44 protein-coding genes, 9 tRNA genes, 6 rRNA genes and 1 other annotated feature (2 of these 60 cut by a window edge) are annotated in these 57,671 nt (G+C 42.5%); all 59 genes read left to right on the forward strand.

Features of this window, described 5'->3' with window-relative positions:
- A protein-coding gene (gene glmU / locus RRV45_RS00285; RefSeq protein ID WP_315666811.1) for a bifunctional UDP-N-acetylglucosamine diphosphorylase/glucosamine-1-phosphate N-acetyltransferase GlmU crosses the window boundary here: on the forward strand, positions 1-81 show its 3' portion. 1,293 nt of this gene lie to the left of the window's left edge; 81 of the gene's 1,374 nt are visible here — the last part of the coding sequence; the start codon falls outside the window, past its left edge; its stop codon occupies positions 79-81.
- Positions 82-99: 18 nt separating this feature from the next.
- Positions 100-1,056: a ribose-phosphate diphosphokinase gene (locus RRV45_RS00290; RefSeq protein ID WP_315666812.1), complete on the forward strand. Its 957-nt coding sequence runs from the start codon at positions 100-102 to the stop codon at positions 1,054-1,056.
- 123 nt (positions 1,057-1,179) lie between these two features.
- Complete coding sequence (locus RRV45_RS00295; protein ID WP_315666813.1) at positions 1,180-1,812, forward strand: 50S ribosomal protein L25/general stress protein Ctc; 633 nt, start codon at positions 1,180-1,182, stop codon at positions 1,810-1,812.
- 90 nt (positions 1,813-1,902) lie between these two features.
- Positions 1,903-2,463 carry an aminoacyl-tRNA hydrolase gene (gene pth / locus RRV45_RS00300; RefSeq protein WP_315666814.1) on the forward strand — a complete coding sequence of 187 codons (561 nt, stop codon included), beginning with the start codon at positions 1,903-1,905 and terminating at the stop codon, positions 2,461-2,463.
- A gap of 136 nt (positions 2,464-2,599) precedes the next feature.
- The gene (locus tag RRV45_RS00305; RefSeq protein ID WP_315666815.1) at positions 2,600-2,830 is read left to right on the forward strand and encodes an anti-sigma-F factor Fin family protein; all 231 of its coding nucleotides are present in this window, start codon (positions 2,600-2,602) and stop codon (positions 2,828-2,830) included.
- Positions 2,831-2,981: 151 nt separating this feature from the next.
- The gene (mfd, locus tag RRV45_RS00310; protein WP_315666816.1) at positions 2,982-6,515 is read left to right on the forward strand and encodes a transcription-repair coupling factor; all 3,534 of its coding nucleotides are present in this window, start codon (positions 2,982-2,984) and stop codon (positions 6,513-6,515) included.
- A 431-nt stretch (positions 6,516-6,946) separates the two neighbouring features.
- Positions 6,947-7,483 (forward strand): stage V sporulation protein T, encoded by a 537-nt coding sequence (spoVT, locus tag RRV45_RS00315; RefSeq protein WP_315666817.1) that lies wholly within the window; start codon positions 6,947-6,949, stop codon positions 7,481-7,483.
- Positions 7,484-7,616: 133 nt separating this feature from the next.
- Positions 7,617-9,224: a putative polysaccharide biosynthesis protein gene (locus tag RRV45_RS00320; RefSeq protein WP_315666818.1), complete on the forward strand. Its 1,608-nt coding sequence runs from the start codon at positions 7,617-7,619 to the stop codon at positions 9,222-9,224.
- Between the two features lie 8 nt (positions 9,225-9,232).
- The gene (gene mazG, locus RRV45_RS00325) at positions 9,233-10,711 is read left to right on the forward strand and encodes a bifunctional methyltransferase/pyrophosphohydrolase YabN (RefSeq protein ID WP_315666819.1); all 1,479 of its coding nucleotides are present in this window, start codon (positions 9,233-9,235) and stop codon (positions 10,709-10,711) included.
- On the forward strand, positions 10,698-10,964 hold the full coding sequence (locus RRV45_RS00330) for an RNA-binding S4 domain-containing protein (RefSeq protein WP_315666820.1): 267 nt from the start codon (positions 10,698-10,700) through the stop codon (positions 10,962-10,964). The genes mazG and RRV45_RS00330 overlap by 14 nt, the downstream gene beginning before the upstream one ends.
- A 275-nt stretch (positions 10,965-11,239) precedes the next feature.
- Complete coding sequence (gene yabP / locus RRV45_RS00335) at positions 11,240-11,542, forward strand: sporulation protein YabP (protein WP_066301926.1); 303 nt, start codon at positions 11,240-11,242, stop codon at positions 11,540-11,542.
- Positions 11,539-12,171: a spore cortex biosynthesis protein YabQ gene (gene yabQ / locus RRV45_RS00340; RefSeq protein ID WP_315666821.1), complete on the forward strand. Its 633-nt coding sequence runs from the start codon at positions 11,539-11,541 to the stop codon at positions 12,169-12,171. The genes yabP and yabQ overlap by 4 nt, the downstream gene beginning before the upstream one ends.
- Before the next feature lie 13 nt (positions 12,172-12,184).
- A complete protein-coding gene (locus RRV45_RS00345; protein ID WP_315666822.1) occupies positions 12,185-12,592 on the forward strand; it encodes an FtsB family cell division protein in 408 nt (135 codons plus the stop codon).
- 82 nt (positions 12,593-12,674) lie between these two features.
- Complete coding sequence (locus RRV45_RS00350; RefSeq protein WP_315666823.1) at positions 12,675-13,151, forward strand: S1 domain-containing RNA-binding protein; 477 nt, start codon at positions 12,675-12,677, stop codon at positions 13,149-13,151.
- Positions 13,152-13,392: 241 nt separating this feature from the next.
- Positions 13,393-15,876: a stage II sporulation protein E gene (spoIIE, locus tag RRV45_RS00355; RefSeq protein ID WP_315666824.1), complete on the forward strand. Its 2,484-nt coding sequence runs from the start codon at positions 13,393-13,395 to the stop codon at positions 15,874-15,876.
- A gap of 91 nt (positions 15,877-15,967) precedes the next feature.
- A complete protein-coding gene (locus RRV45_RS00360) occupies positions 15,968-16,705 on the forward strand; it encodes a vWA domain-containing protein (protein ID WP_315666825.1) in 738 nt (245 codons plus the stop codon).
- A complete protein-coding gene (locus RRV45_RS00365; protein ID WP_315666826.1) occupies positions 16,674-17,678 on the forward strand; it encodes a serine/threonine protein kinase in 1,005 nt (334 codons plus the stop codon). Before RRV45_RS00360 ends, RRV45_RS00365 begins: the two co-directional genes overlap by 32 nt.
- A 112-nt stretch (positions 17,679-17,790) precedes the next feature.
- Entirely contained in the window at positions 17,791-19,179 is a 1,389-nt protein-coding gene (gene tilS, locus RRV45_RS00370; protein ID WP_315666827.1) for a tRNA lysidine(34) synthetase TilS, read from the forward strand.
- A 77-nt stretch (positions 19,180-19,256) separates the two neighbouring features.
- Positions 19,257-19,802, forward strand: a complete 546-nt coding sequence (hpt, locus tag RRV45_RS00375) for a hypoxanthine phosphoribosyltransferase (protein WP_315666828.1) — start codon at positions 19,257-19,259, stop codon at positions 19,800-19,802.
- Between the two features lie 141 nt (positions 19,803-19,943).
- On the forward strand, positions 19,944-21,938 hold the full coding sequence (ftsH, locus tag RRV45_RS00380) for an ATP-dependent zinc metalloprotease FtsH (protein ID WP_315666829.1): 1,995 nt from the start codon (positions 19,944-19,946) through the stop codon (positions 21,936-21,938).
- 132 nt (positions 21,939-22,070) lie between these two features.
- Positions 22,071-22,862 (forward strand): type III pantothenate kinase, encoded by a 792-nt coding sequence (locus RRV45_RS00385; protein ID WP_315666830.1) that lies wholly within the window; start codon positions 22,071-22,073, stop codon positions 22,860-22,862.
- Positions 22,863-22,885: 23 nt separating this feature from the next.
- Positions 22,886-23,764, forward strand: a complete 879-nt coding sequence (hslO, locus tag RRV45_RS00390; RefSeq protein WP_315666831.1) for an Hsp33 family molecular chaperone HslO — start codon at positions 22,886-22,888, stop codon at positions 23,762-23,764.
- A gap of 24 nt (positions 23,765-23,788) precedes the next feature.
- Positions 23,789-24,685 (forward strand): peptidyl-prolyl cis-trans isomerase, encoded by an 897-nt coding sequence (locus RRV45_RS00395; RefSeq protein WP_315666832.1) that lies wholly within the window; start codon positions 23,789-23,791, stop codon positions 24,683-24,685.
- A gap of 236 nt (positions 24,686-24,921) precedes the next feature.
- Positions 24,922-25,851, forward strand: a complete 930-nt coding sequence (cysK, locus tag RRV45_RS00400; protein ID WP_315666833.1) for a cysteine synthase A — start codon at positions 24,922-24,924, stop codon at positions 25,849-25,851.
- A gap of 107 nt (positions 25,852-25,958) precedes the next feature.
- Positions 25,959-27,371 carry an anthranilate synthase component I family protein gene (locus RRV45_RS00405; RefSeq protein WP_315666834.1) on the forward strand — a complete coding sequence of 471 codons (1,413 nt, stop codon included), beginning with the start codon at positions 25,959-25,961 and terminating at the stop codon, positions 27,369-27,371.
- Positions 27,371-27,943: an aminodeoxychorismate/anthranilate synthase component II gene (gene pabA, locus RRV45_RS00410; RefSeq protein WP_315666835.1), complete on the forward strand. Its 573-nt coding sequence runs from the start codon at positions 27,371-27,373 to the stop codon at positions 27,941-27,943. Before RRV45_RS00405 ends, pabA begins: the two co-directional genes overlap by 1 nt.
- Positions 27,944-27,955: 12 nt before the next feature.
- Positions 27,956-28,813, forward strand: a complete 858-nt coding sequence (pabC, locus tag RRV45_RS00415) for an aminodeoxychorismate lyase (protein WP_315666836.1) — start codon at positions 27,956-27,958, stop codon at positions 28,811-28,813.
- Positions 28,814-28,887: 74 nt separating this feature from the next.
- Positions 28,888-29,652 (forward strand): dihydropteroate synthase, encoded by a 765-nt coding sequence (gene folP, locus RRV45_RS00420; protein ID WP_315668895.1) that lies wholly within the window; start codon positions 28,888-28,890, stop codon positions 29,650-29,652.
- Between the two features lie 5 nt (positions 29,653-29,657).
- Entirely contained in the window at positions 29,658-30,020 is a 363-nt protein-coding gene (gene folB, locus RRV45_RS00425) for a dihydroneopterin aldolase (protein WP_315666837.1), read from the forward strand.
- The gene (gene folK / locus RRV45_RS00430) at positions 30,020-30,547 is read left to right on the forward strand and encodes a 2-amino-4-hydroxy-6-hydroxymethyldihydropteridine diphosphokinase (protein WP_315666838.1); all 528 of its coding nucleotides are present in this window, start codon (positions 30,020-30,022) and stop codon (positions 30,545-30,547) included. The genes folB and folK overlap by 1 nt, the downstream gene beginning before the upstream one ends.
- Positions 30,499-30,714: a helix-turn-helix domain-containing protein gene (locus RRV45_RS00435; protein WP_315666839.1), complete on the forward strand. Its 216-nt coding sequence runs from the start codon at positions 30,499-30,501 to the stop codon at positions 30,712-30,714. The genes folK and RRV45_RS00435 overlap by 49 nt, the downstream gene beginning before the upstream one ends.
- A gap of 39 nt (positions 30,715-30,753) precedes the next feature.
- Positions 30,754-31,755 (forward strand): tRNA dihydrouridine synthase DusB, encoded by a 1,002-nt coding sequence (gene dusB, locus RRV45_RS00440; RefSeq protein WP_315666840.1) that lies wholly within the window; start codon positions 30,754-30,756, stop codon positions 31,753-31,755.
- A gap of 203 nt (positions 31,756-31,958) precedes the next feature.
- Entirely contained in the window at positions 31,959-33,449 is a 1,491-nt protein-coding gene (lysS, locus tag RRV45_RS00445; protein WP_315666841.1) for a lysine--tRNA ligase, read from the forward strand.
- Between the two features lie 358 nt (positions 33,450-33,807).
- A 16S ribosomal RNA gene (locus tag RRV45_RS00450) occupies positions 33,808-35,357 on the forward strand.
- A 474-nt stretch (positions 35,358-35,831) separates the two neighbouring features.
- Positions 35,832-38,766 (forward strand): 23S ribosomal RNA (locus tag RRV45_RS00455).
- A gap of 72 nt (positions 38,767-38,838) precedes the next feature.
- Positions 38,839-38,955, forward strand: a 5S ribosomal RNA gene (gene rrf, locus RRV45_RS00460).
- Positions 38,956-38,965: 10 nt separating this feature from the next.
- A tRNA-Val gene (locus RRV45_RS00465) sits at positions 38,966-39,041 on the forward strand.
- A gap of 160 nt (positions 39,042-39,201) precedes the next feature.
- Positions 39,202-39,274, forward strand: a tRNA-Thr gene (locus RRV45_RS00470).
- A gap of 19 nt (positions 39,275-39,293) precedes the next feature.
- Positions 39,294-39,369 (forward strand) — tRNA-Lys (locus RRV45_RS00475).
- 9 nt (positions 39,370-39,378) lie between these two features.
- Positions 39,379-39,460 (forward strand) — tRNA-Leu (locus tag RRV45_RS00480).
- Between the two features lie 13 nt (positions 39,461-39,473).
- Positions 39,474-39,548: transfer RNA gene (locus RRV45_RS00485), tRNA-Gly, on the forward strand.
- A 7-nt stretch (positions 39,549-39,555) separates the two neighbouring features.
- Positions 39,556-39,644, forward strand: a tRNA-Leu gene (locus tag RRV45_RS00490).
- A 15-nt stretch (positions 39,645-39,659) separates the two neighbouring features.
- Positions 39,660-39,736: transfer RNA gene (locus tag RRV45_RS00495), tRNA-Arg, on the forward strand.
- 4 nt (positions 39,737-39,740) lie between these two features.
- Positions 39,741-39,817: transfer RNA gene (locus tag RRV45_RS00500), tRNA-Pro, on the forward strand.
- Positions 39,818-39,825: 8 nt separating this feature from the next.
- A tRNA-Ala gene (locus RRV45_RS00505) sits at positions 39,826-39,901 on the forward strand.
- A 164-nt stretch (positions 39,902-40,065) separates the two neighbouring features.
- A 16S ribosomal RNA gene (locus RRV45_RS00510) occupies positions 40,066-41,615 on the forward strand.
- Positions 41,616-41,978: 363 nt separating this feature from the next.
- Positions 41,979-44,913: ribosomal RNA gene (locus RRV45_RS00515) — 23S ribosomal RNA — on the forward strand.
- A 72-nt stretch (positions 44,914-44,985) separates the two neighbouring features.
- Positions 44,986-45,102: ribosomal RNA gene (rrf, locus tag RRV45_RS00520) — 5S ribosomal RNA — on the forward strand.
- Together the 16S, 23S and 5S rRNA genes with 9 tRNA genes alongside form the textbook arrangement of a ribosomal RNA operon.
- Positions 45,103-45,548: 446 nt before the next feature.
- Positions 45,549-45,959: a CtsR family transcriptional regulator gene (locus RRV45_RS00525; RefSeq protein WP_410489351.1), complete on the forward strand. Its 411-nt coding sequence runs from the start codon at positions 45,549-45,551 to the stop codon at positions 45,957-45,959.
- 24 nt (positions 45,960-45,983) lie between these two features.
- Positions 45,984-46,532, forward strand: a complete 549-nt coding sequence (locus RRV45_RS00530; RefSeq protein WP_315666843.1) for a UvrB/UvrC motif-containing protein — start codon at positions 45,984-45,986, stop codon at positions 46,530-46,532.
- 2 nt (positions 46,533-46,534) lie between these two features.
- Complete coding sequence (locus RRV45_RS00535) at positions 46,535-47,614, forward strand: protein arginine kinase (RefSeq protein WP_315666844.1); 1,080 nt, start codon at positions 46,535-46,537, stop codon at positions 47,612-47,614.
- A 4-nt stretch (positions 47,615-47,618) separates the two neighbouring features.
- Positions 47,619-50,066 (forward strand): ATP-dependent protease ATP-binding subunit ClpC, encoded by a 2,448-nt coding sequence (gene clpC / locus RRV45_RS00540; protein ID WP_315666845.1) that lies wholly within the window; start codon positions 47,619-47,621, stop codon positions 50,064-50,066.
- Between the two features lie 123 nt (positions 50,067-50,189).
- A complete protein-coding gene (gene radA, locus RRV45_RS00545; RefSeq protein WP_315666846.1) occupies positions 50,190-51,569 on the forward strand; it encodes a DNA repair protein RadA in 1,380 nt (459 codons plus the stop codon).
- A gap of 3 nt (positions 51,570-51,572) precedes the next feature.
- Positions 51,573-52,646 carry a DNA integrity scanning diadenylate cyclase DisA gene (gene disA, locus RRV45_RS00550; RefSeq protein ID WP_315666847.1) on the forward strand — a complete coding sequence of 358 codons (1,074 nt, stop codon included), beginning with the start codon at positions 51,573-51,575 and terminating at the stop codon, positions 52,644-52,646.
- A 197-nt stretch (positions 52,647-52,843) separates the two neighbouring features.
- A complete protein-coding gene (locus RRV45_RS00555; protein WP_315666848.1) occupies positions 52,844-53,926 on the forward strand; it encodes a PIN/TRAM domain-containing protein in 1,083 nt (360 codons plus the stop codon).
- Positions 53,927-53,972: 46 nt separating this feature from the next.
- On the forward strand, positions 53,973-54,665 hold the full coding sequence (ispD, locus tag RRV45_RS00560; protein ID WP_315666849.1) for a 2-C-methyl-D-erythritol 4-phosphate cytidylyltransferase: 693 nt from the start codon (positions 53,973-53,975) through the stop codon (positions 54,663-54,665).
- Between the two features lie 28 nt (positions 54,666-54,693).
- A complete protein-coding gene (ispF, locus tag RRV45_RS00565; RefSeq protein WP_315666850.1) occupies positions 54,694-55,173 on the forward strand; it encodes a 2-C-methyl-D-erythritol 2,4-cyclodiphosphate synthase in 480 nt (159 codons plus the stop codon).
- Positions 55,174-55,223: 50 nt separating this feature from the next.
- Entirely contained in the window at positions 55,224-56,681 is a 1,458-nt protein-coding gene (gltX, locus tag RRV45_RS00570; RefSeq protein WP_315666851.1) for a glutamate--tRNA ligase, read from the forward strand.
- A gap of 42 nt (positions 56,682-56,723) precedes the next feature.
- Positions 56,724-56,961: a binding site (T-box leader), on the forward strand.
- Between the two features lie 222 nt (positions 56,962-57,183).
- On the forward strand, positions 57,184-57,671 hold the 5' portion of the coding sequence (gene cysE / locus RRV45_RS00575) for a serine O-acetyltransferase (RefSeq protein WP_315666852.1). It continues 181 nt past the right edge of the window; the window shows 488 of its 669 coding nt (coding positions 1-488); its start codon is at positions 57,184-57,186; its stop codon lies beyond the right edge, outside the window.

Consider the following 57,671-nt stretch of genomic DNA (forward strand, 5'->3'; position numbering starts at 1 on the left):
CCTGGAGGGGCTTTATCCATCGCAAGGGCGCGTCAAGTAAATAAAGAGAATTATGTAGAAAAACTAAATGGCAAGAAATAATTCAGGTGGAGGCTTAACATGTCTAATCAATATTTAGATCCAAATTTAAAGGTTTTTAGTCTTAATTCCAATCGCGAATTGGCAACAGAAATTGCTAATGTGATCGGTGTTGAGCTTGGAAAATGTTCAGTACAGCGCTTCAGTGATGGAGAAATTACGATTAATATCGAAGAAAGTATTCGAGGCTGCGATGTTTATGTGATTCAATCGACAAGCTCTCCGGTTAATGAACATTTAATGGAGCTTCTTATCATGATTGATGCATTAAAGCGTGCATCTGCAAAAACAATTAACATTGTAATGCCTTATTATGGATATGCACGTCAAGATCGTAAAGCTAGAGCCCGTGAACCAATCACAGCGAAGCTTGTCGCAAACTTACTTGAAACAGCAGGGGCAACACGTGTGATTACACTTGACTTGCATGCTCCGCAAATTCAAGGTTTCTTCGACATTCCAATTGATCATTTAATGGGTGTTCCGATTCTTTCTGAGTACTTTAAAAATAAAGCAATGAATAACGATGTTGTTATCGTATCACCAGACCATGGCGGTGTAACGAGAGCAAGAAAGCTTGCTGAACGATTAAAAGCTCCGATTGCGATTATTGATAAGCGCCGTCCGAAGCCGAATGTAGCGGAAATTATGAATATTGTTGGACATATTGATGGAAAAGTAGCTATCTTAATTGATGATATCATTGATACTGCTGGAACAATCACATTAGCTGCAAATGCACTAGTTGAACATGGTGCGTCTGAAGTGTATGCATGCTGTACACATCCAGTATTATCAGGTCCGGCTATTGAGAGAATCCAAAACTCCTCCATTAAAGAGTTAGTTGTGACAAATTCAATCGCCCTTCCAGAAGAAAAGAAAACGGAAAAAATTGTTCAGCTTTCAGTTGCGCCTCTTATTGGGGAAGCAATCATCCGTGTTCATGAGGAGCAATCTGTAAGCACACTATTTGATTGATCATTACCCAGTAATTTGATAGATGAAACATACAAAATGATCTTAAAGGTTTAGACTTCCTCATTTTAGGGTACTTTTTATAGAGAGCCTTTTTATAAAAAATGTGGAAGGGGATCATTTATCATGACAGCAGTACTTCAAGCAAAGGAAAGAAAAGAATTTCGCGGATCTGTGTTAACACGTATACGGCAGGAAGGAAATATTCCTGCGGTCATTTACGGGGCAAAAATAGATAGTAAACCAATCTATTTTAGTGAAGCGGATTTTACAAAAATCATTCGAAGAGTAGGCAGGAACGGTGTCATTTCATTAGATTTGGACGGTCAGAAGCATAATGTAGTATTGAGTGACTACCAGGCAAACCCAATCAAAAATGAGATTATCCACGTTGATCTTCTTGCAGTGGACATGTCACAGGAAATAACGGCGAATGTCCGTGTAGCTCTAATTGGGGATGCAGCAGGGGTAAAGGATGGCGGGGTGCTCCAGCAGTCTATGCATGAGGTTTCCGTCACCGCTACACCAGAACAAATTCCGCCATCTGTTGACATTGATGTAACAAACCTGCAAGTTAATGAAACCATTACGGTTGCCGATATAAAAGCGAACCTTGGATATGAGGTAAACCATACTGAGGATGAAGTAATTGCTTCTATTCTCCCTCCACGCCAGGAAAAAGAAATTAATAGTGGTGAAAAGCAGCATGAGGGAACGCCTGAGAATGAAGAAGGCAGAGAAACAGAAGCAAGTGAATAATCAAAAGCAAAAATAAACATGTAATTTCAAAAGCAAGGGTCTGGCTCAACTTACATAAGTCAGTCCCTTCTTTTTTAAGAGGTGAGAGATATGAAGCTGATTGTAGGGCTAGGGAACCCTGGAAGGCAATATGAGAAAACAAGGCATAATATTGGCTTTGAGGTCATTGATGCACTTTCAGAGAAGTTAAATATCCCTCTTGACCAGGCGAAGTTCCAGGGAGTTTATGGAGTGGGTCATGTAAATGGAGAAAAGGTATTTTTATTAAAGCCCCTTACATATATGAACCTTTCAGGTGAATCAATTGTTCCGTTAATGGATTATTTCGAAATTGATAATGATGAGCTTGTTGTCATTTATGACGATTTAGATCTTCCTGTTGGGAGGATTCGATTAAGGCAAAAGGGCAGTGCAGGAGGGCATAATGGAATTAAGTCCACCATTGCACATCTAGGCACACAAGAGTTTAACAGAATAAGAGTTGGAATTGACAGGCCGCCGAGCGGGATGAAAGTGCCTGACTATGTGTTAGGGCGATTTTCAAAAGAAGAGCAGGAGCAAATGACAGAGGTCATAAAAAGGTGTTCTGATGCCTGTGAGGAATGGATCTCTAAGCCGTTTTTACAAATCATGAATGAATTTAATCAATAATTCCTCATATATCTCTACTTTTTTCATAAGATAGTATATCATTCTTATTAGGCTGTATAAGCTATTGCCGAATGAATAAGTTCCTTTAGAAACGCTCATACTAATGATACACGAGTGTATAATAGGAGGAACAGGCATGGCTATACATTATCATTGCCGTCATTGTGGGGTGGAGATTGGTACCATTGAAGATACCGACATCCACACAGAGCAATTAGGCTTTCATTTATTAAATCATGAGGAACGTCAAGAGATGATAGCGTACGATATGGCGGGCAATCTTCAGGTAAAGGCCATTTGCGAAGATTGTCATGAATTACTGCAGCGAAATCCGGAATACCATCAGCATGATTTTCTAATTCAATAACAGGCTTTGGACATCCATCCAAAGCATTTTTCTATTTAATTTAGAAAAGCGGAGAGCGCCTTCTTATCGGCTTATGACCTCGAGCCAAGGGCGCTCAGAGCTAGACAAATCGTACAAAGGGGTTATTCCTCTTAAGAAAGGGAGGGTAGTCATGAAAGGGCTTAAGAATATGATTAGTGGGCAAGATGATCTGCAATCCGTCTTGTCTGGAATTAAGGAAGGGCTTAAAGAGCAGTTAATATCAGGTTTATCCGGTTCTGCGAGAACTTTATTTCTATCATCTGTCTACGAGCAAACACGAAGGCCGATATTAATCATCACACATAATCTACTGCAAGCACAAAAACTGTATGACGATATTGTTCATCTAGTAAAAGAATCAGAAGTGTTTTTATATCCGGCTAATGAATTAATTGCCGCCGAAATTAGTATTGCCAGTCCAGAATTAAAGGCACAACGAATTGAAGTGTTAAATTATTGGAGTAAAAGTAAAAATGGTCTATTAATTGCACCAATGGCAGCCTTAAGAAAAATTCTCCCGCCAGCCTCTCTCTGGAGAGAATGTCAACTTACCCTAAAGGTAGGGGATGAGCTTCAGGAGGAGCAGTTTTTAACATTCGTCCAAATGGGCTATTCGCGTGTGAGCATGGTTTCATCTCCCGGTGAGTTTAGTGTAAGAGGCGGAATTATTGATATTTATCCATTAACAGAATCCGATCCAATTCGAATTGAATTATTTGATACAGAAGTAGATTCTATTCGATCGTTTTCATTGGAAGATCAACGTTCCAAGGAGAAATTATCTGAAGTAACAATCGGACCCGCAACTGAATATCCATTAACAGATGAGCATTTTCAAAAAATGATTGAAAAGATTGATGCAGGGTTAGGCAAAAGCCTAAAGAAGTTAAAGGATGAAAAGGTAAAAACATTGCTTACACAGAACATTGGACATGAACTCGAGCAATTGAGAACGGGGAGCAAGCCTAATCAGCTATTTAAGTATCTCTCCTTTGCATATGAAAAAGAAAATAGTTTAGTAGACTATCTTCCGGAAAATGCGCTGATTTTCGTTGATGAAATTAGTAGAGTTCAGGAAATGAATGATTCTCTGGAAAAGGAAGAGGCCGAGTGGTATACAAGTCTATTAAGTGAGGGGCAAATGATTCATGATGTGAAAATATCCCATAATTTACGGGGGTTTTTACAGCAAAAGAAACAGCCGCTCATTTATTTGTCATTGTTTCTAAGACATATCCCAAATACAAATCCGCAAAATATTATTAATATTTCGTGTAAGCAAATGCAAAACTTCCACGGTCAAATGAACGTTCTTAAAGCGGAAATTGAACGCTGGAGAAAAGGAAATTATACCGTCATCTTTTTAGGCTCTGATGAAGAAAGAGTGAAGAAGCTTCAAAGGGTATTGGAAGACTATGAAATTGAAGCATTATCTCTAGGAATTGATCAGCCTCTTCTATTAGGAAAGGTTCAAATCATGGCAGGAGGTCTGTTAACCGGCTTTGAGCTGCCAAGTCAAAGATTTGCGGTTATTACAGAAGAAGAGCTTTTTAATAAAAGAACGAAAAAACAGCCCCGCCGACAAAAGCTGTCCAATGCGGAACGGATTAAAAGCTATTCCGAGTTAAAAGTTGGCGATCATGTCGTTCATGTAAATCATGGAATAGGGAAATATTTAGGAATTGAAACACTTGAAATCAATGGGGTTCATAAGGATTATCTCCATATTCGATACCAAGGTACGGATAAGCTCTATGTTCCAGTTGAGCAAATTGACCTTGTTCAAAAATATGTAGGCTCCGAAGCAAAGGAACCAAAATTATATAAGCTTGGCGGAAGCGATTGGAAAAGGGTTAAGAAGAAGGTTGAATCCTCTGTACAGGATATTGCGGATGACTTAATCAAGCTTTATGCGGAGCGAGAAGCATCGAAAGGACATGCTTTTAGCCCGGATGGGGAGATGCAGCGGGAATTTGAATCAGCATTTGCTTATCAAGAAACAGAGGATCAGCTCCGTTCCATTCACGAAATTAAAAGAGATATGGAAAGAGAGCGCCCGATGGATCGATTATTATGCGGAGATGTGGGCTATGGGAAAACAGAAGTGGCGATTCGTGCTGCCTTCAAAGCAATAGCCGATGGAAAACAAGTAGCTTTCCTTGTTCCGACAACCATTCTTGCACAGCAGCATTACGAAACAATGCGAGAACGCTTTCAGGAGTATCCGATTGAGGTCGGACTGCTAAGCCGTTTTAAATCTAGGAAACAGCAAACAGAAACAATCAAAGGTTTAAAGGCGGGGACCATTGATGTGGTAGTAGGAACCCATCGGATCCTTTCCAAGGATATTTCATATCGCGACTTAGGGCTGCTCATTGTCGATGAAGAACAGAGATTTGGGGTTACACATAAAGAAAAAATAAAACAGATGAAAACAAATGTGGATGTTCTTACATTAACGGCCACCCCGATTCCAAGGACTCTTCATATGTCGATGCTCGGCGTGCGTGATTTATCAGTCATTGAAACTCCGCCGGAAAATCGCTTTCCGATTCAGACCTATGTGATGGAGTATAATGGAGGAATTGTTCGAGAAGCGATTGAAAGAGAGCTTGCTCGCGATGGGCAAGTTTATTTCCTTTATAACCGAGTAGAGGATATAGAAAGGAAAGCAGAGGAAATTTCAATGCTTGTGCCAGATGCAAGGGTGACCTATGCCCATGGAAAAATGACCGAAAATGAGCTCGAATCAGTTATGCTAGGTTTCCTTTCTGGCGAATATGATGTTCTTGTGAGCACGACAATCATTGAGACTGGGGTAGACATCCCCAATGTCAACACGCTCATTGTTCACGATGCCGATAAAATGGGGTTATCACAGCTTTATCAGCTTAGAGGCAGGGTTGGCCGTTCTAATCGGGTTGCCTACGCGTATTTTACCTATAGAAAAGATAAAGTATTAACCGAGGTAGCAGAGAAGCGGCTTCAGGCCATTAAAGAATTTACTGAGCTTGGCTCTGGATTCAAAATTGCCATGCGTGACCTGTCCATTAGGGGTGCGGGAAATTTACTAGGTGCTGAACAGCACGGCTTCATTGATTCAGTCGGATTTGATTTATACTCGCAGATGCTGAAGGACGCGATCGAAAATAGGAAAGGCAATTTAGAACTTGAGAATAAGCAACGGCTGGAAATTGATGTTGAATTAGATGCTTATATTCCTGATTCCTATATTTCAGATGGCCATCAAAAGATTGAAATGTATAAGCGCTTTAGAGGTGCCTCAAGTATAGAGGATATCGAGGAGCTTCATGATGAAATGCTTGACCGCTTTGGTGAATATCCTGAAGAGGTTGGATATTTATTCCAAGTGGCACAAATGAAGGTTCTAGGGGAACTTGCCGGGATTGAAACGATCAAACAGACCAAAAATGAAATACTTATTCTGCAGTCGGAGAAGGCAAGCGAAAGAATAGACGGTCCAAAAATATTCGAAATCACTAGTAAATTTGGCCGTACAGTAGGGCTTGGGATGGATGGCAAAAAACTCAAAGCAGTACTCCATATAAAAGGAATCAAACCAAATGAATGGTTAAAAATAGCCTTTGAAGTTGTACAAGGGATGAAGGATTCCGTTAAAGAACAGCAAAGTCAGGCATTATAAAATCTAATAATCCTAAAATCATTAGCAGCAGAACAATAGTCCTAAAAGCTTTCAAAAATGTTTACTCTTGAAAAACGAAGGGTATTTCTTAAGGGAACCTGAAATTTTTTCCAAATTCCAAAACGATCACAGATGATTTTTCCGAGTTTAAAATGAAATGATAAACTCAAGAAAAAAATGATTGAATGTGTATAGAACTTTCCATATGAAAGATACTAAGTTCAAACATGGCGATGTATTCAATTTCTCCCAATTTTGAATCATGGCCAGATAAGAAAAGCTGAAAATTGCGCGCTTTCAGTATCGGGCCAACCAAATCTTTAGCATTATACTGAGTACAATGCACTAGAGGCAAGACAACTGTCTGACTTTGGAAAACCCTTTTTCTTATTTCATAACAAAATCATCAGATGAAAGTGAGGCAACATTGGATGAAAGCAACTGGTATTGTTCGTCGAATCGATGATTTAGGGCGTGTGGTAATTCCTAAGGAAATTCGCAGAACGCTGCGTATTCGTGAAGGAGATCCATTAGAAATTTTCGTTGACCGAGATGGAGAGGTCATTTTGAAGAAGTACTCACCGATCAGTGAGCTAAGCGATTTTGCAAAAGAGTATGCTGAGGCACTGTTTGACAGCTTAGGAAACCCTGTTTTAATCTGTGACAGAGATACATACATCGCTGTTGCAGGCGGTTCCAAAAAGGAATATTTAAACAAAAACATCAGTGAATTAGTTGAAAAGTCGATGGAGGACCGCAGTTCAGTCCTTATAACCCAATCAGGTGACTTTTCATTGGTGGATGGTCATACTGAAGCCATTTCTTCTTACACAATTGGGCCTATCATTGCAAATGGGGATCCAATTGGTGCTGTAATCATCTACGCAAAAGAAGATACGTTAGGAGAAGTTGAACAAAAGGCTGTAGAAACAGCTGCGGGATTTTTGGCAAGACAAATGGAATCATAAGGGTGAACTTCTATCAGTGGGCCTCCATATTGGGGGGCCCACTGATGGTTTTTCGGAAGAGACTCATGGGGACAATTAAGCAAGCAGCCATGTTATAATACTTTCAAATGTAAGATTTGGAAGGAGAGGGATAATGAGGCCCGAGAAAAAAGCTAAAGAATTATTTAAAGGGGCTTTCATTTTAACTTTTGCCGCATTAATCGTAAAAATATTAAGCGCCGTCTACCGTGTACCGTTTCAAAATATGGTTGGAGATGTTGGTTTTTATATTTATCAACAGGTTTATCCGTTTTATGGAGTTGCTCTTGTTTTATCTACATATGGTTTTCCGGTCGTGATTTCTAAGCTTTACACTGAGCTTTCAAGCCGGAAGGATAAGAATGGAGTACAGCACTTATTTATCACATCCGCCTTAATATTATTTATTATAGGATTTTTTTGTTTTGCGTTTCTTTTCTGGGGGGCAGACTGGTTAGCGGCTCAAATGAAGGATCCCAAGCTTGCTATCTTATTAAAAGTCATTTCAGTCACATTTTTAATTTTCCCTGTTGTTTCTTTACTGAGAGGCTTTTACCAAGGGAAAGGAAATATGGTCCCAACAGCCGTATCCCAAGTAGTTGAGCAGTTCATAAGGGTGCTCACGATCTTCTTAGCCGCTTTTTTGCTGACAAGTAAGGGATATAGCTTATATGTTGTAGGGGGAGGAGCAGCGTTTGGCTCTGTAACTGGCGGTATCACAGCTGTTATTGTTCTCATAACATTTTATTGGGCAGGGAGACGAAAATCCCGTCTTTCTTTAGCAAAATTTAATATACAAAAAATCATACACATCGCTAGAGCTCTTTTGGTACAGGGATTTGCCGTATGCGTAAGCAGTATGCTCCTTGTGTTTTTGCAAATGGCAGATTCTTTAAATCTATATTCTATGCTTATCTCTTCAGGCATAGATGCTCATGAAGCGAAAGAACTTAAGGGAATTTATGATCGGGGTCAGCCGCTCATTCAAGTAGGGATGGTCGTAGCCACTTCCATGTCATTATCATTAGTTCCGATTATTGCAAGTGAGAAATTAAATTCAAATTTTGCATTTATGCATGATAAAATTCGGCTGGCGCTTAAAATCGCCTTATTTGTAGGTGTCGCAGCAACGGTTGGCCTATGGAATATTATTCGTCCAACAAATATTATGCTGTTTGAAAACAGCGAGGGTTCAGATGTTCTAGGGGTTTTGAGCATTATTATATTATTAAGTTCGATCATTATTACTGTTACAGCTATTTTACAAGGACTTGGCATTATTCTTTTTCCGGCCTTTGTTATCCTCGGCAGCCTCGCGGTGAAATATGTATTGAACGCGATTCTTGTCCCCCCATTCGGGACAATGGGAGCAGCGGGAGCCTCGTGTTTGACTTTAAGTTTAATTATGGTCATCTTGCTTGTTAAGCTCCGCAGTCAATTGCGGACGCCGATTTTGAATAAACGATTTATCCTGATCGTTGGAATAGCTGCATTTTCTATGTTTATTGTCTTGCGGGTTTATTTATATATAACGGGTTATGCAGCCGGCTTCAATGAGGAGCGATTGTTTGCTTGTTTTCAGGCATTAAGTGCTGTAGCTGTCGGCGGATTTAGTTATCTATGGATTGTATTAAAAGGGAATACCTTTAAAGAAAAAGAGCTTTCGATGCTGCCTTTTGGAAGCAAGCTGCTTTTCTTTCTTCCTAAAAGGAATAGGAGATGAAATAAACAATGTCAAAAATCACGATTTTTGGGTTAGGTGCAGGGGATTTAGAGCAGCTCCCTTTAGGAGTCTACCGTGCCCTGAAAAGCGCTTCCCCCCTTTACTTGCGGACGAAAGAACATCCTGTCGTCATGGAATTGGAGAAGGAAGGGCTTGAATTCACTTCATTTGACCCTATATATGAAAAACACGAGCAATTTCAAGAAGTTTATGAAGAAATTAGTTCAATCCTGCTGGATGCAGCTTTACGCGGGGATGTTACATATGCAGTGCCCGGCCATCCGCTTGTTGCGGAACGCACTGTTCAGCTTTTGCTGGAGAGAGCAGAAGATCATGGAATAACGGTAGAAATCGGCGGGGGGCAAAGCTTTCTTGATGCTTTGTTTCAGTCACTAAAAATTGATCCAATCGAGGGATTTCAGCTTCTTGATGGAACGAGCCTGAAGAAAGCTGAGCTAGAAGTGAAGCATCACATGATCATCGGACAGGTATATGATCAATTTGTAGCTTCTGAAGTAAAGCTCACACTAATGGAAATTTTGCCTTATGATTATGATGTTTTTATTGTGATGGCCGCAGGAAGTAAGGAAGAGCAGCTTCGTAAGGTTCCTTTATACGAATTGGATCGGGATATAGAGATGAATAATCTAACTTCCATTTATGTTCCCCCTGTTAAGGAAGAGACTATTTTGTATAAAAGCTTTTCCAAGCTGCGGGAGATTATTGCAGAGCTTCGTGGACCGAATGGCTGTCCGTGGGATAAAAAACAAACACATGAATCGTTAAAGAAATATTTAATTGAAGAATCGTACGAGCTTATTGAAGCAATCAATGAAGACGATATCGATCATATGGTGGAGGAACTTGGAGATGTCCTTCTGCAAGTCATGCTTCATGCGCAAATTGGGGAGGATGAGGGATTCTTCTCTATTGAAGATGTTGTGGAGGGGATATCTGAAAAAATGGTCCGCCGCCACCCGCATGTATTCGGGGATATCACCGCTGAGACGGAAGAGGATGTATTAAGAAATTGGCAGGATATTAAGCAGGAAGAAAAGGGCCAATCAGAGGAAAAATCAATCCTTGGCGGAATAAGTAAATCCCTGCCGAATTTAATGGCTGCTGCCGAAATTCAAAAAAAGGCCGCAAAGGTTGGATTTGACTGGGAGGAAGTCGGGCCTGCTTGGGAGAAAGTTAAAGAAGAGCTTCGTGAATTTGAATTAGAGGTTGAAAAGGGCAGTAAAGATATTGTAAAAGAGTTCGGCGACATTCTATTTGCCATCGTGAATATTGCACGTTTTTACCAAATTGATGCTGAAGAAGCGCTATTTTTAACAAATCAGAAGTTCAAACGCCGCTTCGCCTACGTAGAAAAGAAGGTAAAGGAAAGCGGTAAGGATTTTGCTGATTTTGGGTTAGTGCAATTAGACGAATTCTGGGAAGAAGCAAAAAGGTTGGAGAGGAGTCCAGATAATGAGATTAGATAAATTCTTGAAAGTATCCCGTTTAATAAAAAGAAGAACGCTGGCAAAAGAGGTTTCCGATCAAGGGAGAATTCTTGTGAATGGCCTGCAGGCAAAGGCTAGCACTGTTGTTAAGGTTGGGGATGAGTTAGTTATTAGATTCGGGCAAAGAGTAGTCACTGTCAAAATTGACCGTATTCAAGAAACAACGAAAAAAGAAGAAGCTGCTGAAATGTATTCGATAGTAAAAGAAGAAAAGGTCGGAGCCGAGGAATAGGCGCTCTCTGCTTTTCTATTTGTCTAGCTCCAGCGCCTAGGGGCTCGAGGTCATAAGCCAAGTTGACATGAAGGTACAAACCAACCTTCCTGCCAACTCGTCTTATGCTTGAGGCCCGCAGGATGCGGGTCATGCAAACGTTGCCACAGGACGTGGCGTTTTTAGTCTGCGTTCCTCATAAGCGGGCGCTCTCTGCTTTTCTATGTTCTATTTCTTGTCCTGCTCTCATAACATGTACAAAAAGCTTGTACTTTGTGATTGTGAGGGGATGTAAGATGAGCCAATATTATGAGCAAAATTCAACAAAGTCGAATGTTCAGGACCATGATGTTATTATGCGTGGAAGAAGGCTTTTGGATATTACAGGGGTTAAGCAGGTAGAGAGCTTTGATAATGAGGAATTCTTATTAGATACTGTAATGGGCTTTCTGGCGATTAAAGGGCAGAACCTGCAGATGAAAAACCTTGATGTCGATAAAGGGGTCGTCTCCATAAAAGGGAAAATATTTGATCTCGTTTATTTAGATGATCAGCATGGAGATAAGGCTAAAGGCTTCTTTAGCAAGTTATTCCGATGACATTATCGACCCAATTTATCACCATGCTAGCGATGATTGGCATGGGTAGTTTCTTTGGTGCAGCTCTTGATACATACAACCGCTTTCTAAAACGCAGTAATCGCAAAAGCTGGATCGTTTTTATCAATGATATCCTCTTTTGGGTTGTACAAGGGCTGGCTATTTTTTATATTTTATTTATCGTTAACCGCGGTGAACTGAGATTTTATATTTTTATTGCCCTTTTATGCGGCTTTGCCGCCTATCAAAGCTTATTTAAAGGATTATATCTGCGTCTGCTGGAGATTGTCATCTCATTAATTGTCGCTATTTATCGCTTTGTATTAAAATTGTTTCATTATATGATCTATAAACCAATAAGAGGACTCATCCTTGCTGTTATTTATTTTCTATTAATGATAAAGAAGGGACTTTTTGCTCTTTTAAAATTAATATTCAAGATTATTATAGTCATATGTAAGGTCATTCTTCTCCCTTTCAAGTGGCTTTTGTTGTTATTGTGGAAAGTTTTGCCGAAAGGTCTTAAAAAATCAGTCGAGAAGATTTATAATAGAATGGCAGGAGTTTCAAAAAAGATAAAGAATAACATAACTAAGTGGATAACAATCTTGAAAAAATATAAAAAGTAAGGAGGGATGCGAAATGGGTGCCATCAAGAATAGGAATGTAGCCAAAATTCATACAAGCTATGTTAAGCAGCAGGAGGCCGAAGAAATTCAATCGGGAAGGAAAAGACGGCTCTTATATAGAAGATTAGCAGTCTTCTTCATAGGTGCCATCGTTCTATCCTTTTCCATGATTTCCACACTCGTTTCGCAATCCTCATCGATCGAGGCAAAGACAGCCGAGAAACAGAAGCTGGAACAGGAATTGGCTTTATTAGAGAAGAAGGAAGTGTCCCTCGAAGAGGAAATTGTCAAGCTGAATGATGATGAGTACATAGCCAAGCTTGCTAGAAAGGATTACTTCCTGTCGGAAAACAACGAGGTCATCTTTAATTTGCCTGAAAAAAAGGAAAAAAAGGAAAAAAAGGATGAAACATCTAATTAGACCTTGTATTGAACTCTTTTCTTAAGTTCGGTATAATATGTAGTAAGTATTTTTATATCTTTCAAGGAGGCAATTTCTTTTTATGTCAATCGAAGTGGGCAGCAAGTTACAAGGAAAGGTAACAGGAATTACAAATTTCGGAGCGTTTGTGGAGTTACCGGAAGGCTCAACAGGTCTGGTGCACATTAGCGAGGTCGCTGACAATTATGTGAAGGACATTAATGATCACCTTAAAGTTGGCGACCAGGTCGAAGTAAAAGTTATTAATGTCGAAAAGGATGGGAAGATTGGTCTTTCCATTAAAAAGGCAAAGGATCGACCTGAAAGACCAGAAAGACCGGATCGACCGGATCGACCTGATAGAGGCGAAAGAAGAGAGTCTAGAGGACATTCACATTCCCAACGTCCACGTCAAGGCAGAGCAAACGATAATCGTCCATCAAGAGAAAATTTCGAATCTAAAATGGCTCGTTTCTTAAAGGATAGTGAAGATCGTCTGTCATCATTAAAACGTAATACTGAATCGAAGCGTGGGGGAAGAGGCGCTAGACGAGGTTAACTTGCTGCTTATTTGATATATATAATTATTTAGCAGGGTTGAACGTTTAAGATTCCCATTCAAGACAAGTCGTAAAGGACTTGTCTTTTTTATGTTTATTTAGAACATTTTGTTTTCTTTTTGGGCTTTACGGGGAAATGAGTCGAACGAAAAATACAAGCTTGTCTGCTATTATGACAAACTTCTAGCCCCATTGAATTTATAATAAGCAATACGATAAAGGATGGGGAGTGTAAATAAAATGGCAAAGGTAGAAAGGAATTTAATCGAACCGATCGGAGAAGTAAATTTAAACAGACCAAAATTGGAATTCGCAAAGGGATTGAATAAATTTCAGTTAGGGATGGAAACCTTTTTTCTCAAAAAGGGCTATCTTCTGTTGTTGATTGGTTTTTTACTTGGCAGGGCGTTAATATTGGCCAAGCTTACTCCTTTTAGTCTCCCGTTTTTTGCTGCGGTTTATTTCATTAGAAGGGATAAAGCCCCCCTCGCATTAGTTGGATTAATTGCTGGTGCTGCTACTATTTCTATTCCAAATGCGGTTTCCGCTTTTGGAATCACCTTTATGTTTCTCTTTGTCTTTCGAATTGCAAAAAAGTGGCTTTATAATGAAATGCGATCATTGCCATTTTTTGTATTCTTTACATTGCTTTGTGGAAAGTTATTGCAGAATTTTATTTTGACAAAAAAGCTAACCGTCTATGACGGAATGATGGCAGGGGTAGAAGCAAGCCTTGGCTTCATCCTTACGCTTATCTTTATCCAAAGTATTCCTCTGTTATCGATTAGCAAGCGCAGGCAATCGTTGAAAACGGAAGAAATTGTTTGCTTAATTATAATGCTCGCTTCTGTTATGACGGGTACGATTGGCTGGTCTGTCTATGATCTTTCTGTGGAACATATTATGTCGAGATATCTAGTCCTGCTTTTTGCATTTGTTGCCGGGGCAACTGTAGGATCGACAGTAGGAGTGGTAACGGGCTTAATTTTCAGCCTTGCGAATGTTTCCAGCTTCTATCATATGAGCTTGCTTGCCTTCGCTGGTCTTCTTGGCGGCCTATTAAAAGAAGGAAGAAAAATTGGCGTTGCCGCTGGACTGTTGATTGCTACTCTATTAATCGGGATGTACGGAGAAGAAAGCAGTAATCTATTAAAAACTGTTTTGGAAACGTCTGCCGCTATTTTCCTGTTCCTTCTGACGCCTCAAGCATTATCAACTAAGCTTGCAAAGCATATTCCAGGCACACCTGAGTATGCTGCTGAACAGCAGCAGTACATGCGGAAAATGCGTGATGTTACTGCTCAAAGGGTAGCTCAATTTTCAAATGTTTTTCAAGCGCTTTCAAAAAGCTTTTCATCCTATGATGAACCGACTGAATGGGAAGAAGGCGAATCGGATCGGGACCTTGATTACTTGTTAAGCAATGTAACAAGTAAGACCTGTCAATCGTGCTTTAAAAAGGATCATTGTTGGACAAGAAACTTTGATTCAACATATGCCTATATGGAAGAGATTATGAATGATTTGGATGAAAACCATGGCGAAATTTCACCACGCCTTTCAAGGGAATGGGAAAAGCATTGTACGAGATCAAAGAAAGTGACAGAAACGATTGGGCAGGAGCTCACCTTTTACTACGCAAATCAAAAGCTTAAGAAACAGGTGCAGGAAAGCAGAAAGCTGGTCGCAGATCAATTGCGCGGTGTTTCAGAGGTGATGGGGGATTTCGCTAAAGAGATCCAAAGAGAGCGGGAAAATCATCATAAGCAGGAGGAGCTTATTCTTGAGGCTTTGCAGGATTTTGGGATTCATATCGAACAAGTTGAGATCTATAGTCTTGAACAGAGAAATGTCGATATTGATATGACCATTCCTTACTGCCAAGGGCATGGCGAATGTGAGAAGCTGATTGCTCCTATGCTTTCAGATATTTTGGGAGAATCGATTGTTGTAAATTCAGAAGAATGCTCTACTTATCCGAATGGCTTTTGCCATGTTACCTTCCGATCGGCTAAGGCGTTTACAGTGGAAACGGGGGTTGCACATGCTGCAAAAGGAGGCGGATTTATCTCAGGAGACAGTTATTCTACGATCGAATTAGGCTGCGGGAAATTTGCGATAGCGATTAGTGATGGAATGGGCAATGGCGAACGGGCGCATATAGAAAGCAAAGAAACGCTCCAGCTTTTACAAAAAATCCTGCAATCAGGCATTGAGGAAAAGGTGGCGATTAAATCAGTCAATTCTGTGTTAGCTTTGCGCACAACTGATGAAATATTCTCAACCTTAGACTTAGCTATGATTGACCTACAAAACGCAGGAGTTGAATTTTTGAAAATAGGTTCTACCCCGAGCTTTATTAAACGAGGAACTAAAATTCTGAAAGTCGAAGCTAGCAATCTGCCAATGGGCATATTTCAAGAGTTTGAAGTGGATGTTGTGAGTGAGCAGCTTAAAGCTGGGGATTTATTAGTCATGATGAGTGATGGAATCTTTGAAGGGCCGAAGCATGTAGAAAACTTTGACTTATGGATGAAGAGAAAGCTTAGCGAGTTAAAAACCGAGGATCCGCAGGACGTGGCTGATTTAATTATGGAGGAGGTCATCCGATCTAGATCTGGATATATTGAAGATGACATGACCGTAGTTGTCGCTAAGATTAAACATAATACGCCAAAATGGACAAGTATCCCGGTCCATTCGCTACGTAAAAAAGCTAATTAGTTAATTTAACCTAAATCATCCGGTAATATGTATAATTCCCCTCCTCGAAGCCGAAAATGGAGATGAATTTAAAAATGGAGGGGAGACCTTTATGAAAACCGGTACGTTAAAGCAAATTCTTTTAATAACAGATGGATGCTCTAACCAAGGTGAAGATCCAATGGCGATGGCTGCCCTGGCAAAAGAGCAAGGAATTACTGTAAATGTCATTGGAGTGATGGAAAAGGACGTAATAGATGAAAAGAGCATGAGTGAAATTGAAGGAATTGCGATGTCAGGCGGAGGCATAAGTCAGATTGTCTATGCCAAGCAGCTTTCGCAAACGGTTCAAATGGTTACGCGAAAAGCGATGACGCAAACACTTCAAGGAGTTGTGAACCGCGAATTGCAGCAAATCCTTGGTGGAGCGAAAACGGTAGAGGATCTTCCGCCTGATCAAAGAGGCGAGGTCATGGAGGTTGTCGATGAGCTTGGAGAAACCGTGGAACTTGAGGTGCTTGTTTTAGTGGATACGAGCGCTAGTATGGCACATAAGCTCCCTACCGTAAAGGAAGCATTGCTAGATTTATCGTTAAGCCTAAATGCGCGTTCTGGAGACAATCGTTTTTCAGTATTTGTATTTCCGGGGAAGAAGAAGGAAGTCGAAAAGCTTCTGGATTGGTCTCCTAATCTAGGTGCCCTAACAAGTATTTTCGGTAAATTAACAACAGGCGGCATCACCCCGACTGGCCCTGCCATACGTGAAGCTTTATCTCATTTCAAGAAAAAACGCTCATTAAGGAGTCTTCTTTCCCGTGATGATGAATCATTCTTTGAAGAATCAGTTTAAACTTAATCCAGGGACGGTTATCGAGGGAAAGTGGCATCACAACCGTTATACCATTTTGAAGGAACTAGGGCTTGGGGCGAATGGTATCGTTTTTTTGGCTAATTCCGGAGGTCAGCGGGTTGCATTAAAAATGAGTGATAACAGCATGTCCGTTACATCAGAGGTGAATGTATTAAAATCCTTTGCAAAGGTCCCAGGCTCTGCCCTTGGACCTTCTTTGCTTGATGTTGATGATTGGATATGGAGTGGCAGGCAAGTATCCTTTTATGTAATGGAATTTATCGAGGGACCAGATCTCTTAACATTTATTCAAGAAAAGGGACCATCTTGGACAGAGGTTGTCATTCTCCAGCTCTTAGGTGATTTACATAAGCTTCACGAAAGCGGATGGGTATTCGGTGACCTTAAACCAGAAAACTTAATTGTAACAGGCCCACCACCTAGAATTCGTTGTATAGATGTTGGAGGTACAACCATACAGGGAAGGGCCATAAAGGAATTTACGGAGTTTTTTGATCGGGGGTATTGGGGGCTTGGCTCACGAAAAGCTGATCCCACTTATGATCTTTTTGCAGTTGCAATGATTTTAATAAATATCGCCTATCCAAAAAGGTTTCACAAAACATCAGGAGATTTGAAACAGCTAATTTTTATGGTGAGGCAAAAGAAAGAGCTTCTAAAATTTGAAGGGGTGATCTTGAAGGCTTTACAGGGAAAGTTTAATTCAGCAGAAGAAATGAGGCAGTCCATATTACAATTGAACCGGCCTCAACCACAGCAAAAACCTCAGCCTCAAAAAGTGAATAGCACTCCTCAAAGAAAGCAAACACAAGCACAAAAAAATAATACAACGGTAAGTCGTCAATCCTATATAAAGAAGAAGAAGAAGAGGGGAGGCGCTCTAGAAACCGTCCTAATCTTTCTAATCATATCCCTTTTATATGTCATTTATATATATGGACAATTAGTCTAACAGCAGAGTTTCTTTTGAAATGTATCCATTTAAAATGGTATGCTTTAACTAATTTTAGAATTTATTTTATAGAGTGAATGACAATGTAAATTCAATGATAAGGAAGAAGCATATGCTAGATGACAAAGTAAGAGCATTTCTTCAGAGAAAAGGCTTGAAGCTAGACAATAAGAAGCTATTGATAGGTGTTTCAGGCGGGCCTGACTCATTGGCCCTGCTTCATTTTTTATGGAGCAAAAAAGAACAGTACAATCTTCAAATTATTGCAGCGCATGTTGATCATATGTTTAGAGGGGAAGAATCTTTAGCAGAAGCAAAATTTGTTCAGCAGTTTTGCGAAGCGAGGAAGATTCCGTTTGAAATGGAACGAGTAAATGTTCCGCAACACATTCAAAAAACTGGAAAAAGCTCACAGATTGCAGCAAGAGAGTGCAGATACCAATTTTTTGAAAAAGTAATGAGTAATCATGAAACAGATTATCTCGTTTTGGGCCACCACGGAGATGATCAAGTTGAAACCATTCTTATGCGGCTAACAAGAGGAAGTTCGGGGGAAGCTAGGGCAGGAATAGCTTTTTTAAGACCCTTTGGAAAAGGGCAAATTCTTCGTCCTTTTCTATGTCTAAATAGAATGCAAATTGAGGAGTATTGCCTGGAGCATGATTTGGACCCAAGAAGAGACCCTAGCAATGATAAGGGGATTTATAGCCGAAACCGCTTTCGCAAGGAAATAATGCCTTTCCTTAGAAAGGAAAATCCTCAAGTTCACGAGCATTTTCAGCGTTTTAGCGAAGAAATTCAAAGTGATGAGTTTTTTTTGCAGGAATTAACTGTCCAAAAAATGAATAAAGTAATGGATAAGAAATCTGCTCAGGAAATAATCCTAAATATTAGGGACTTTCAAGCAATGCCAATGCCTTTACAAAGGAGAGGTATTCAACTAATATTAAACTATCTTTATAAGAAAAAACCTGCATCTTTATCTGCATTACATACAGAAAATGTTTTTTCATTAATAAGCAATCCTCATCCATCCGGAACCCTTCATTTCCCAAGCGGTTTGAATATTGTACGTTCATACGAAAAATGCTATTTTCTATTTCGTTCTCATTCTGTACAATCTTATCGTTTTGAAATAGCTGGACCCGGAGAGGTTAAACTGCCTACCGGCAGCAGTATAGTATTTGAATATACCCAAGGTTCAGGGGAAGGCTTCAAGCCCCACACCCTTCTATTAGACTGTAACGCCATCTCCTTGCCGATTGTTATTCGCACAAGAGAAAATGGAGACCGTATGAAATTGAAAGGGATGCAGGGGTCCAAGAAGGTTAAGGATATTTTTATTGATAAGAAGGTGCCGTTGCAGGAGCGAAATACTTGGCCCATTGTAACGGATAGCAAAGGTGAAATCTTATGGATACCAGGGTTAAAGGAATCTCAATATTCTACCGGCTGCCATTCTGATTCCCGTTATATCCTTTTATCTTATATGGAGAAATGATTTTGATTAACGCATAACAGTAAGGATATAATTACCACTTTATGGCAAGCGATGAACTTCTAGGGGGCACACGTAAGATGAAAAATGATATTGAAAAGGTATTAATTTCGGAGGAAGAAATTCAGGCAAAAACAAAGGCCCTTGCTGCCGAACTGACGGAGGAATATAAGGATCGCTTTCCTCTTGCCATTGGCATTTTAAAAGGGGCAATGCCTTTTATGGGTGATCTATTAAAGCGAATGGACACTTACTTAGAAATGGACTTTATGGATGTTTCCAGCTATGGAAACTCAACTGTTTCTTCGGGAGAGGTCAAAATTGTAAAAGATTTGGATACTTCAGTGGAAGGAAGGGACATTCTAATTATTGAGGATATTATCGACAGCGGCTTAACTTTAAGCTACTTAGTTGATTTATTCCGCTACCGTAAGGCAAAGTCAATTAAAATTGTCACCTTACTTGATAAACCAACAGGCCGGAAAGCCGATCTTCAAGCAGATTATGTTGGCTTTATTGTTCCAGATGCATTTGTTGTAGGCTATGGTTTAGATTACGCTGAAAAGTATCGCAACCTGCCGTATATCGGGGTTCTAAAGCCGGAAATATATAGTAACAACAATTAAGCAAAAAAATCAAGTTAATGATGATGAAGATTTATTTGCATCTAGAATATTTCCATTCATGAGAAGGGTAATTCCTTGAATTGTCGCAATTCACTATGCTACTATACATTATAGTTTGTTAACCGTGGGAGGAGGTAAGGGATGAATCGGATTTTCCGGAACACCATCTTTTATTTATTGATATTTTTAGTCATTATAGGTGTTGTCAGCTTTTTTAATGGCAATAATGAACCGACTGAGCAAATTTCTTATGATAAATTTGTCACTTACTTAGAAAGTGGAGAAATAACGTCTATTACCATGCAGCCGGAAAGAGGCGTTTATGAAGTTAGAGGGCAGCTTGAAGGCTATGAAAAAGGGAAGTACTTCCTAACTTATGTTGTGAATAGTGATAATATCCTTGATCGTATTGACGCACTTGCGCAGAAATCGGAAGTAGATTTTCAGCCAGCGAAGGAAACAAGCGGCTGGGTCACATTTTTCACCTCCATTATTCCATTCATCATCATTTTCATTTTATTCTTCTTCTTGCTGAACCAAGCACAGGGCGGTGGAAGCCGTGTGATGAATTTCGGTAAAAGTAAAGCAAAGCTTTATGATGAGAGTAAAAAGAAAGTCCGCTTTAAAGACGTTGCGGGCGCAGATGAGGAGAAACAGGAGCTTGTTGAAGTCGTTGAATTCTTGAAGGACCCTAGAAAGTTCTCTGAATTAGGGGCAAGAATTCCTAAAGGAGTTCTGTTAGTCGGACCTCCGGGAACTGGTAAAACATTGCTTGCACGTGCCGTTGCAGGTGAAGCAGGAGTACCGTTCTTCTCCATTAGCGGATCGGACTTCGTTGAAATGTTTGTCGGGGTCGGTGCTTCACGTGTCCGTGATTTATTCGAAAATGCAAAAAAGAATGCACCTTGTATTATCTTTATTGATGAAATTGATGCGGTTGGTCGTCAGCGTGGCGCAGGACTTGGCGGCGGTCATGATGAACGTGAACAAACGCTAAACCAGTTACTGGTAGAAATGGATGGATTCGGTGCAAATGAAGGAATTATTATCGTTGCAGCGACAAACCGTCCAGATATCCTGGACCCAGCCTTACTTCGTCCGGGACGCTTTGACCGTCAAATCACAGTGGATCGCCCTGACGTAAGGGGAAGAGAAGCTGTTCTTAAGGTACATGCTAGAAATAAACCTTTAGACGACTCAGTGAATCTAAAGGCGATTGCCCAACGCACACCAGGCTTCTCTGGTGCTGACTTAGAAAATCTATTAAACGAAGCCGCACTTGTGGCGGCTCGCTCAAATAAGAAAAAGATCGATATGATAGATATTGACGAGGCTACAGACCGTGTTATTGCCGGTCCTGCTAAGAAAAGCAAAGTCATTTCGAAAAAGGAAAGAAATATCGTTGCGTTCCATGAAGCTGGCCATGTTGTAACTGGTGTTGTTCTTGAAGATGCAGAAATGGTTCATAAGGTTACCATTGTCCCTCGTGGCCAGGCTGGCGGATATGCCGTTATGCTTCCGAAAGAAGACCGCTTCTTTATGACGAAGCCAGAGCTTCTTGACAAAATTGTTGGCTTGCTTGGCGGACGCGTTGCTGAGGAAATTGTATTCGGTGAAGTAAGTACTGGAGCACATAACGACTTCCAGCGTGCAACAGGGATTGCGCGCAGAATGGTTACTGAGTTTGGAATGAGCGATAAGCTTGGACCGCTGCAATTCGGTCAATCACAAGGCGGCCAAGTATTCTTAGGAAGAGATTTCAACAATGATCAGAATTATTCTGATGCCATTGCTTATGAAATTGATTTAGAAATTCAGCGTATTATTAAAGAAAGCTATGAAAAGGCAAGAAAGGTTCTTACAGAAAATCGTAAGAAGCTTGATCTGATTGCCAATACCCTGCTTGAGGTTGAAACTCTCGATGCGGAACAAATTAAGCATTTAATGGATCATGGAACATTGCCAGAACGCACAGTTGTTAAGGAAGATGACGCATCTTCAAATGACGTTAAAGTAAATATTAACATCAATAAAGAAGACGATGCAGTCACTGGTGAGATCCCTGAGACAAGAGAAAATTCAACGCCTGCAGAAATGGAAAATCCTCCTGCTATCGGAGAAGATAAAAAAGAATAGTTATGTAAAAGCGCTCATTTTGAGCGCTTTTTAATTTCCGATTACACCATCCCATTCAAGTTATGTTATGATGTTTTCAGTGAAAAAGCTGTTAATTGCAACTTATAACTCAAATATAAAGTGGTGAGAATATTGATATTTGTTTTTGATATTGGGAACACGAATATGGTATTAGGTGTATATGATGGGGATAAGCTTAAATATCATTGGCGAATAGAGACAAACCGGCACAAAACAGAAGATGAATACGGGATTGTGATTAAATCTTTATTTGAACATGTGCAGTTAACCTTTGCTGACATTAATGGAATTATCATCTCCTCTGTTGTCCCGCCTATAATGACAGCGCTTGAGCGGATGTGTGAAAAGTATTTTCATCTTAAACCGCTAATTGTTGGACCCGGAATCAAAACTGGCTTAAATATTAAATATGAAAATCCGAGAGAGGTTGGAGCTGACCGAATTGTTAACGCGGTTGCTGCGATACATGATTATGGAAGCCCGCTCATTATTGTCGACTTTGGCACGGCTACAACCTATTGTTATATAAACGAGAAAAAACAATATATGGGCGGTGCGATTGCCCCAGGTATCGGTATTTCAACAGAGGCTCTATATTCTAGAGCAGCTAAGCTTCCTCGAATTGAAATTGCCCGTCCGGAAGGCATTATTGGGAAGAATACCGTTTCTGCCATGCAGGCTGGAATTTTATTTGGTTATGTTGGTCAAGTAGAGGGAATTGTAAAAAGGATAAAAGAGCAGGCAAAGGAAAACCCAACAGTTATTGCTACTGGAGGATTAGCAGGATTAATTGCGAAAGAGTCAGCTGTTATCGATGTTGTTGATCCATTTTTAACATTAAAAGGACTTCAGCTGATTTATAAGCGTAATATGGAAAGTGCAAAAGAAAAGAACAGCATGTAAAGGCAACAGAAAGGAGATTGCAAATGAGTGATTATTTAGTGAAGGCAATTGCGTTTAATGGACAAGTCCGGGCATATGCCGTTCGTACAACAGAAACTATTGGAGAGGCTCAAAGAAGGCATCATACCTGGCCGACAGCTTCAGCTGCACTTGGCAGAACGATGTCTGCCGGTGTCATGATGGGAGCTATGCTAAAAGGCGATGAAAAGATTACGATCAAAATTGAAGGCGGCGGCCCAATCGGTCCCATTTTAGTAGATAGTAATTCTAAAGGCGAGGTGCGTGGATATGTCACTCATCCGCAAACCCATTTTGATTTAAATGAACAGGGCAAGCTTGATGTCCGCCGCGCGGTGGGCACAACAGGGACATTAACGGTTATTAAGGATATTGGCATGAAGGAGAATTTTTCAGGACAAGTTCCGATTGTCTCAGGTGAATTAGGAGAAGACTTCACCTATTATTTTGTTACTTCCGAGCAAACGCCATCATCCGTTGGAGTAGGCGTCCTAGTAAATCCGGATAACACGATCCTTGCAGCCGGTGGATTTATTTTGCAGCTGATGCCTGGAACGGAAGACGAGACGATAAGTCAAATCGAAAATAGGTTAAAATCAATTCCGCCAGTATCTAAATTAATTGAGCAAGGTTTAACGCCTGAGGAATTATTGGTAGAGCTATTAGGAAAAGAAAATCTCAAAATTCTAGATAAACAGCCTGTTTCCTTTACTTGCACCTGTTCAAAAGAGAGATTTGGAAACGTTATTACGAGCTTAGGTGCTGATGAAATACAGGATATGATAGATTCAGAAGGGAAAGCAGAGGCACAGTGCCATTTCTGCAACGAAGTATATCATTATTCAAAGGATGAATTAGAGGAATTAAAACGAGGTGCAGAGTAAAAAGGCTTTGGGGGAGACTGAACTTTGAAAAAGGAGAGGCTGAAAAAGGATAAGCTGCGTTTCATTATTGTTGGACTGATTTTGCTAAATTGCTTAACGATTGCATTTTTTCTTGCAAAAGGCAGCTTAGGTAATAATGAAACAGTGGCGACCGTTGGGAAAGAGAAGATTACACGGCAGGACTGGCTAAATGAAATGGAATCACGATATGGGAAAGAGGTTTTAAAAGAGCTTATTGATCAAAAAGTGATTGAAACAGCCGGAAAAAAGTACGGTGTTAAAATTTCAGATAAAGCAGTTGAACGTGAATTAAATATGTTCAAAACGATGTACGGATCCTCTGGCGGCTATCAAGCATCTGACGAGAATAAATGGCGACAGCAAATTAGAAGCAGTCTAATGCTTGAAGAACTTTTGACAAGGGATGCAAAAATCTCTGAAAAAGAAATAAAAAGTTATTACGAGGAAAATAAAAGCCAGTTTATCTTGTCAGACTCCTATCATATTTCTCAAATCTTTGTTAAAACAAAGAAAGAGGCAGACCAGACTATAAAGGAATTAGAACAAGGTTCTAGCTTTTCTGTCCTGGCAATGGAGCGCTCGCTTGATGAATTTACAGCCAATTTTGGCGGTGATGCCGGATATATCAACGAGGATAATGAACGCTACTCGAAATCCTTTATTGAAGAAGTAAAAAATCTTAAGCCAGGTAAATGGAGCAAGGCAATTAAGATGGATGACGGCTACGCAATTGTCATTTTACATGAATATGTTAAAGGAAAAGAATATTCCTATAAGGAAGTAAAGGACGGAATCCGCCGACAAATTGCATTAGAACAAATGGATTCACCAGTTTCTGCAAGGCCTCTTTGGAATGAATTAGATGTCGAATGGTTTTATGGGAAGACAGAAGCACATTAAGATCCCTTCACTGGGTGACTCAGCACGAACTGGGTCATCTTTTTTTCTGCAGAAAATAATAAATTTAGGTCCAGGCATGATTTCTTACTAAGAAGGATAGTTTATAGAAGAATAGGCGAAAGTATGAACTTTTGTAAAAATCAGCCTTTTCTCATAGAAAACATTTGACATTGTCGCCTATAAGTATTAAATTTTAATTAAACCAATATAAATACTCGGATTAAGGAGTGGGGAAAATGCCTCGTTTAGCAAATTCAATTGCAGAACTAGTAGGTCAAACACCGATTGTTAAGCTTAATCGACTTGTAGATGAAAATAGTGCAGATGTGTATGTGAAATTAGAATATATGAACCCTGGAAGCAGTGTGAAGGATCGTATTGCCTTGGCCATGATAGAGGCAGCAGAAGAGAGCGGCCTCTTGAAGGAAGGTTCAACCATTATTGAGCCTACTAGTGGCAACACTGGAATTGGCCTTGCGATGATTGCAGCCGCAAAAGGCTATAAGGCGATTCTTGTCATGCCGGAAACAATGAGCATGGAGCGACGCAATCTGCTTCGTGCCTATGGTGCGGATCTAGTGTTAACTCCAGGACCTGAAGGAATGAATGGGGCTATTCGAAAGGCTGATGAACTGGCGAAGGAGCATGGCTACTTTATGCCTCAGCAGTTCGAAAATCCGTCTAATCCTGAAATCCATCGCCGTACTACAGGTAAAGAAATTGTTGAGCAGATGGGTGATCAGCTTGATGCCTTTATTTCAGGTATCGGTACGGGTGGAACGATCACTGGTGCGGGAAGCGTACTTCGTGAAAAATACGATAATATTAAAATTTATGCAGTTGAACCAACGGATTCACCAGTTCTTTCAGGTGGAAAGCCTGGCCCGCATAAAATCCAAGGAATTGGTGCTGGTTTTGTTCCGAAGGTTCTTAATACAGAAATCTATGATGAAGTCCTTAAGATTTCGAATGATGAGGCATTTGAATATGCACGACTTGCAGCGAAGGAAGAAGGAATTCTTGGCGGAATTTCCTCAGGAGCAGCCATTTCAGCAGCGTTAAAGGTAGCGAAAGAACTTGGTAAAGGGAAGAAGGTTCTTGCCATCCTTCCAAGCAATGGGGAACGTTATTTAAGTACACCGCTTTATCAATTTGAAACAGAATAATTGACCGTAAAGCAATAGCTTAGTCTTAGCTGTTGCTTTTTTTGTTTTTCCTCTAAGCCATCTTCATGTATGATGGAAAAAGATAAATATGTAGAGGTGAAAATCCTGTGAAAAAATTTAACATACACGCAAAAAAAATCCCTTTTACTTTTGAACAATTTTATAAGCAATACCGACATTTAGCTGAGGGTAAGCAGCATCATGTCATATTGGAAAGCGGGAGAGGGGGACAATACAGCATTGCTGCGTTTGACCCTGATACCGTGCTAATTGGTAAGCAATCAAAATTAGAAGTTATCCAGTCGGATGGAAAAAAGGTGCTCGAGGGAAACCCCCTTCACTTATTGAAGGAATGGATGAGCCAGTACGAGGTTGAGAGAGTAGATGATGTGCCTGACTTCCAGGGTGGTGCTATAGGTTTGATCAGCTATGATTATGGCCGTTATATTGAGCGTTTGCCTAATATCGCTGAGGATGACTTGCATATTCCCGACATCCATTTTTTAACTTTTAAAGAATGGTTTGTGTTTGATAAAATACATCATGTTTTATGGATCATGTTTTTGTATGGCGAAAATGAAGATGAGCAATCACTAGAAGAGAAAGCGATAGAGTGGGAGTCCCGTTGGACGGAAGAATACCCTCCATTGCTCAAAAAAAAGCCTCGGAATATAGAGGACAAGCTTGAGGTTTCCATGAGTGAAGGGGAATTTATTCAAGCAGTTGGAAAGGTGCAGGACTATATCTCTCAGGGAGATGTTTTCCAGGTAAATCTTTCTGTTCGTCAAAGCCGGCCAATTCGGGTAGAGGGTATTGATGTTTATGATCAGCTAAGGGTGCTCAATCCGTCACCATATATGGGCTATTTTCACACGCCTGAGTACCAGCTTGTCAGCGGTTCACCTGAATTATTAATAAAGAAAAAGAGTCAGGAAGTGAGCACGCGTCCGATCGCTGGTACTCGTTCTCGGGGAAGAGATGAGGCAGAGGATCTGAAGCTTGCGAATGAACTAATTGAAAATGAAAAAGAACAGGCTGAGCATGTGATGCTTGTCGACCTAGAGAGAAATGACCTTGGGCGTGTTTGTGCTTTTGGTTCCGTCGAAGTAAATGAATTTATGGTCATCGAAAAATACTCTCACGTCATGCACATAGTTTCGAATGTGCGAGGAGAGCTTGCTGAGGGCAAGGATGGCTTTGACTTAATAGATGCTGTATTCCCTGGAGGAACGATTACGGGTGCTCCGAAAATCCGGACGATGGAAATTATTGAGGAGCTGGAGCCTGTGACAAGAGGGCCATATACTGGGTCCTTAGGGTGGATTAATTTTAACGGGGATGTTGAACTAAATATCATTATCCGCACGATGATTGTAAAAGAAGGAAAAGCACATGTACAAGCAGGTGCTGGTATTGTTATTGATTCAAATCCAAAGAATGAATATGAGGAATCCTTAAAAAAGGCCATTGCCCTATGGAAGGCGAAAGAAATGGCTGAACAGGAAGAAGGTGCATATTAATGATCCTGATGATTGATAATTATGATTCATTTACGTTTAACCTTGTTCAATACCTTGGTGAGATTGGCGAGGAATTATTTGTAAAAAGAAACGATGAAATCACTATTGCTGGTATTGATCAACTGCAGCCAAAGTTTCTGATGATCTCACCAGGCCCATGCAGTCCAAATGAAGCAGGTATAAGCTTAGAAGCAATCGAAGCCTTTGCTGGTAAAATACCTGTCTTCGGTGTATGTCTTGGGCATCAATCGATTGCACAGGTGTTTGGAGGGGAGGTTGTTCAGGCAGAGCGGCTCATGCATGGAAAAACCTCCGATATTTATCATGATGGAAAAACCATTTTTCAAGGCTTGCCTAATCCATTTCCAGCGACAAGATATCATTCGTTAATTGTTAAAAAGGAAACACTCCCTTCTTGTTTAGAAGTATCTGCTTGGACTTCAGAGGGTGAAATCATGGCTGTCCGCCATAAAGAGCTGCCTGTCGAAGGTGTGCAATTTCATCCGGAGTCGATTATGACGAAGGCGGGTAAGGATTTACTAAAGAATTTCCTTCACTCTTATGGCAGATAGGGGGAGTGAAAATTGTATTTATATATGAACGGCGAGCTTGTTCGAAGGGAAGAGGCGTTTATCTCTCCATTCGACCATGGCTTTCTGTATGGGATGGGCTTGTTTGAAACGTTTAGAACGTATAACGGTCATCCATTTTTATTGGACGACCATTTGGAGCGGTTGAACAATAGTTTAAATGAGTTGAATATTCATGTCCGGTACACACGGGAAGAAATCATACATGCCCTTCAGCTCCTTTTGAAGGAGAATAAATTGGGTGATGCATATTTTCGATTAAATGTATCGGCTGGAATAGGGGAGATCGGGCTTCAAACTGAGCCATATGACCACCCCAATTTGATTATTTTTGCAAAGCCTCTTCCGCCAAGGAATCCATTGCAGGAGAAAAGGGCAGTGACACTGAGGTTAAAGCGTAATACACCAGAAGGCTTTGAAAGACTCAAATCACATCATTATTTGAATAATATTTTAGCAAAAAGAGAAATTGGCGATTCGCCAAATTGTGAAGGGATTTTTCTAACGAAGGAAGAATTCTTGGCTGAGGGTGTTGTTTCGAATTTGTTTTGGATAAAGGATCATATTCTTTTCACACCGGCAATGGAAACTGGCATTTTAAACGGAATAACAAGACAGTTTGTTATCAAACTGGCTAATTTTATTGGGATGGATATTCAAGAAGGGTTTTTCACAGTGGATCAGGCTCTAGAGGCGGACGAAATGTTTGTCACGAATTCCATTCAAGAAATTGTTCCAATCTCCTCGTTTGATGGGAAGGAAATGCCTGGAGTATCGGGAGCAAAGGTAAAGGCTCTTCAAAAGCTTTATGAGCAGCAGTGCACGGGGTTGTGGAGCAGAAAAGATGTTTGAGGGAGGATTTGTTCTTGAAAAATAAAATTCAATGTGGACCTTATACATTAGACTACAGCAAGAAAACACTGATTATGGGGATTTTAAATATGACTCCTGATTCTTTTTCAGATGGGGGAAAGTTTAACCGTATGGATGAAGCGGTCGAGCGCGCTTTTCAAATGGTAAAGGACGGGGCTGATATCATTGATATTGGCGGGGAGTCAACACGTCCTGGCTTTGATCCTGTGTCAGTGGAAGAGGAGCTGGGAAGGGTTATCCCAGTGATAGAGGCCATCTCAAAAGAAGTTAAAGTCCCAATTTCAATAGATACGTATAAAGCGGAAGTGGCTAGGCAATCGATTAAAGCCGGCGCCCACATTATTAATGATATTTGGGGGGCAAAGGCTGATCCCGACATGGCCGGGGTTGCTGCCGATTTGCAGGTACCCATTATATTAATGCATAATCGAATGAATATTGATTATACAGATTTTTATCGAGATGTTCTAAATGATTTATTTGAAAGCATTACTTTAGTGAAAAATGCTGGCGTTAAGAATGAAAATATTATTTTAGATCCTGGCATTGGTTTTGCGAAAGGATTAACCTATGACCTTGAAATGATGAGAAATTTGGATAAGCTCGTGTCAATAGGCTATCCAGTCCTATTAGGAACCTCTCGGAAATCAATGGTAGGGAAGGTTCTTGATTTGCCTGTTGAAGAAAGGCTGGAAGGAACAGGTGCAACCGTTTGTTATGGAATTCAAAAAGGATGCCAGATTATCCGTATTCATGATGTCAAGGAAATGAAGCGAATGGCTATTATGATGGATGCACTTGTCGGGAAGGTGAGCTGATCTCAATGGATAAAATCACCTTAAATAAAATGGCCTTTTATGGGTACCATGGTGTTTTTCCTGAGGAAACCCGCCTTGGGCAGCGTTTTTTTGTAGATTTGACGGTAGAAACGGATTTGAAAAGGGCTGGAGAAACAGATAATCTTGAAGATTCCATCAATTACGCTGAGCTTTATCACGTTTGTAAGGATATTGTAGAAGGAAAGCCTTTTAAACTTGTGGAGGCTGTGGCGGAAAAGATTGCCGGGGAAATGCTTAATCATTTTGACGCTATTTCCCAAGTGACTGTAAAGGTGATTAAGCCTGACCCACCTATACCTGGCCACTATGAATCGGTTGCAGTTGAAATAACAAGGAGCAGGGGATAATGAATAATGAAGCTTACATAGCTTTAGGTTCTAACATCGGGGATCGGTTTGAGAGCTTAAAAGATGCTATTGCAAGTATTGATTTGGTACCGCGTGTAAAGGTGGTGCATGTTTCATCCATTTACGAAACAGATCCGGTTGGCTACGAAGATCAAGACCAATTTTTGAACATGGTCATTGGAGTGAAAACCGATTTAAGCCCTTTTGAACTACTTAGCGCCTGCTTGGAAATTGAAAAAAACCTTGGCAGAAAAAGGGGTATTAGATGGGGTCCTAGGACGATAGACCTTGACATTTTACTGTATAATCAAGAAAATATTATTTCAGAGAAATTAACTGTTCCCCATCCTCGGATGCATGAGAGAGCCTTTGTCATCATTCCTCTTTTAGAGATTCATTCCGGCATCAAGCTTCCGACGATGGACATTCTTCTTCAAGAGGTTTTAGAGGAAATTCCTGATAGAGAGGGAGTACGGATATGGAAGCAGATAAATGGGGAAGACGTATTCGCGCTTTTCGAAAATTGAAAGGCTATACACAAGAGGGTTTTGCAAAGGAGCTAGGTGTATCTGTTTCCATTCTTGGTGAGATTGAAAGGGGAAACCGTATGCCTGCACTTGATTTAATTGAGCGGATCGCCGGCTTGCTAAATATTACCGTTGAAGATTTAGCGCCGCCGGAGGAAAATGAATAATTGAAGCCTGTAGATTTTTTAAAAAGGAGGTTTTGTCATTTGTTTAAAATTGGCGACATTGATTTGAAAAATCGAGTCGTGCTTGCTCCTATGGCTGGCGTGTGCAACTCAGCATTCCGTCTGACTGTTAAAGAATTTGGAGCGGGGCTTGTATGTGCTGAAATGGTCAGTGACAAAGGAATTGTTTTAAAAAATAAAAAGACAATGAATATGCTTTATATAGATGAACGTGAAAAGCCGCTTAGTCTGCAAATTTTCGGCGGAGAAAAGGAAACCTTAATTGAAGCGGCTCAATTTGTAGATAAGAGTACAAATGCTGATATTATTGATATTAATATGGGCTGCCCTGTTCCGAAAATCACAAAATGTGATGCGGGGGCAAAATGGCTGCTGGACCCAGATAAAATTTATGAAATGGTTTCGGCTGTAACGAATGCTGTAGAGAAGCCGGTTACTGTTAAGATGCGAATGGGCTGGGATGAAGATCATATTTACGCTGTCCGCAACGCTCAAGCCGTTGAAAGTGCCGGGGGAAAAGCGGTTGCTCTTCACGGACGTACACGTGTGCAAATGTATGAGGGAAAAGCAAATTGGGATATCATTCGCGAAGTAAAGCAGAACATCAACATTCCTTTAATCGGAAATGGTGATGTTCAGACCCCTCAGGATGCTAAGCGAATGCTTGAAGAAACTGGCTGTGATGGTGTCATGATCGGCCGAGCTGCACTTGGAAACCCGTGGATGATCTATCGTACTGTTAAGTATTTGGAAACAGGAGAATTAATGGGAGAGCCAAGTATTCGCGATAAAATTGATGTATGCATCCTTCACCTTGACCGCTTGATTGCTTTGAAAAATGAGAATATAGCTGTTCGTGAAATGCGTAAGCATGCGGCATGGTACTTAAAAGGGATCCGCGGAAACGCAAATGCAAGAAACGCCATCAATACATGCGAAACAAGAGAGGATCTTGTTGCCTTGCTAAATGCAATTGTTATAGAGGCTGAAGAGAAGGAAAGAAGCCTGACCCAAGCTGGGTAATGTTTGACATCACTAGCTTCTTTAACTATAATACTTTTGATGCAAAGAGGACTGCCAGTGTATTAGCTGGCAGTTTTTATTCTATTTAAAAACATTATTGGTGTGTGTGCTGCTTACTTTGTGTAAAATAAAAAAGTATAAAGACTTTTATTTAGCAGTTTTACGCTTTACATAAAAAGATTTGCAAATTGGAGATGATATAAGTGAGTCAGAATCATGAGGAATTAAATGACCAACTCATAGTCAGAAGGGAAAAAATGAATAGCCTGCGTGAGAAAGGGCTAGATCCATTTGGGAAAAGATTTGAGCGTTCTCATCAGTCTCAGGATTTAATCGATCAATATGGAGAACTTGAAAAAGAAGTATTAGAGGAAAAAAATATTTCAGTAACGATTGCTGGCCGTATTATGACAAAGCGCGGAAAAGGTAAAGCTGGTTTTGCACATATTCAAGACTTATCTGGCCAAATTCAAATCTATGTCCGTACTGATGCAGTAGGAGAAGAGAGCTATGAAATTTTCGATTCTGCTGATCTTGGAGATTTAGTTGGAGTATCTGGAACGCTTTTTAAAACAAAAGTAGGCGAGCTTTCTATAAAAGTACAAGCGTTTGAGCTTTTAACGAAAGCATTACGTCCGCTTCCTGATAAGTTCCACGGACTTAAGGATGTTGAACAGCGCTATCGCCAACGTTATTTAGATTTAATTATGAGTGATGAAAGTAAAAAGACGTTTGTTATGCGCAGCCGTATTATTCAATCAATGCGCCGTTACTTAGATAGCCAAGGATATTTAGAGGTTGAAACACCAATGATGCATTCCATTGCCGGCGGTGCATCAGCTCGTCCGTTTATTACTCATCATAATGCATTAGATATGGAGCTCTACATGAGAATTGCTATTGAGCTGCATTTAAAGCGTCTAATTGTCGGTGGGCTAGAAAAGGTTTATGAAATTGGCCGTGTTTTCCGAAACGAAGGGGTTTCAACTCGTCATAATCCTGAATTTACGATGATTGAACTATATGAAGCTTATGCTGATTACCGTGATATTATGAGTTTGACAGAGAATTTAATTGCCCATATCGCACAAGAAGTGCTTGGTACCACTACTGTTCAATATGGCGAATACGAAGTAGACCTTAAACCTGAGTGGAAAAGACTTCATATGGTTGATGCCATTAAAGAATATACAGGAGTTGACTTCTGGAAAGAGATGTCTAAGGAAGAAGCCCATGCTCTAGCAAAGGAACATGGAGTTGAAGTAACCGAGCATATGCTTTATGGCCACGTTGTAAATGAATTCTTTGAGCAAAAGGTAGAAGAAAAGTTAATTCAGCCAACATTTATTTACGGACATCCAGTAGAAATTTCGCCTCTTGCTAAGAAAAATGAGAAAGACCAAAGATTTACGGATCGTTTTGAGTTGTTCATTGTCGCTCGTGAGCATGCAAATGCATTTACTGAATTAAATGATCCAATTGATCAAAGAGAGCGTTTTGAAGCTCAGTTAAAAGAACGTGAACAGGGTAATGATGAAGCTCATATGATGGACGATGATTTCATCGAAGCATTAGAATATGGCATGCCTCCAACAGGTGGATTAGGGATCGGGATTGACCGCGTCGTTATGTTATTAACGAATTCTTCATCTATTAGAGATGTGCTTCTTTTCCCACTTATGCGCCATCGTTAATAATATAATAAAGGCAAGGCACAATAAAAAGGTGCCTTGCCTTTTGTTTATAGAAGCTCATATTTCTGAATAAATAATATGAATATTTTTACTTTCTTATTATATTTAAAAAAACAAAAAAACCTATTGCGCAATAGCATTAATGGTGGTATATTTATATCCGTTGCCGCAAACGGCGGCGAAAATAGTTTTAAATAGTTTTAAAAAAGTTGTTGACTCAGCTTGGTGAAACTGTTATTATTAAAAAGTCGCTTCTGAGCGACAAGATAGTTCTTTGAAAACTGAACGAACAAAAACGTCAACGTTTAACTTTTAGTCTTTTTTTAAAAAGACATTTATGAGCTAATCAACTCACAATTTATTGGAGAGTTTGATCCTGGCTCAGGACGAACGCTGGCGGCGTGCCTAATACATGCAAGTCGAGCGAACTTGCGGGAGCTTGCTCCCAAAAGTTAGCGGCGGACGGGTGAGTAACACGTGGGCAACCTGCCTGTAAGACTGGGATAACTTCGGGAAACCGGAGCTAATACCGGATAATTCTTTTCTACTCATGTAGGAAAGCTGAAAGATGGCTTCGGCTATCACTTACAGATGGGCCCGCGGCGCATTAGCTAGTTGGTGAGGTAATGGCTCACCAAGGCAACGATGCGTAGCCGACCTGAGAGGGTGATCGGCCACACTGGGACTGAGACACGGCCCAGACTCCTACGGGAGGCAGCAGTAGGGAATCTTCCGCAATGGACGAAAGTCTGACGGAGCAACGCCGCGTGAGTGATGAAGGTTTTCGGATCGTAAAACTCTGTTGTTAGGGAAGAACAAGTACCGGAGTAACTGCCGGTACCTTGACGGTACCTAACCAGAAAGCCACGGCTAACTACGTGCCAGCAGCCGCGGTAATACGTAGGTGGCAAGCGTTGTCCGGAATTATTGGGCGTAAAGCGCGCGCAGGCGGTCCTTTAAGTCTGATGTGAAAGCCCACGGCTCAACCGTGGAGGGTCATTGGAAACTGGGGGACTTGAGTGCAGAAGAGGAGAGTGGAATTCCACGTGTAGCGGTGAAATGCGTAGAGATGTGGAGGAACACCAGTGGCGAAGGCGACTCTCTGGTCTGTAACTGACGCTGAGGCGCGAAAGCGTGGGGAGCGAACAGGATTAGATACCCTGGTAGTCCACGCCGTAAACGATGAGTGCTAAGTGTTAGAGGGTTTCCGCCCTTTAGTGCTGCAGCAAACGCATTAAGCACTCCGCCTGGGGAGTACGGCCGCAAGGCTGAAACTCAAAGGAATTGACGGGGGCCCGCACAAGCGGTGGAGCATGTGGTTTAATTCGAAGCAACGCGAAGAACCTTACCAGGTCTTGACATCCTCTGACAATCCTAGAGATAGGACTTTCCCCTTCGGGGGACAGAGTGACAGGTGGTGCATGGTTGTCGTCAGCTCGTGTCGTGAGATGTTGGGTTAAGTCCCGCAACGAGCGCAACCCTTGATCTTAGTTGCCAGCATTCAGTTGGGCACTCTAAGGTGACTGCCGGTGACAAACCGGAGGAAGGTGGGGATGACGTCAAATCATCATGCCCCTTATGACCTGGGCTACACACGTGCTACAATGGATGGTACAAAGGGCTGCAAGACCGCGAGGTTTAGCCAATCCCATAAAACCATTCTCAGTTCGGATTGCAGGCTGCAACTCGCCTGCATGAAGCCGGAATCGCTAGTAATCGCGGATCAGCATGCCGCGGTGAATACGTTCCCGGGCCTTGTACACACCGCCCGTCACACCACGAGAGTTTGTAACACCCGAAGTCGGTGGGGTAACCTTTTGGAGCCAGCCGCCTAAGGTGGGACAGATGATTGGGGTGAAGTCGTAACAAGGTAGCCGTATCGGAAGGTGCGGCTGGATCACCTCCTTTCTAAGGAAGATTTGAAGTACTTGATACTTCAATAAAAGACGTTACTTGTTCGTTCAGTTTTGAGGGAATTATCATCATTTTTAAAATGATTTTAATTTCTCAATATTTGCTCCTGCGCCGCAGAAGATTCGAGGATGTATTCCTCAGCTCGTCGCAAGGCAGCATGAAGAGTCGCTACGATGTAGAATCACGATGTGATTGAAATCAGTGGCCTTGTTCCTTGAAAACTAGATAATGATTTGAAGAAGCAATAACCGAGTAATCGCCATTTTAGTATTTCTCTCTATTTAATATAGAGTTAAAAACAACCAATCACGAGATATAGAAATTAATCTATTCACAAATCGTGAGGGAAATGAGAAGCAAGCAGATCAAGGAAGCGACCGAGCGAGCACCGGAACGTACGCAGTTGATACGTGAGGAGCACAGCGAGAGAGCTGACGCAGAGATGCGCCGCTTATCATTTGCCGAACAGGTTAAGTTAATAAGGGCGCACGGTGAATGCCTTGGCACTAGGAGCCGATGAAGGACGGGACTAACACCGATATGCTTCGGGGAGCTGTAAGTAAGCTTTGATCCGGAGATTTCCGAATGGGGGAACCCACTGTTCGTAATGGAACAGTATCTTTACCTGAATACATAGGGTATTGAAGGCAGACCCGGGGAACTGAAACATCTAAGTACCCGGAGGAAGAGAAAGCAAACGCGATTCCCTGAGTAGCGGCGAGCGAAACGGGATTAGCCCAAACCAAGAGGCTTGCCTCTTGGGGTTGTAGGACACTCTATACGGAGTTACAAAGGAACGAGGTAAATGAACAGGTCTGGAAAGGCCGGCCAGAGAAGGTAAAAGCCCTGTAGTTGAAACTTCGTTCCCTCCAGAGTGGATCCTGAGTACGGCGGGACACGTGAAATCCCGTCGGAAGCAGGGAGGACCATCTCCCAAGGCTAAATACTCCCTAGTGACCGATAGTGAACCAGTACCGTGAGGGAAAGGTGAAAAGCACCCCGGAAGGGGAGTGAAATAGTTCCTGAAACCGTGTGCCTACAAGTAGTCAGAGCCCTTTAACGGGTGATGGCGTGCCTTTTGTAGAATGAACCGGCGAGTTACGATTACATGCAAGGTTAAGTTGAATAGACGGAGCCGCAGCGAAAGCGAGTCTGAATAGGGCGTATGAGTATGTGGTCGTAGACCCGAAACCAGGTGACCTACCCATGTCCAGGTTGAAGTCCAGGTAACACTGGATGGAGGACCGAACCCACGCACGTTGAAAAGTGCGGGGATGAGGTGTGGGTAGCGGAGAAATTCCAATCGAACTTGGAGATAGCTGGTTCTCTCCGAAATAGCTTTAGGGCTAGCCTCATGTTGTTAGAATCTTGGAGGTAGAGCACTGTTTGGACTAGGGGCCCTCATCGGGTTACCGAATTCAGACAAACTCCGAATGCCAAAGATTTATCCATGGGAGTCAGACTGCGAGTGATAAGATCCGTAGTCAAGAGGGAAACAGCCCAGACCACCAGTTAAGGTCCCAAAGTATACGTTAAGTGGAAAAGGATGTGGAGTTGCTTAGACAACCAGGATGTTGGCTTAGAAGCAGCCACCATTTAAAGAGTGCGTAATAGCTCACTGGTCGAGTGACTCTGCGCCGAAAATGTACCGGGGCTAAACGTATCACCGAAGCTGTGGATGGACATCTGCGATGTCCGTGGTAGGAGAGCGTTCTAAGGGCGTTGAAGCTAGACCGTAAGGACTGGTGGAGCGCTTAGAAGTGAGAATGCCGGTATGAGTAGCGAAAGATGGGTGAGAATCCCATCCACCGAATGCCTAAGGTTTCCTGAGGAAGGCTCGTCCGCTCAGGGTTAGTCGGGACCTAAGCCGAGGCTGAAAAGCGTAGGCGATGGACAACAGGTTGATATTCCTGTACCACCTCTTTACCGTTTGAGCAATGGGGGGACGCAGGAGGATAGGGTAAGCGCGCTGCTGGAATAGCGCGTCTAAGCAGTTAGAGTGCAAGCGAGGCAAATCCCGCTTGCGTTAAGCTTGAGCTGTGATAGCGAGGGAAATATAGTACCGAAGTTCCTGAATCCACACTGCCAAGAAAAGCCTCTAGCGAGGGAAAAGGTGCCCGTACCGCAAACCGACACAGGTAGGCGAGGAGAGAATCCTAAGGTGAGCGAGAGAACTCTCGTTAAGGAACTCGGCAAAATCACCCCGTAACTTAGGGAGAAGGGGTGCTCATTTGGGTGAATAGCCCGGATGAGCCGCAGTGAATAGGCCCAGGCGACTGTTTAGCAAAAACACAGGTCTCTGCGAAGCCGCAAGGCGAAGTATAGGGGCTGACGCCTGCCCGGTGCTGGAAGGTTAAGAGGAGGGGTTAGCGCAAGCGAAGCTCTGAATTGAAGCCCCAGTAAACGGCGGCCGTAACTATAACGGTCCTAAGGTAGCGAAATTCCTTGTCAGGTAAGTTCTGACCCGCACGAAAGGCGTAACGATCTGGGCACTGTCTCAACGAGAGACTCGGTGAAATTATAGTACCTGTGAAGATGCAGGTTACCCGCGACAGGACGGAAAGACCCCGTGGAGCTTTACTGTAGCCTGATATTGAATTTCGGTACAGCTTGTACAGGATAGGTAGGAGCCTTGGAAGCCGGAGCGCCAGCTTCGGTGGAGGCATTGGTGGGATACTACCCTGGCTGTATTGAAATTCTAACCCGCGCCCCTGATCGGGGCGGGAGACAGTGTCAGGTGGGCAGTTTGACTGGGGCGGTCGCCTCCTAAAGAGTAACGGAGGCGCCCAAAGGTTCCCTCAGAATGGTTGGAAATCATTCGAAGAGTGTAAAGGCATAAGGGAGCTTGACTGCGAGACCTACAAGTCGAGCAGGGACGAAAGTCGGGCTTAGTGATCCGGTGGTTCCGCATGGAAGGGCCATCGCTCAACGGATAAAAGCTACCCCGGGGATAACAGGCTTATCTCCCCCAAGAGTCCACATCGACGGGGAGGTTTGGCACCTCGATGTCGGCTCATCGCATCCTGGGGCTGTAGTCGGTCCCAAGGGTTGGGCTGTTCGCCCATTAAAGCGGTACGCGAGCTGGGTTCAGAACGTCGTGAGACAGTTCGGTCCCTATCCGTCGTGGGCGCAGGAAATTTGAGAGGAGCTGTCCTTAGTACGAGAGGACCGGGATGGACGCACCGCTGGTGTACCAGTTGTCTTGCCAAAGGCATAGCTGGGTAGCTATGTGCGGACGGGATAAGTGCTGAAAGCATCTAAGCATGAAGCCCCCCTCGAGATGAGATTTCCCATAGCGTCAAGCTAGTAAGACCCCTGAAAGATGATCAGGTTGATAGGTTTGAGGTGGAAGCGTGGCGACACGTGGAGCTGACAAATACTAATCGGTCGAGGACTTAACCACATTTAGTATGATTACTCGAATAACTTCTTCAGCATTATCTAGTTTTGAGGGAACAAACCTCAATAAAATAGGTCTAGTGGCGATAGCGAAAAGGTCACACCCGTTCCCATCCCGAACACGGAAGTTAAGCTTTTCAGCGCCGATGGTAGTTAGGGGCTGTCCCCTTGTGAGAGTAGGACGCCGCTAGGCTTTAATAAATGGAGGATTAGCTCAGCTGGGAGAGCATCTGCCTTACAAGCAGAGGGTCGGCGGTTCGATCCCGTCATCCTCCACCATGATTATGCCGGCCTAGCTCAATTGGTAGAGGATTTTAAAAGCTTGCAACAACGAAGCTTTACCCCTCGAATGGCAAACTTTTAAAATCTGCGGCAAAGACCGCAGGGCTTTGGAGCACATTTATTAGCAGTAACTAAATTAGAGCTAAATATTATATATGCCGGCCTAGCTCAATTGGTAGAGCAACTGACTTGTAATCAGTAGGTTGGGGGTTCGAGTCCTCTGGCCGGCACTGTTTTTGAAACTTATACGAGCCATTAGCTCAGTCGGTAGAGCATCTGACTTTTAATCAGAGGGTCGAAGGTTCGAGTCCTTCATGGCTCACCATTTATATATGCGGGTGTGGCGGAATTGGCAGACGCACCAGACTTAGGATCTGGCGCCGCGAGGCGTGGGGGTTCGACTCCCTTCACCCGCATTCATAAAGATAAGCGGAAGTAGTTCAGTGGTAGAACACCACCTTGCCAAGGTGGGGGTCGCGGGTTCGAATCCCGTCTTCCGCTCCAAAAAAATGCCGGGGTGGCGGAACTGGCAGACGCACAGGACTTAAAATCCTGCGGTAGGTGACTACCGTACCGGTTCGATTCCGGTCCTCGGCACCATTTAAATTAAAGAATGCGCCCGTAGCTCAATTGGATAGAGCGTCTGACTACGGATCAGAAGGTTATGGGTTCGACTCCTTTCGGGCGCGCCATTTTCGGGAAGTAGCTCAGCTTGGTAGAGCACTTGGTTTGGGACCAAGGGGTCGCAGGTTCGAATCCTGTCTTCCCGACCATTATTTTTGGGGCCTTAGCTCAGCTGGGAGAGCGCCTGCCTTGCACGCAGGAGGTCAGCGGTTCGATCCCGCTAGGCTCCACCAAAAAGATTCAAAAAAGTTATTGACACCGTTTAAAAAACGTAGTATTATTGAAAAGTCGCCTTAAGCGACAAGATAGTTCTTTGAAAACTGAACGAACAAAAACGTCAACGTTTAACTTTTAGTCTTTTTTTAAAAAGACATTTATGAGCTAATCAACTCACAATTTATTGGAGAGTTTGATCCTGGCTCAGGACGAACGCTGGCGGCGTGCCTAATACATGCAAGTCGAGCGAACTTGCGGGAGCTTGCTCCCAAAAGTTAGCGGCGGACGGGTGAGTAACACGTGGGCAACCTGCCTGTAAGACTGGGATAACTTCGGGAAACCGGAGCTAATACCGGATAATTCTTTTCTACTCATGTAGGAAAGCTGAAAGATGGCTTCGGCTATCACTTACAGATGGGCCCGCGGCGCATTAGCTAGTTGGTGAGGTAATGGCTCACCAAGGCAACGATGCGTAGCCGACCTGAGAGGGTGATCGGCCACACTGGGACTGAGACACGGCCCAGACTCCTACGGGAGGCAGCAGTAGGGAATCTTCCGCAATGGACGAAAGTCTGACGGAGCAACGCCGCGTGAGTGATGAAGGTTTTCGGATCGTAAAACTCTGTTGTTAGGGAAGAACAAGTACCGGAGTAACTGCCGGTACCTTGACGGTACCTAACCAGAAAGCCACGGCTAACTACGTGCCAGCAGCCGCGGTAATACGTAGGTGGCAAGCGTTGTCCGGAATTATTGGGCGTAAAGCGCGCGCAGGCGGTCCTTTAAGTCTGATGTGAAAGCCCACGGCTCAACCGTGGAGGGTCATTGGAAACTGGGGGACTTGAGTGCAGAAGAGGAGAGTGGAATTCCACGTGTAGCGGTGAAATGCGTAGAGATGTGGAGGAACACCAGTGGCGAAGGCGACTCTCTGGTCTGTAACTGACGCTGAGGCGCGAAAGCGTGGGGAGCGAACAGGATTAGATACCCTGGTAGTCCACGCCGTAAACGATGAGTGCTAAGTGTTAGAGGGTTTCCGCCCTTTAGTGCTGCAGCAAACGCATTAAGCACTCCGCCTGGGGAGTACGGCCGCAAGGCTGAAACTCAAAGGAATTGACGGGGGCCCGCACAAGCGGTGGAGCATGTGGTTTAATTCGAAGCAACGCGAAGAACCTTACCAGGTCTTGACATCCTCTGACAATCCTAGAGATAGGACTTTCCCCTTCGGGGGACAGAGTGACAGGTGGTGCATGGTTGTCGTCAGCTCGTGTCGTGAGATGTTGGGTTAAGTCCCGCAACGAGCGCAACCCTTGATCTTAGTTGCCAGCATTCAGTTGGGCACTCTAAGGTGACTGCCGGTGACAAACCGGAGGAAGGTGGGGATGACGTCAAATCATCATGCCCCTTATGACCTGGGCTACACACGTGCTACAATGGATGGTACAAAGGGCTGCAAGACCGCGAGGTTTAGCCAATCCCATAAAACCATTCTCAGTTCGGATTGCAGGCTGCAACTCGCCTGCATGAAGCCGGAATCGCTAGTAATCGCGGATCAGCATGCCGCGGTGAATACGTTCCCGGGCCTTGTACACACCGCCCGTCACACCACGAGAGTTTGTAACACCCGAAGTCGGTGGGGTAACCTTTTGGAGCCAGCCGCCTAAGGTGGGACAGATGATTGGGGTGAAGTCGTAACAAGGTAGCCGTATCGGAAGGTGCGGCTGGATCACCTCCTTTCTAAGGAAGATTTGAAGTACTTGATACTTCAATAAAAGACGTTACTTGTTCGTTCAGTTTTGAGGGAATTATCTCTCAAAACACTATGTAAATTAGTGTTTTTTGTTCCTTGAAAACTAGATAATGATTATGAAGAAGCAATAACCGAGTAATCGCCATTTTAGTTATTCTCTCTATTTAATATAGAGTTAAAAACAACCAATCACGAGAATAGAAATTAATCTATTCACAAATCGTGAGGGAAATGAGAAGCAAGCAGATCAAGGAAGCGACCGAGCGAGCACCGGAACGTACGCAGTTGATACGTGAGGAGCACAGCGAGAGAGCTGACGCAGAGATGCGCCGCTTATCATTTGCCGAACAGGTTAAGTTAATAAGGGCGCACGGTGAATGCCTTGGCACTAGGAGCCGATGAAGGACGGGACTAACACCGATATGCTTCGGGGAGCTGTAAGTAAGCTTTGATCCGGAGATTTCCGAATGGGGGAACCCACTGTTCGTAATGGAACAGTATCTTTACCTGAATACATAGGGTATTGAAGGCAGACCCGGGGAACTGAAACATCTAAGTACCCGGAGGAAGAGAAAGCAAACGCGATTCCCTGAGTAGCGGCGAGCGAAACGGGATTAGCCCAAACCAAGAGGCTTGCCTCTTGGGGTTGTAGGACACTCTATACGGAGTTACAAAGGAACGAGGTAAATGAACAGGTCTGGAAAGGCCGGCCAGAGAAGGTAAAAGCCCTGTAGTTGAAACTTCGTTCCCTCCAGAGTGGATCCTGAGTACGGCGGGACACGTGAAATCCCGTCGGAAGCAGGGAGGACCATCTCCCAAGGCTAAATACTCCCTAGTGACCGATAGTGAACCAGTACCGTGAGGGAAAGGTGAAAAGCACCCCGGAAGGGGAGTGAAATAGTTCCTGAAACCGTGTGCCTACAAGTAGTCAGAGCCCTTTAACGGGTGATGGCGTGCCTTTTGTAGAATGAACCGGCGAGTTACGATTACATGCAAGGTTAAGTTGAATAGACGGAGCCGCAGCGAAAGCGAGTCTGAATAGGGCGTATGAGTATGTGGTCGTAGACCCGAAACCAGGTGACCTACCCATGTCCAGGTTGAAGTCCAGGTAACACTGGATGGAGGACCGAACCCACGCACGTTGAAAAGTGCGGGGATGAGGTGTGGGTAGCGGAGAAATTCCAATCGAACTTGGAGATAGCTGGTTCTCTCCGAAATAGCTTTAGGGCTAGCCTCATGTTGTTAGAATCTTGGAGGTAGAGCACTGTTTGGACTAGGGGCCCTCATCGGGTTACCGAATTCAGACAAACTCCGAATGCCAAAGATTTATCCATGGGAGTCAGACTGCGAGTGATAAGATCCGTAGTCAAGAGGGAAACAGCCCAGACCACCAGTTAAGGTCCCAAAGTATACGTTAAGTGGAAAAGGATGTGGAGTTGCTTAGACAACCAGGATGTTGGCTTAGAAGCAGCCACCATTTAAAGAGTGCGTAATAGCTCACTGGTCGAGTGACTCTGCGCCGAAAATGTACCGGGGCTAAACGTATCACCGAAGCTGTGGATGGACATCTGCGATGTCCGTGGTAGGAGAGCGTTCTAAGGGCGTTGAAGCTAGACCGTAAGGACTGGTGGAGCGCTTAGAAGTGAGAATGCCGGTATGAGTAGCGAAAGATGGGTGAGAATCCCATCCACCGAATGCCTAAGGTTTCCTGAGGAAGGCTCGTCCGCTCAGGGTTAGTCGGGACCTAAGCCGAGGCTGAAAAGCGTAGGCGATGGACAACAGGTTGATATTCCTGTACCACCTCTTTACCGTTTGAGCAATGGGGGGACGCAGGAGGATAGGGTAAGCGCGCTGCTGGAATAGCGCGTCTAAGCAGTTAGAGTGCAAGCGAGGCAAATCCCGCTTGCGTTAAGCTTGAGCTGTGATAGCGAGGGAAATATAGTACCGAAGTTCCTGAATCCACACTGCCAAGAAAAGCCTCTAGCGAGGGAAAAGGTGCCCGTACCGCAAACCGACACAGGTAGGCGAGGAGAGAATCCTAAGGTGAGCGAGAGAACTCTCGTTAAGGAACTCGGCAAAATCACCCCGTAACTTAGGGAGAAGGGGTGCTCATTTGGGTGAATAGCCCGGATGAGCCGCAGTGAATAGGCCCAGGCGACTGTTTAGCAAAAACACAGGTCTCTGCGAAGCCGCAAGGCGAAGTATAGGGGCTGACGCCTGCCCGGTGCTGGAAGGTTAAGAGGAGGGGTTAGCGCAAGCGAAGCTCTGAATTGAAGCCCCAGTAAACGGCGGCCGTAACTATAACGGTCCTAAGGTAGCGAAATTCCTTGTCAGGTAAGTTCTGACCCGCACGAAAGGCGTAACGATCTGGGCACTGTCTCAACGAGAGACTCGGTGAAATTATAGTACCTGTGAAGATGCAGGTTACCCGCGACAGGACGGAAAGACCCCGTGGAGCTTTACTGTAGCCTGATATTGAATTTCGGTACAGCTTGTACAGGATAGGTAGGAGCCTTGGAAGCCGGAGCGCCAGCTTCGGTGGAGGCATTGGTGGGATACTACCCTGGCTGTATTGAAATTCTAACCCGCGCCCCTGATCGGGGCGGGAGACAGTGTCAGGTGGGCAGTTTGACTGGGGCGGTCGCCTCCTAAAGAGTAACGGAGGCGCCCAAAGGTTCCCTCAGAATGGTTGGAAATCATTCGAAGAGTGTAAAGGCATAAGGGAGCTTGACTGCGAGACCTACAAGTCGAGCAGGGACGAAAGTCGGGCTTAGTGATCCGGTGGTTCCGCATGGAAGGGCCATCGCTCAACGGATAAAAGCTACCCCGGGGATAACAGGCTTATCTCCCCCAAGAGTCCACATCGACGGGGAGGTTTGGCACCTCGATGTCGGCTCATCGCATCCTGGGGCTGTAGTCGGTCCCAAGGGTTGGGCTGTTCGCCCATTAAAGCGGTACGCGAGCTGGGTTCAGAACGTCGTGAGACAGTTCGGTCCCTATCCGTCGTGGGCGCAGGAAATTTGAGAGGAGCTGTCCTTAGTACGAGAGGACCGGGATGGACGCACCGCTGGTGTACCAGTTGTCTTGCCAAAGGCATAGCTGGGTAGCTATGTGCGGACGGGATAAGTGCTGAAAGCATCTAAGCATGAAGCCCCCCTCGAGATGAGATTTCCCATAGCGTCAAGCTAGTAAGACCCCTGAAAGATGATCAGGTTGATAGGTTTGAGGTGGAAGCGTGGCGACACGTGGAGCTGACAAATACTAATCGGTCGAGGACTTAACCACATTTAGTATGATTACTCGAATAACTTCTTCAGCATTATCTAGTTTTGAGGGAACAAACCTCAATAAAATAGGTCTAGTGGCGATAGCGAAAAGGTCACACCCGTTCCCATCCCGAACACGGAAGTTAAGCTTTTCAGCGCCGATGGTAGTTAGGGGCTGTCCCCTTGTGAGAGTAGGACGCCGCTAGGCAAAAGTAAAGAACATCGAATAGATGTTCTTTTTTTTGTACAAAATGCTTATTAAATTATAGGATTGGCTAATATATTTCTTAACTCTTTAGTTAAAATAACAATGCCAAGTAAGAGGAAGTATAGATTACAACCCTAAAAATATACGATCCATGAGTGCCTCATGACACTCGTTTAACGTATGGCGCCATGAAAATCCGCTCCATAACCATTTCACACCCACAGTTCTCTATAAATTTCTTCATCTCACCTCCCATCACCCAAAATTCCACAACCGTAGGTTTGAGAACCAAAAAAAGGGGGAAAATTAATAACATCTGTTAATTGCATCGAATTATATTGTTATGTATAATTAAAGTCAAATATAGTCAAAGTCAGAATTTGGGGGGAGGAGTATTGAGAAATATCTCAGACATTATTGAAGATTATTTAAAACGGGTTTTAGAAATGAGCGAAAGGGAAATTGTTGAAATAAAAAGAAGTGAAATTGCAGATAAATTCCAATGTGTTCCGTCCCAAATTAATTATGTTATTAATACGAGATTTACAATTGAAAAAGGCTATGCGGTTGAAAGTAAACGCGGCGGCGGCGGATATATAAGAATTATGAAAGTACAATCACATGACGATGCTCATTTAATTGACCAATTATTATCGTTAATTCAAGGGAGGCTGGCCCAGAGCAGTGCAGAGGATGTAATAATCCGACTTGTTGAAGAAGAGATTATTACAGAAAGAGAAGCAAAAATAATGTTAAGCGTTATCGACCGCTCTGTCTTGTATATTGATCTCCCTTATCGTGATGAACTCCGCGCAAGAATGCTTAAGGCCATGTTGACAACGTTAAAATATAAATAGTTAGCAAGCTGGAGAGGTGAAAACATGATATGTCAAGAATGTAATCAAAGGCCGGCAACGCTTCATTTTACGAAAATAGTGAATGGAGAAAAGGCTGAGTATCATTTATGTGAAAAGTGCGCTCAGGAAAAGGGCGATATGTTCATGTTAAGTGGTGCACCTGGTTTTTCCATTCATAACTTGTTAGCCGGTTTGCTGAATATGGATACGACCTTTCAGAAAACAAAGGAGGATCCATTTAAGCCGGAAGAGATTCTCCAATGTGAACAATGTTCCATGACATTTCAGCAATTCATTAAGGTAGGAAGGTTCGGCTGTGCAAATTGTTACCAGGCTTTTGGCGATCAGCTAGAGCCAATATTGAGAAGACTGCATAGTGGGAATTCAGTTCATAATGGAAAAATTCCTGCAAGGATTGGAGGAAGCATTCATTTAAGAAAGAGCATTATAGAATTGAAACAAAGCTTAAAAGACTCCATATCCAAAGAGGAATTTGAAAGGGCAGCTCAAATAAGAGATGAGATTCGATTACTAGAAAGCCAATTGAATTCTAGTCACGAGGGAGGGAAGTAGGCTTGTCGCTAGAACGATTCATTAACCAAGCTGTGAGCTCTTGGATGAGTGCTGAAGGACCAGATTCAGATATTATCCTAAGCTCAAGAATTCGGCTGGCAAGAAATATAAAACAATACAAGTTTCCAACCCTATTTACGAATGACGAAGCCAAGTTAGTGATTCATATGATAAAGGAAAGGATCGAGAACTCTTCTTTTCCAAAACTAGGGAAATTGGAGCTATTACTGATGGATGATCTCCAACCGCTGCAGAAACGGGTTCTGATGGAAAAGCATTTAATCAGTCCGCATCTAGCGGAAAATTCCTCTTATGGTGCATGCATTTTATCAGAAAATGAAGAATTAAGCATGATGATTAATGAAGAGGACCATATTCGGATTCAATGCTTATTTCCTGGATTCCAATTATCAGAGGCTTTGAATATGGCTAATGAAGTGGATGACTGGCTAGAGGAAACAATTGATTATGCATATGATGAAAATGCCGGCTTTTTAACAAGCTGCCCAACTAATGTTGGAACAGGATTAAGGGCATCTGTTATGGTTCACTTGCCAGGGCTAGTTCTCACCCAGCAAATGAATAGAATCATACCAGCTATTAATCAATTGGGGTTAGTTGTTAGAGGAATTTACGGTGAAGGCAGCGAAGCTTTAGGGAACATCTTTCAGGTGTCTAATCAAATCACTCTTGGCAAATCGGAAAAGGATATTGTTGAAGATTTAAAGAGTGTGGTCAGTCAGCTAATTTCACAAGAAAGATCAGCTAGAGAAGCATTAGCGAAAACTTCTAACATACAATTAGAAGATAGAGTCTTCCGCTCTTATGGGATCTTATCAAACTGCCGGATTATTGAATCTAAGGAAGCTGCTAGATGTTTATCAGATGTCCGGCTTGGAATTGATATGAAATATCTAAAAAATATTTCCAAGAACATTTTAAATGAATTAATGATCCTGACGCAGCCAGGTTTTCTACAGCAGTATGCAGGAGGTCCGTTAAGACCTCATGAACGGGATATTCGCCGGGCGTCATTAATAAGGGAAAGAATGAAAATGGAAAAAGAAGAGACAGGAGGATGAGAATATGATGTTCGGTCGTTTTACAGAGAGAGCACAAAAGGTATTAGCTTTAGCTCAAGAGGAAGCCATTCGTTTAGGTCATAATAATATTGGAACAGAACATATTTTGCTTGGTCTTGTACGAGAAGGAGAAGGAATTGCTGCGAAGGCTCTGCATGCACTAGGCTTAGGTTCGGAAAAAATCCAAAAGGAAGTTGAGAACTTAATCGGCAGAGGGCAGGATGCATCACAGACGATTCACTACACGCCTAGAGCTAAGAAAGTAATTGAACTTTCCATGGATGAAGCACGGAAATTAGGCCATTCCTATGTAGGGACAGAGCATATCCTCCTTGGCCTCATTCGTGAAGGGGAAGGCGTTGCTGCAAGGGTACTTAACAATCTTGGTGTCAGTCTAAATAAAGCTAGGCAACAAGTGTTGCAGCTATTAGGAAGCAATGAGTCCGGCGGTCATCAAGGATCTTCGGCAAGTGCGAATACCCCTACACTTGATGGCTTGGCAAGAGACTTAACAGCCATTGCCAGAGAAGGAAGTTTGGATCCGGTAATCGGACGCGGCAAGGAAATTCAGCGTGTAATTGAAGTATTAAGCCGCCGTACAAAAAACAACCCAGTTCTCATCGGGGAGCCAGGCGTAGGAAAAACGGCTATAGCAGAAGGCTTAGCACAGCAAATTATTAATAACGAAGTACCAGAAACTCTCCGTGATAAGCGGGTCATGACCCTTGATATGGGTACCGTTGTTGCGGGAACAAAATATCGTGGTGAATTTGAAGACCGTCTAAAGAAGGTTATGGATGAAATTCGCCAGGCAGGCAATATTATTTTATTCATTGACGAGCTTCATACCTTAATTGGAGCTGGTGGAGCAGAAGGCGCCATTGATGCTTCGAATATCCTGAAACCTTCTCTTGCCCGAGGAGAGTTGCAATGTATTGGAGCAACTACACTAGATGAATACCGCAAATATATTGAAAAAGATGCGGCATTAGAAAGACGTTTTCAGCCAATTACCGTTGATGAGCCAACAGCAGATGAATCTGTACAAATTTTACAAGGACTTAGAGATCGGTATGAGGCACATCACCGTGTAACCATTACAGATGCAGCTATTGATGCAGCAGTGAAGCTATCCGATCGTTACATTTCCGATCGTTTCCTTCCAGACAAAGCGATTGATTTAATTGATGAAGCTGGGTCAAAGGTAAGACTGCGTTCTTATACAACTCCTCCTAATCTAAAAGAATTAGAGCTAAAGCTAGAAGATGTCCGCAAAGAAAAGGATGCAGCTGTCCAAAGTCAGGAGTTCGAAAAGGCTGCTTCTTTAAGAGATACGGAACAGCGTCTTCGTGAACAGTTAGAGGAGACAAAGAAATCTTGGAAGGAAAAGCAGGGCAAGGAAAACAGTGAGGTTACGGTTGAAGACATTGCAAGCGTAGTGTCCAGCTGGACGGGAATTCCTGTTTCGAAGCTCGCTCAGACAGAGACGCAAAAGCTGCTTAACCTTGAGGAAATTTTACACTCAAGAGTTATTGGTCAAGAGGAAGCAGTTAAAGCGATTTCCAAAGCAGTTCGCCGTGCTAGAGCCGGATTAAAGGATCCAAAAAGGCCAATTGGTTCATTTGTATTCCTTGGACCAACAGGTGTGGGAAAAACGGAGCTCGCCCGTGCGCTTGCTGAATCTATGTTTGGCGATGAAGATGCAATGATCCGCATTGATATGTCCGAATACATGGAGAAGCATTCAACATCCAGACTAGTAGGATCCCCTCCAGGCTATGTTGGATATGAGGAAGGCGGACAGTTAACGGAAAAAGTCCGCAGAAAACCTTATTCTGTCGTCCTGCTAGATGAAATTGAAAAAGCACATCCAGATGTATTTAATATTCTATTGCAAGTATTAGAGGATGGCCGCTTAACAGATTCTAAGGGAAGAACAGTAGACTTCCGGAACACCGTCTTAATTATGACCTCCAACGTTGGGGCGGAAGCCTTGAGACGTAATAAATATGTTGGATTTAACATTCAAGATGGAGAACAGGATTACAAGGATATGAAAGGCAAGGTCATGGAGGAGCTGAAGAAATCATTCCGTCCAGAATTCCTTAACCGTATTGATGAAATCATTGTTTTCCATGCATTAGAGAAAAAGCATCTGCAAGAAATCGTGACACTTATGTCTGATCAATTAACAAAACGATTAAGAGAACAGGATATAAATCTCGAATTAACAGATGCAGCGAAGGAGAAAATTGCTGAGGAAGGCTATGATCCTGAGTATGGAGCTAGGCCTATTCGCAGAGCTATTCAAAAGCACATCGAGGACCGATTATCTGAGGAATTGTTAAAAGGTACTGTATTAACGGGCCAGGGCATTGTCATTGATGTCAAGGATGGGGAATTTGTAGTGGAAACAGCAAAAGAAAAGCCAGCTGCAACCTTACAAAAATAATGAGTCTATTCAAATGGCCTAATGGAATTCAAGAGGGTGCACGTAAGAGCGTGTGCCTTCTTTGTACTTAATAGTGAGATAATCAAGCGATTTTCAAATAAAAAGAAAGAGGAAGAAACTAGAATGGCCAAAAGAAAAACAAAGTTTATGTGTCAGGAATGCGGATACGAATCTCCAAAGTGGATGGGAAAGTGCCCGGGCTGCGGTGTTTGGAATAAGATGGTGGAGGAAGTGGAGAAAGCAGCTGGTATGAGGAGAGGAGCCTTCGCACACTCACAGGGCTCGGCCATCCTTTCAAAAGCAACACCCATTACCTCTATAGAAACTGTAAGCGAGCCTCGAATTTACACAGACTTGAATGAATTAAATAGAGTTCTTGGTGGAGGAATTGTCAGGGGCTCGTTAGTGCTGATTGGCGGTGATCCAGGGATTGGAAAATCGACCTTGCTGCTCCAGGTCTCTTCTCAATTAGCTAATAAAAATCATTCTGTCTTATATATTTCCGGTGAGGAATCCATGAGGCAGACGAAATTACGTGCGGACCGATTAGGGGTTGCTTCCGAACATTTACTCGTTTATTCGGAAACAAGTCTCGATGAAATTAGCCGCACGATTGAAAGTGTCAATCCTAGCTTTGTCATTGTCGACTCCATCCAGACGATTTTCCACCCAGAAGTCACCTCTGCTCCAGGCAGTGTCTCTCAAGTAAGAGAGTGTACGGCGGAGCTAATGAGAATTGGGAAGACGAAAGGTATTGCCATTTTTATTGTCGGGCATGTTACAAAGGAAGGCTCGATTGCAGGACCAAGATTATTGGAGCATATGGTAGATACAGTTCTTTACTTTGAAGGTGAGCGTCATCATACATACCGAATTTTACGAGCGGTCAAGAATCGATTTGGCTCCACGAACGAGATGGGGATCTTCGAAATGAAAGAGTTTGGGTTAGAGGAAGTGGAAAATCCATCAGAAATTTTCCTAGAAGAACGATCCCAAGGGGCAGCTGGTTCAACCGTAGTAGCTTCAATGGAGGGTACTCGTCCAGTCCTTGTAGAAATTCAGGCTCTTATTTCACCAACAAGCTTTGGAAATCCCCGAAGAATGGCAACCGGAATTGATCATAATCGAGTCCCGCTTTTAATGGCAGTCCTAGAAAAGCGAGTAGGCATGCTATTGCAGAACCAAGATGCTTATCTAAAGGTTGCTGGGGGAGTTAAGCTGGATGAGCCGGCTATCGACTTGGCAGTTGCCGTCAGCATCGCTTCTAGCTTTCGTGACAAGCCGACAAGAGCTACTGACTGCATTATAGGTGAAGTGGGTCTTACAGGTGAGGTCAGAAGGGTATCAAGGATAGAGCAGCGTGTTCAGGAGGCAGCTAAGTTAGGGTTTGAACGTGTGATTTTACCTGCTAATAACCTAGGGGGCTGGTCTGGGCCGAAGGGGATTGAGCTTGTAGGTGTTAGTTCTGTCAGCGAAGCGTTAAAAGCAACTTTAGGAGGTTAGAAAATGGAAATAAAAAAGCTTGGTGAAAAAACGATGAGTGAAATTCTGCAATTTATGGCCCCGGGTACGCCGATTCGGGAAGGAATCGATAATGTACTAAGAGCAAATACGGGAGGCTTAATTGTTTTAGGAAGTAAGGAGAAAATTACACATATCGTTGATGGGGGCTTTCAAATAAATGCTCCTTTTTCGCCAAGCTATTTATATGAGTTAGCCAAAATGGACGGCGCGATCATATTAAATCAAGAAGGAAATAATATTTTGATTGCTAATGCTCAATTAGCACCAGATCCAAGTATTCCATCATCAGAAACAGGTATGCGTCACAGAACGGCAGAAAGGGTAGCAAAGCAAACGGGAGAGCTCGTCATTGCTATTTCACAAAGACGGAATGTCATCACTCTTTATAAGGGACACTTTCGCTATGCACTTAGGGATATCGGGGTTATTTTGACGAAAGCGAATGTAGCCTTACAAACTCTTGAAAAATACAAGGTTGTTTTAGAAGAGGATATTTCTAATTTAAGTGTGTTGGAATTTGAAGAACTTGTAACCTACAGTGATATATTAAATGTATTTCACAGCATTGAAATGGTCCTAAGAATAAAGAATGAATTATTAACTTATTTAAACGAGCTTGGGATAGAAGGAAGGCTCATTCGCTTACAAATGAACGAGCTTTTAGAGGATATTGAGAGAGAAATAGATTTAATTATCAAGGATTACGCCCATTTAAAGGACATTCGGACAAAGGAAATGTTTGACAAATTACAGGAGATGTCTGTCGGGAAGATGCTGGAAGACTCTGTTATCTTAAAGCTATTAGGATATAACGGATATGTTCATACAGAGGAATTTAGATGTCCCCGGGGCTATCGGATGTTGTCGAAAATCCCAAGGTTGCCTCCTGTTATTATTGAAAATTTGATTCTTCGGTTTATGGATCTCCCAGCGATTGTTGCTGCATCTGTAGAGGAATTAGATGAGGTTGAAGGAATTGGAGAAGTGAGAGCAAAGAAAATTAAAGAAGGACTAAAGCTGATAAAAAAACAGCTTTTAGCAGATCGTCAGCTTTAAGTGACCATTGAACTATATATGCTGTTGTGATAAAATTATCAGTTATTTGTTTTATTTGACACTTTATTATGAATGGTGCTACCCTTGTTTGTATATAGAATCATCTTTTTTCTTATCTGTATTTTAATATAATTTTTCCCGTTCAAAAGGTTTCAATTTATAAAATTTGTTTATAATGAATAAAAGGAGGTGAAGGTATGTTAAAACGTATTGTTCAAGCATGCTTTCTGATAATCGGGATTACGCTTGGGATATTTCTCATTCCCGAACTATTAATATTAATATCCCTGGATGATGTTGCACTACTAAATAATCCATATGTATCCGCCTTGTTTGGTGCCATTATTTTTTATCTTATTTCTTTTTTGGCGGTTGATCATGTTGTAAATGTTGTCAAATGGGTGGAAGAATCGCTTGTAAAAGCACCCATAACCGATATTATCTTTGGAAGCGTTGGCTTAGTTTTTGGTTTGATTATTGCCTTTTTAATTGGATATGCGTTAACAACCATTGAAGTTCCTGTCTTAAATACTGTTGCTCCTATTGTGTTAACCCTTATATTTGGTTATTTAGGTTTTCAGGTGGGCTTTAAAAAGCGTGATGAGCTTCTAACCTTATTTTCAAACAGAAAGAAGAAGAATACAGAAGAAGAAACAGAGGCTCCACCGAAAAATGTGTTGAAATTATTGGATACAAGTGTCATTATTGATGGCAGAATTGCTGATATTTGCCAAACTGGGTTTCTAGAAGGAACCATTGTCATCCCGCAGTTTGTTCTGGAAGAATTACAGCATATTGCTGACTCTTCTGATGTATTAAAGCGGAATAGAGGACGAAGAGGTCTCGATATTCTAAACCGGATTCAGAAAGAGCTTTCGATTAAAGTAGAGATATATGAAGGTGACTTTGAAGAGATTCAGGAAGTAGATAGTAAGCTGGTGAAGCTTGCAAAAGTAACGAACGGAATTGTTGTTACAAATGATTTTAATTTAAATAAAGTTTGCGAATTCCAAGGGGTTTCTGTCTTAAATATTAATGACTTAGCAAATGCGGTAAAACCAGTCGTTCTTCCCGGTGAAGAAATGAAAGTACAGGTCATTAAGGATGGCAAGGAGCAAAACCAAGGAATTGCTTATTTGGATGATGGTACGATGATCGTTGTTGAGGATGGACGGGATTACATCGGCAAGCATATTGATGTTCTTGTTACAAGTGTACTGCAAACCTCAGCTGGCCGGATGATATTTGCAAAACCGAAGCTATTAGAAAAAGCATTATAACGATAAGAATTAGCTTATTATTTAGGGAGATTGGGGTTTGTTTATAATGGCTTATCAAGTCATCATTCCTGCTGCTGGCCAAGGAAAAAGAATGGGAGCGGGCAGGAATAAAGTGTTATTAGAACTGAATCATTTGCCTATCTTTATTCATACGTTAAGAGTTTTCGAGCTGGATGAGGATTGCGAGGGTATTTATCTTGCCATCAATCCCAAGGATGTGAAAGAAATGAAGGCACTCCTTAATGAATATCAGATTTCAAAGGTGATGGCCCTAGCTCCTGGTGGAAAAGAGAGACAGCATAGCATATATAATGCCTTAAAATGTGTGAAGCAAGAGGGAATTGTTCTCGTTCACGATGCAGCAAGGCCATTTATTGATAAAAAACTCCTCGATCCACTAGTGATAGCTGCAGAGAAAAGCGGGGCAGCGATACTAGCAGTCCCTATGAAGGATACAGTAAAAAAGGCTGCCGGAAATATTGTGACGGAAACGGTAGAACGAACCAGCTTGTGGGCTGTCCAAACCCCACAGGCTTTTCGTTTTTCTATTTTAATGAATGCTTACCAGAAGGCTGAAGCTGATCACTTCCTCGGAACCGATGATGCTAGTTTGGTGGAGAGGACGGGGCAGGATGTTATGATTGTAGAAGGGGATTATGACAATATTAAACTGACAACGCCAGAGGATTTATATTTTGCAGAAGCTATTATTCGGAAACGAATAGAGATTCAAACATAACTATTTTTAAAAAGAGGGGACAATTAAGATGTTTCGAATTGGACAAGGCTTTGATGTGCATCAATTAACGGAAGGGCGCCCGCTCATACTAGGCGGTATTGAAATTCCATATGAAAAAGGTTTATTAGGCCACTCCGATGCAGATGTACTATTACATACAGTGGCTGACGCATGTCTTGGAGCCATCGGTGAAGGAGATATTGGAAGGCATTTTCCCGATACAGACCCAGAGTTCAAGGATGCAGATTCGGCAAAACTATTAGAGCATGTGTGGAATTTAGTTAAGGAAAAAGGGTATGAGCTTGTCAATGCAGACTGCACGATTATTGCTCAAAAGCCCAAAATGGCCCCATATATCGGCCCAATGAGAGAGAGAATAGCCCAATTACTAGAAACATCTGTTGATAATATCAACGTAAAAGCTACAACCACCGAAAAGCTAGGATTTACCGGGCGCGGCGAGGGAATCGCATCACAAGTTGCTGTTTTATTGCAGAAAAATAAGTGATAAAATAAATCAAAACAAAAAGTAGATTTTTAGAGGAGGACATAAGTAATATGTCAAACGATATTCGTGTACGTTATGCCCCTAGTCCAACTGGACATTTACATATCGGTAATGCCCGTACAGCCCTTTTCAATTACTTATTTGCGAAAAGCCAAGGCGGGAAATTCATTATCCGTATTGAAGATACTGACAGGAAACGTAATATTGAAGGCGGAGAAGAAAGTCAGTTAAAGTACTTAACATGGCTCGGAATAGATTGGGATGAAAGTGTTGATAAGGATGGCGGCTTTGGCCCTTATCGCCAATCTGAGCGAAATGATATTTACGAAAAATATTATAAAGAACTGCTTGAAAATGGTTCTGCCTATAAATGCTATTGTACGGAAGAAGAGTTAGAGGCTGAAAGAGAAGCGCAAACAGCTAAAGGAGAAACACCAGCTTACTCCGGCAGATGCCGTCATTTGTCTCCAGAGGAGCGTGCGAAGCTGGAGGCAGAAGGAAGACAGCCAAGCATTCGCTTCTTAGTTCCACAAGGGAAAGTATATGCATTTGATGATATGGTTAAAGGAAATGTCTCCTTCGAATCAGATGGAATTGGCGATCATGTTATCGTCAAAAAAGATGGCACACCTACCTATAATTTTGCGGTAACGGTTGATGATCATTTAATGCAGATCTCCCATGTATTAAGAGGGGATGACCACATCTCCAATACACCTAAACAACTAATGATTTATGACGCACTAGGTTGGGAAGTTCCGGTTTTTGGCCACATGACATTAATTGTAAATGAGAGCCGCAAAAAACTGAGTAAGCGTGATGAGTCAATTATTCAATTTATCGAGCAATACGAAGAGCTTGGCTATTTGCCTGAGGCCCTCTTTAACTTTATTGCCCTATTAGGATGGTCTCCATCTGGCGAGGAAGAAATTTTCTCCAAGGATGAGTTCATTAATATTTTCGATGCAAGCCGTTTATCAAAATCACCAGCTCTTTTCGATAAGCAAAAGCTGACTTGGATGAATAATCAATATATGAAAACAATTGATATTGATCGTCTTGTTTCCATTTCGCAGCCGCATCTTGTAAAAGCAGGCCGAATTGGTGAGAGCTTGACTGAAGAGGAAGAACAATGGGTGCGCAGCCTTATCGCTTTATATCAGGAAAAAATGAGCTACGGTGCTGAAATTGTAGAGATGTCAGAGATTTTCTTTAGTGATAAAACGGTTATGGATGATGAAGCGAAAGCCGTTATCGAAGAGGAGCAGGTTCCTGAGGTCTTATCTGCTTTCCTACAGGAAATTGAAGGCTTAAGTGAGTTCAAGGCTGATGAAATTAAAGCGGCTATGAAGGCAGTCCAAAAATCAACAGGCCATAAAGGGAAGAAGCTCTTTATGCCGATCCGTGTTGCGATTACAGGACAAACACACGGACCTGATCTCCCTCAAGCCATCGAGCTTTTCGGGAAAGAAAAAGTAAAAAATCGATTAATGAGTATTTTAGATTAACATATTGCCTAAAATGTAATATAGTAATAAGTAACTCAATAAATGAAAGTGTTGAAGAGGAAAAGTAAGAACATGATGCTTTTTAGAGAGAACCATCACCGGCTGAAAGTGGTTTAAGCCTCTCATTGATCTGAAGTGCCCCTCTGAGCCTCATTTCGAACGGATTTTCATGCATGAAAATTTCCCTACTAGAAGTGAGCGGAACTAATCCGTTAACAAGTAAAAGTTGAGACATTTCGATGTCTAAACAGAGTGGAACCGCGCATACAGCGTCTCTGTCATTATTGACGGAGGCGTTTTTTTTATTCCCCAAAAACAAAAGTGAAATAACAATTTTGGATTGGACCATCAACAAAGCTCTTGGATATGAAAGCTTATATTCGCTTAATGGACATCATTGCACTCTTTTTTCAAACCTGTGGAAATAAATAATTTCCCGGAAAATACTATTCAAAAAAACCATTTTTAAAAATATGAATGACCGATTAGGGAGGGGACAAACGTGTTTAAAAGGCTAAAGGAAGACATTGAGGTTATATTTGAACAGGATCCGGCTGCAAGAAGTTATTTAGAGGTAATCTTAACTTACTCAGGCTTGCATGCCATATGGGCACATCGATTAGCCCACGCGCTTTTCAAAAGGAAACTCTATTTTCTTGCAAGAGTCGTCTCGCAAATTAGCCGCTTTTTCACAGGAATTGAAATTCATCCAGGTGCAAAAATCGGAAGAAAGCTTTTCATTGACCACGGGATGGGAGTAGTTATTGGAGAAACATGCGAAATTGGTGATAATGTAACCATCTTTCAAGGGGTAACCTTAGGGGGGACAGGTAAAGAGAAAGGAAAGCGGCACCCTACTATTAAGGACAATGCCTTAATTGCTACAGGAGCAAAGGTGCTAGGTTCCATTACTATTGGAGAAAATTCAAAGGTTGGAGCGGGATCTGTCGTCTTACATGAAGTGCCCCCTAACTCGACAGTAGTAGGTAT

The sequence above is a fragment of the Bacillus sp. DTU_2020_1000418_1_SI_GHA_SEK_038 genome, assembly GCF_032341175.1.
Classification (GTDB): Bacteria; Bacillota; Bacilli; order Bacillales; family Cytobacillaceae; genus Cytobacillus.

What these genes read in the sequence shown, in the direction of transcription:
- RRV45_RS00290 (WP_315666812.1), top strand. Translation starts at nt 100, where the DNA reads ATGTCTAATCAATATTTAGATCCAAATTTAAAGGTTTTTAGTCTTAAT.
- RRV45_RS00295 (WP_315666813.1), top strand. Translation starts at nt 1,180, where the DNA reads ATGACAGCAGTACTTCAAGCAAAGGAAAGAAAAGAATTTCGCGGATCT.
- pth (WP_315666814.1), top strand. Translation starts at nt 1,903, where the DNA reads ATGAAGCTGATTGTAGGGCTAGGGAACCCTGGAAGGCAATATGAGAAA.
- RRV45_RS00305 (WP_315666815.1), top strand. Translation starts at nt 2,600, where the DNA reads ATGGCTATACATTATCATTGCCGTCATTGTGGGGTGGAGATTGGTACC.
- mfd (WP_315666816.1), top strand. Translation starts at nt 2,982, where the DNA reads ATGAAAGGGCTTAAGAATATGATTAGTGGGCAAGATGATCTGCAATCC.
- spoVT (WP_315666817.1), top strand. Translation starts at nt 6,947, where the DNA reads ATGAAAGCAACTGGTATTGTTCGTCGAATCGATGATTTAGGGCGTGTG.
- RRV45_RS00320 (WP_315666818.1), top strand. Translation starts at nt 7,617, where the DNA reads ATGAGGCCCGAGAAAAAAGCTAAAGAATTATTTAAAGGGGCTTTCATT.
- mazG (WP_315666819.1), top strand. Translation starts at nt 9,233, where the DNA reads ATGTCAAAAATCACGATTTTTGGGTTAGGTGCAGGGGATTTAGAGCAG.
- RRV45_RS00330 (WP_315666820.1), top strand. Translation starts at nt 10,698, where the DNA reads ATGAGATTAGATAAATTCTTGAAAGTATCCCGTTTAATAAAAAGAAGA.
- yabP (WP_066301926.1), top strand. Translation starts at nt 11,240, where the DNA reads ATGAGCCAATATTATGAGCAAAATTCAACAAAGTCGAATGTTCAGGAC.
- yabQ (WP_315666821.1), top strand. Translation starts at nt 11,539, where the DNA reads ATGACATTATCGACCCAATTTATCACCATGCTAGCGATGATTGGCATG.
- RRV45_RS00345 (WP_315666822.1), top strand. Translation starts at nt 12,185, where the DNA reads ATGGGTGCCATCAAGAATAGGAATGTAGCCAAAATTCATACAAGCTAT.
- RRV45_RS00350 (WP_315666823.1), top strand. Translation starts at nt 12,675, where the DNA reads ATGTCAATCGAAGTGGGCAGCAAGTTACAAGGAAAGGTAACAGGAATT.
- spoIIE (WP_315666824.1), top strand. Translation starts at nt 13,393, where the DNA reads ATGGCAAAGGTAGAAAGGAATTTAATCGAACCGATCGGAGAAGTAAAT.
- RRV45_RS00360 (WP_315666825.1), top strand. Translation starts at nt 15,968, where the DNA reads ATGAAAACCGGTACGTTAAAGCAAATTCTTTTAATAACAGATGGATGC.
- RRV45_RS00365 (WP_315666826.1), top strand. Translation starts at nt 16,674, where the DNA reads ATGATGAATCATTCTTTGAAGAATCAGTTTAAACTTAATCCAGGGACG.
- tilS (WP_315666827.1), top strand. Translation starts at nt 17,791, where the DNA reads ATGCTAGATGACAAAGTAAGAGCATTTCTTCAGAGAAAAGGCTTGAAG.
- hpt (WP_315666828.1), top strand. Translation starts at nt 19,257, where the DNA reads ATGAAAAATGATATTGAAAAGGTATTAATTTCGGAGGAAGAAATTCAG.
- ftsH (WP_315666829.1), top strand. Translation starts at nt 19,944, where the DNA reads ATGAATCGGATTTTCCGGAACACCATCTTTTATTTATTGATATTTTTA.
- hslO (WP_315666831.1), top strand. Translation starts at nt 22,886, where the DNA reads ATGAGTGATTATTTAGTGAAGGCAATTGCGTTTAATGGACAAGTCCGG.
- cysK (WP_315666833.1), top strand. Translation starts at nt 24,922, where the DNA reads ATGCCTCGTTTAGCAAATTCAATTGCAGAACTAGTAGGTCAAACACCG.
- pabA (WP_315666835.1), top strand. Translation starts at nt 27,371, where the DNA reads ATGATCCTGATGATTGATAATTATGATTCATTTACGTTTAACCTTGTT.
- folP (WP_315668895.1), top strand. Translation starts at nt 28,888, where the DNA reads ATGGGGATTTTAAATATGACTCCTGATTCTTTTTCAGATGGGGGAAAG.
- folB (WP_315666837.1), top strand. Translation starts at nt 29,658, where the DNA reads ATGGATAAAATCACCTTAAATAAAATGGCCTTTTATGGGTACCATGGT.
- folK (WP_315666838.1), top strand. Translation starts at nt 30,020, where the DNA reads ATGAATAATGAAGCTTACATAGCTTTAGGTTCTAACATCGGGGATCGG.
- RRV45_RS00435 (WP_315666839.1), top strand. Translation starts at nt 30,499, where the DNA reads ATGGAAGCAGATAAATGGGGAAGACGTATTCGCGCTTTTCGAAAATTG.
- RRV45_RS00525 (WP_410489351.1), top strand. Translation starts at nt 45,549, where the DNA reads ATGAGCGAAAGGGAAATTGTTGAAATAAAAAGAAGTGAAATTGCAGAT.
- RRV45_RS00530 (WP_315666843.1), top strand. Translation starts at nt 45,984, where the DNA reads ATGATATGTCAAGAATGTAATCAAAGGCCGGCAACGCTTCATTTTACG.
- clpC (WP_315666845.1), top strand. Translation starts at nt 47,619, where the DNA reads ATGATGTTCGGTCGTTTTACAGAGAGAGCACAAAAGGTATTAGCTTTA.
- radA (WP_315666846.1), top strand. Translation starts at nt 50,190, where the DNA reads ATGGCCAAAAGAAAAACAAAGTTTATGTGTCAGGAATGCGGATACGAA.
- disA (WP_315666847.1), top strand. Translation starts at nt 51,573, where the DNA reads ATGGAAATAAAAAAGCTTGGTGAAAAAACGATGAGTGAAATTCTGCAA.
- RRV45_RS00555 (WP_315666848.1), top strand. Translation starts at nt 52,844, where the DNA reads ATGTTAAAACGTATTGTTCAAGCATGCTTTCTGATAATCGGGATTACG.
- ispD (WP_315666849.1), top strand. Translation starts at nt 53,973, where the DNA reads ATGGCTTATCAAGTCATCATTCCTGCTGCTGGCCAAGGAAAAAGAATG.
- ispF (WP_315666850.1), top strand. Translation starts at nt 54,694, where the DNA reads ATGTTTCGAATTGGACAAGGCTTTGATGTGCATCAATTAACGGAAGGG.
- gltX (WP_315666851.1), top strand. Translation starts at nt 55,224, where the DNA reads ATGTCAAACGATATTCGTGTACGTTATGCCCCTAGTCCAACTGGACAT.